Annotated in this window: 60 protein-coding genes (2 of these 60 running past the window's edge); 22 read left to right on the top strand and 38 right to left on the bottom strand. The window is 69.5% G+C overall.

The genetic code is table 11. From position 1 onward, the window contains the following. Positions 1-1,004, bottom strand: the 5' portion of a protein-coding gene (mshA, locus tag ACQ0O7_RS05625; protein ID WP_430780673.1) for a D-inositol-3-phosphate glycosyltransferase. 295 nt of this gene lie to the left of the window's left edge; the window shows 1,004 of its 1,299 coding nt (coding positions 1-1,004); its start codon is at positions 1,002-1,004; its stop codon lies beyond the left edge, outside the window. Positions 1,005-1,153: 149 nt separating this feature from the next. Here mshA and ACQ0O7_RS05620 point away from each other — a divergent pair, with 149 nt between their 5' ends. Further along, on the top strand, positions 1,154-1,912 hold the full coding sequence (locus ACQ0O7_RS05620; protein WP_430780672.1) for an SDR family oxidoreductase: 759 nt from the start codon (positions 1,154-1,156) through the stop codon (positions 1,910-1,912). 2 nt (positions 1,913-1,914) lie between these two features. After that, positions 1,915-2,664, top strand: a complete 750-nt coding sequence (locus ACQ0O7_RS05615) for a class I SAM-dependent methyltransferase (protein WP_430780671.1) — start codon at positions 1,915-1,917, stop codon at positions 2,662-2,664. On the opposite strand, the gene ACQ0O7_RS05610 is transcribed toward ACQ0O7_RS05615, so the two are convergent. Together ACQ0O7_RS05610 and ACQ0O7_RS05605 are read right to left on the bottom strand one after the other, a co-directional pair. Continuing rightward, positions 2,661-3,071 carry a response regulator gene (locus ACQ0O7_RS05610; RefSeq protein WP_430780670.1) on the bottom strand — a complete coding sequence of 137 codons (411 nt, stop codon included), beginning with the start codon at positions 3,069-3,071 and terminating at the stop codon, positions 2,661-2,663. The two genes, ACQ0O7_RS05615 and ACQ0O7_RS05610, sit on opposite strands and share 4 nt — an antisense overlap. A 137-nt stretch (positions 3,072-3,208) precedes the next feature. Next, on the bottom strand, positions 3,209-4,405 hold the full coding sequence (locus ACQ0O7_RS05605) for a S8 family serine peptidase (RefSeq protein ID WP_430780669.1): 1,197 nt from the start codon (positions 4,403-4,405) through the stop codon (positions 3,209-3,211). A gap of 257 nt (positions 4,406-4,662) precedes the next feature. Here ACQ0O7_RS05605 and ACQ0O7_RS05600 point away from each other — a divergent pair, with 257 nt between their 5' ends. Next, entirely contained in the window at positions 4,663-4,875 is a 213-nt protein-coding gene (locus ACQ0O7_RS05600) for a DUF7455 domain-containing protein (protein WP_430780668.1), read from the top strand. Positions 4,876-4,918: 43 nt separating this feature from the next. Further along, complete coding sequence (locus ACQ0O7_RS05595) at positions 4,919-6,730, top strand: PAS domain-containing sensor histidine kinase (protein WP_430780667.1); 1,812 nt, start codon at positions 4,919-4,921, stop codon at positions 6,728-6,730. A gap of 48 nt (positions 6,731-6,778) precedes the next feature. On the opposite strand, the gene ACQ0O7_RS05590 is transcribed toward ACQ0O7_RS05595, so the two are convergent. From ACQ0O7_RS05590 to ACQ0O7_RS05560, 7 genes are all read right to left on the bottom strand, one after another. Next, on the bottom strand, positions 6,779-7,456 hold the full coding sequence (locus tag ACQ0O7_RS05590; protein ID WP_430780666.1) for an SRPBCC family protein: 678 nt from the start codon (positions 7,454-7,456) through the stop codon (positions 6,779-6,781). Positions 7,457-7,550: 94 nt separating this feature from the next. Next, positions 7,551-8,300: a hydrolase gene (locus ACQ0O7_RS05585; protein WP_430780665.1), complete on the bottom strand. Its 750-nt coding sequence runs from the start codon at positions 8,298-8,300 to the stop codon at positions 7,551-7,553. 104 nt (positions 8,301-8,404) lie between these two features. Further along, positions 8,405-8,644, bottom strand: coding sequence for a carbon storage regulator CsrA (gene csrA, locus ACQ0O7_RS05580; protein ID WP_430780664.1), 240 nt, complete (start codon positions 8,642-8,644; stop codon positions 8,405-8,407). Positions 8,645-8,731: 87 nt separating this feature from the next. Then, positions 8,732-9,169 carry a flagellar assembly protein FliW gene (gene fliW / locus ACQ0O7_RS05575; RefSeq protein ID WP_430780663.1) on the bottom strand — a complete coding sequence of 146 codons (438 nt, stop codon included), beginning with the start codon at positions 9,167-9,169 and terminating at the stop codon, positions 8,732-8,734. A gap of 2 nt (positions 9,170-9,171) precedes the next feature. After that, entirely contained in the window at positions 9,172-10,098 is a 927-nt protein-coding gene (locus tag ACQ0O7_RS05570) for a flagellin (protein WP_430780662.1), read from the bottom strand. Between the two features lie 11 nt (positions 10,099-10,109). Continuing rightward, a complete protein-coding gene (flgK, locus tag ACQ0O7_RS05565) occupies positions 10,110-11,555 on the bottom strand; it encodes a flagellar hook-associated protein FlgK (RefSeq protein ID WP_430780661.1) in 1,446 nt (481 codons plus the stop codon). Continuing rightward, positions 11,555-12,040, bottom strand: coding sequence for a flagellar protein FlgN (locus ACQ0O7_RS05560; protein ID WP_430780660.1), 486 nt, complete (start codon positions 12,038-12,040; stop codon positions 11,555-11,557). The genes flgK and ACQ0O7_RS05560 overlap by 1 nt, the downstream gene beginning before the upstream one ends. Positions 12,041-12,288: 248 nt before the next feature. On the opposite strand from ACQ0O7_RS05560, the gene ACQ0O7_RS05555 reads away from it, so the two are divergent. From ACQ0O7_RS05555 to ACQ0O7_RS05490, 14 genes are all read left to right on the top strand, one after another. Next, the gene (locus ACQ0O7_RS05555) at positions 12,289-13,521 is read left to right on the top strand and encodes a flagellin (RefSeq protein ID WP_430780659.1); all 1,233 of its coding nucleotides are present in this window, start codon (positions 12,289-12,291) and stop codon (positions 13,519-13,521) included. Between the two features lie 113 nt (positions 13,522-13,634). Then, positions 13,635-15,050 carry a flagellar filament capping protein FliD gene (fliD, locus tag ACQ0O7_RS05550; RefSeq protein ID WP_430780658.1) on the top strand — a complete coding sequence of 472 codons (1,416 nt, stop codon included), beginning with the start codon at positions 13,635-13,637 and terminating at the stop codon, positions 15,048-15,050. 47 nt (positions 15,051-15,097) lie between these two features. Continuing rightward, a complete protein-coding gene (gene fliS / locus ACQ0O7_RS05545) occupies positions 15,098-15,472 on the top strand; it encodes a flagellar export chaperone FliS (protein ID WP_430780657.1) in 375 nt (124 codons plus the stop codon). Then, positions 15,469-15,798: a hypothetical protein gene (locus ACQ0O7_RS05540; RefSeq protein ID WP_430780656.1), complete on the top strand. Its 330-nt coding sequence runs from the start codon at positions 15,469-15,471 to the stop codon at positions 15,796-15,798. The genes fliS and ACQ0O7_RS05540 overlap by 4 nt, the downstream gene beginning before the upstream one ends. Positions 15,799-15,983: 185 nt before the next feature. Then, complete coding sequence (locus tag ACQ0O7_RS05535; protein WP_430780655.1) at positions 15,984-16,331, top strand: flagellar basal body rod protein FlgB; 348 nt, start codon at positions 15,984-15,986, stop codon at positions 16,329-16,331. A 5-nt stretch (positions 16,332-16,336) separates the two neighbouring features. Then, positions 16,337-16,729, top strand: a complete 393-nt coding sequence (locus ACQ0O7_RS05530; protein ID WP_430780654.1) for a flagellar basal body rod protein FlgC — start codon at positions 16,337-16,339, stop codon at positions 16,727-16,729. 5 nt (positions 16,730-16,734) lie between these two features. Then, positions 16,735-17,088 carry a flagellar hook-basal body complex protein FliE gene (fliE, locus tag ACQ0O7_RS05525; protein ID WP_430780987.1) on the top strand — a complete coding sequence of 118 codons (354 nt, stop codon included), beginning with the start codon at positions 16,735-16,737 and terminating at the stop codon, positions 17,086-17,088. A 37-nt stretch (positions 17,089-17,125) separates the two neighbouring features. Beyond that, positions 17,126-18,763 (top strand): flagellar basal-body MS-ring/collar protein FliF, encoded by a 1,638-nt coding sequence (gene fliF / locus ACQ0O7_RS05520; RefSeq protein ID WP_430780653.1) that lies wholly within the window; start codon positions 17,126-17,128, stop codon positions 18,761-18,763. Positions 18,764-18,809: 46 nt separating this feature from the next. Then, positions 18,810-19,805: a flagellar motor switch protein FliG gene (gene fliG, locus ACQ0O7_RS05515; protein ID WP_430780652.1), complete on the top strand. Its 996-nt coding sequence runs from the start codon at positions 18,810-18,812 to the stop codon at positions 19,803-19,805. Further along, positions 19,789-20,457, top strand: a complete 669-nt coding sequence (locus ACQ0O7_RS05510; protein ID WP_430780651.1) for a FliH/SctL family protein — start codon at positions 19,789-19,791, stop codon at positions 20,455-20,457. The genes fliG and ACQ0O7_RS05510 overlap by 17 nt, the downstream gene beginning before the upstream one ends. A 9-nt stretch (positions 20,458-20,466) precedes the next feature. After that, a complete protein-coding gene (locus ACQ0O7_RS05505; protein WP_430780650.1) occupies positions 20,467-21,774 on the top strand; it encodes a FliI/YscN family ATPase in 1,308 nt (435 codons plus the stop codon). A 246-nt stretch (positions 21,775-22,020) separates the two neighbouring features. Next, positions 22,021-22,458: a cell envelope biogenesis protein TolA gene (locus tag ACQ0O7_RS05500; protein WP_430780649.1), complete on the top strand. Its 438-nt coding sequence runs from the start codon at positions 22,021-22,023 to the stop codon at positions 22,456-22,458. Then, the gene (locus tag ACQ0O7_RS05495) at positions 22,455-23,429 is read left to right on the top strand and encodes a transglycosylase SLT domain-containing protein (protein WP_430780648.1); all 975 of its coding nucleotides are present in this window, start codon (positions 22,455-22,457) and stop codon (positions 23,427-23,429) included. Before ACQ0O7_RS05500 ends, ACQ0O7_RS05495 begins: the two co-directional genes overlap by 4 nt. 415 nt (positions 23,430-23,844) lie before the next feature. Continuing rightward, positions 23,845-25,935, top strand: coding sequence for a flagellar hook-length control protein FliK (locus ACQ0O7_RS05490; protein ID WP_430780647.1), 2,091 nt, complete (start codon positions 23,845-23,847; stop codon positions 25,933-25,935). Positions 25,936-26,010: 75 nt separating this feature from the next. Here the strand turns inward: ACQ0O7_RS05490 and ACQ0O7_RS05485 are convergent, their stop codons facing one another. The 25 genes from ACQ0O7_RS05485 to ACQ0O7_RS05365 form a co-directional block, all read right to left on the bottom strand. Next, entirely contained in the window at positions 26,011-26,250 is a 240-nt protein-coding gene (locus tag ACQ0O7_RS05485; RefSeq protein WP_430780646.1) for a hypothetical protein, read from the bottom strand. Between the two features lie 14 nt (positions 26,251-26,264). Beyond that, entirely contained in the window at positions 26,265-27,860 is a 1,596-nt protein-coding gene (locus ACQ0O7_RS05480) for a hypothetical protein (RefSeq protein ID WP_430780645.1), read from the bottom strand. Continuing rightward, positions 27,850-29,898 (bottom strand): flagellar biosynthesis protein FlhA, encoded by a 2,049-nt coding sequence (gene flhA / locus ACQ0O7_RS05475; RefSeq protein ID WP_430780644.1) that lies wholly within the window; start codon positions 29,896-29,898, stop codon positions 27,850-27,852. Before flhA ends, ACQ0O7_RS05480 begins: the two co-directional genes overlap by 11 nt. A 173-nt stretch (positions 29,899-30,071) precedes the next feature. Beyond that, entirely contained in the window at positions 30,072-31,163 is a 1,092-nt protein-coding gene (locus ACQ0O7_RS05470) for an EscU/YscU/HrcU family type III secretion system export apparatus switch protein (protein WP_430780643.1), read from the bottom strand. 23 nt (positions 31,164-31,186) lie between these two features. Further along, positions 31,187-31,951, bottom strand: a complete 765-nt coding sequence (locus ACQ0O7_RS05465) for a flagellar biosynthetic protein FliR (protein ID WP_430780642.1) — start codon at positions 31,949-31,951, stop codon at positions 31,187-31,189. Positions 31,952-31,955: 4 nt separating this feature from the next. After that, a complete protein-coding gene (fliP, locus tag ACQ0O7_RS05460; RefSeq protein WP_430780641.1) occupies positions 31,956-32,714 on the bottom strand; it encodes a flagellar type III secretion system pore protein FliP in 759 nt (252 codons plus the stop codon). Continuing rightward, positions 32,711-33,145 carry a flagellar biosynthetic protein FliO gene (locus ACQ0O7_RS05455; RefSeq protein WP_430780640.1) on the bottom strand — a complete coding sequence of 145 codons (435 nt, stop codon included), beginning with the start codon at positions 33,143-33,145 and terminating at the stop codon, positions 32,711-32,713. The genes fliP and ACQ0O7_RS05455 overlap by 4 nt, the downstream gene beginning before the upstream one ends. A gap of 5 nt (positions 33,146-33,150) precedes the next feature. After that, positions 33,151-33,912: a flagellar motor switch protein FliN gene (fliN, locus tag ACQ0O7_RS05450; protein WP_430780639.1), complete on the bottom strand. Its 762-nt coding sequence runs from the start codon at positions 33,910-33,912 to the stop codon at positions 33,151-33,153. After that, positions 33,909-34,859: a flagellar motor switch protein FliM gene (locus ACQ0O7_RS05445; RefSeq protein ID WP_430780638.1), complete on the bottom strand. Its 951-nt coding sequence runs from the start codon at positions 34,857-34,859 to the stop codon at positions 33,909-33,911. The genes fliN and ACQ0O7_RS05445 overlap by 4 nt, the downstream gene beginning before the upstream one ends. Positions 34,860-34,968: 109 nt before the next feature. Continuing rightward, the gene (locus tag ACQ0O7_RS05440) at positions 34,969-35,424 is read right to left on the bottom strand and encodes a flagellar basal body-associated FliL family protein (protein WP_430780637.1); all 456 of its coding nucleotides are present in this window, start codon (positions 35,422-35,424) and stop codon (positions 34,969-34,971) included. Between the two features lie 17 nt (positions 35,425-35,441). Further along, entirely contained in the window at positions 35,442-36,440 is a 999-nt protein-coding gene (locus ACQ0O7_RS05435) for a flagellar motor protein MotB (RefSeq protein WP_430780636.1), read from the bottom strand. Between the two features lie 5 nt (positions 36,441-36,445). Next, positions 36,446-37,237, bottom strand: a complete 792-nt coding sequence (locus ACQ0O7_RS05430) for a motility protein A (protein WP_430780635.1) — start codon at positions 37,235-37,237, stop codon at positions 36,446-36,448. Further along, positions 37,237-37,518, bottom strand: a complete 282-nt coding sequence (locus ACQ0O7_RS05425; protein WP_430780634.1) for a flagellar FlbD family protein — start codon at positions 37,516-37,518, stop codon at positions 37,237-37,239. Before ACQ0O7_RS05425 ends, ACQ0O7_RS05430 begins: the two co-directional genes overlap by 1 nt. Positions 37,519-37,710: 192 nt before the next feature. Next, the gene (locus tag ACQ0O7_RS05420) at positions 37,711-38,982 is read right to left on the bottom strand and encodes a flagellar hook protein FlgE (RefSeq protein ID WP_430780633.1); all 1,272 of its coding nucleotides are present in this window, start codon (positions 38,980-38,982) and stop codon (positions 37,711-37,713) included. Positions 38,983-39,017: 35 nt separating this feature from the next. After that, a complete protein-coding gene (locus ACQ0O7_RS05415; RefSeq protein ID WP_430780632.1) occupies positions 39,018-39,470 on the bottom strand; it encodes a flagellar hook assembly protein FlgD in 453 nt (150 codons plus the stop codon). Positions 39,471-39,696: 226 nt separating this feature from the next. Continuing rightward, entirely contained in the window at positions 39,697-40,185 is a 489-nt protein-coding gene (locus ACQ0O7_RS05410; protein ID WP_430780631.1) for a hypothetical protein, read from the bottom strand. A 7-nt stretch (positions 40,186-40,192) separates the two neighbouring features. Further along, positions 40,193-40,555 carry a response regulator gene (locus ACQ0O7_RS05405; RefSeq protein ID WP_430780630.1) on the bottom strand — a complete coding sequence of 121 codons (363 nt, stop codon included), beginning with the start codon at positions 40,553-40,555 and terminating at the stop codon, positions 40,193-40,195. Further along, on the bottom strand, positions 40,552-41,037 hold the full coding sequence (locus ACQ0O7_RS05400) for a chemotaxis protein CheX (RefSeq protein WP_430780629.1): 486 nt from the start codon (positions 41,035-41,037) through the stop codon (positions 40,552-40,554). Before ACQ0O7_RS05400 ends, ACQ0O7_RS05405 begins: the two co-directional genes overlap by 4 nt. Then, positions 41,034-41,420, bottom strand: a complete 387-nt coding sequence (locus ACQ0O7_RS05395) for a response regulator (protein WP_430780628.1) — start codon at positions 41,418-41,420, stop codon at positions 41,034-41,036. Before ACQ0O7_RS05395 ends, ACQ0O7_RS05400 begins: the two co-directional genes overlap by 4 nt. A 5-nt stretch (positions 41,421-41,425) precedes the next feature. Beyond that, the gene (locus ACQ0O7_RS05390) at positions 41,426-42,271 is read right to left on the bottom strand and encodes a CheR family methyltransferase (RefSeq protein WP_430780627.1); all 846 of its coding nucleotides are present in this window, start codon (positions 42,269-42,271) and stop codon (positions 41,426-41,428) included. Continuing rightward, positions 42,268-43,440 carry a protein-glutamate methylesterase/protein-glutamine glutaminase gene (locus ACQ0O7_RS05385; RefSeq protein WP_430780626.1) on the bottom strand — a complete coding sequence of 391 codons (1,173 nt, stop codon included), beginning with the start codon at positions 43,438-43,440 and terminating at the stop codon, positions 42,268-42,270. Before ACQ0O7_RS05385 ends, ACQ0O7_RS05390 begins: the two co-directional genes overlap by 4 nt. Positions 43,441-43,453: 13 nt before the next feature. Further along, positions 43,454-44,326, bottom strand: coding sequence for a hypothetical protein (locus ACQ0O7_RS05380; protein WP_430780625.1), 873 nt, complete (start codon positions 44,324-44,326; stop codon positions 43,454-43,456). Beyond that, a complete protein-coding gene (locus ACQ0O7_RS05375; protein WP_430780624.1) occupies positions 44,326-44,763 on the bottom strand; it encodes a chemotaxis protein CheW in 438 nt (145 codons plus the stop codon). The genes ACQ0O7_RS05380 and ACQ0O7_RS05375 overlap by 1 nt, the downstream gene beginning before the upstream one ends. A 2-nt stretch (positions 44,764-44,765) precedes the next feature. Next, positions 44,766-47,123: a chemotaxis protein CheA gene (locus tag ACQ0O7_RS05370; RefSeq protein ID WP_430780623.1), complete on the bottom strand. Its 2,358-nt coding sequence runs from the start codon at positions 47,121-47,123 to the stop codon at positions 44,766-44,768. A gap of 66 nt (positions 47,124-47,189) precedes the next feature. Then, positions 47,190-47,888, bottom strand: a complete 699-nt coding sequence (locus ACQ0O7_RS05365) for a response regulator transcription factor (protein ID WP_430780622.1) — start codon at positions 47,886-47,888, stop codon at positions 47,190-47,192. Positions 47,889-48,294: 406 nt separating this feature from the next. Here ACQ0O7_RS05365 and ACQ0O7_RS05360 point away from each other — a divergent pair, with 406 nt between their 5' ends. Beyond that, positions 48,295-48,771 (top strand): CAP domain-containing protein, encoded by a 477-nt coding sequence (locus tag ACQ0O7_RS05360; RefSeq protein ID WP_430780621.1) that lies wholly within the window; start codon positions 48,295-48,297, stop codon positions 48,769-48,771. A 6-nt stretch (positions 48,772-48,777) separates the two neighbouring features. On the opposite strand, the gene ACQ0O7_RS05355 is transcribed toward ACQ0O7_RS05360, so the two are convergent. Beyond that, positions 48,778-49,818, bottom strand: coding sequence for a UDP-N-acetylmuramate dehydrogenase (locus tag ACQ0O7_RS05355; protein ID WP_430780620.1), 1,041 nt, complete (start codon positions 49,816-49,818; stop codon positions 48,778-48,780). A gap of 68 nt (positions 49,819-49,886) precedes the next feature. On the opposite strand from ACQ0O7_RS05355, the gene ACQ0O7_RS05350 reads away from it, so the two are divergent. The 3 genes from ACQ0O7_RS05350 to ACQ0O7_RS05340 all read left to right on the top strand — a co-directional run bounded on the left by ACQ0O7_RS05350 (position 49,887) and on the right by ACQ0O7_RS05340 (position 53,138). Next, positions 49,887-50,645: a maleylpyruvate isomerase family mycothiol-dependent enzyme gene (locus ACQ0O7_RS05350; RefSeq protein ID WP_430780619.1), complete on the top strand. Its 759-nt coding sequence runs from the start codon at positions 49,887-49,889 to the stop codon at positions 50,643-50,645. An 87-nt stretch (positions 50,646-50,732) separates the two neighbouring features. After that, the gene (locus ACQ0O7_RS05345) at positions 50,733-52,118 is read left to right on the top strand and encodes a GH1 family beta-glucosidase (RefSeq protein ID WP_430780618.1); all 1,386 of its coding nucleotides are present in this window, start codon (positions 50,733-50,735) and stop codon (positions 52,116-52,118) included. Positions 52,119-52,127: 9 nt separating this feature from the next. Continuing rightward, entirely contained in the window at positions 52,128-53,138 is a 1,011-nt protein-coding gene (locus ACQ0O7_RS05340; protein ID WP_430780617.1) for a LacI family DNA-binding transcriptional regulator, read from the top strand. A gap of 1,049 nt (positions 53,139-54,187) precedes the next feature. Here the strand turns inward: ACQ0O7_RS05340 and ACQ0O7_RS05335 are convergent. Together ACQ0O7_RS05335 and ACQ0O7_RS05330 are read right to left on the bottom strand one after the other, a co-directional pair. Next, positions 54,188-54,592, bottom strand: a complete 405-nt coding sequence (locus ACQ0O7_RS05335; RefSeq protein WP_430780616.1) for a macro domain-containing protein — start codon at positions 54,590-54,592, stop codon at positions 54,188-54,190. Next, positions 54,589-55,295, bottom strand: partial view of an EI24 domain-containing protein gene (locus tag ACQ0O7_RS05330; RefSeq protein WP_430780986.1) — the 3' portion only. The gene runs 64 nt beyond the window's last position; only the last 707 of its 771 coding nucleotides appear in the window; its start codon lies beyond the right edge, outside the window; it ends in the stop codon at positions 54,589-54,591. The genes ACQ0O7_RS05335 and ACQ0O7_RS05330 overlap by 4 nt, the downstream gene beginning before the upstream one ends.

Genomic DNA, 55,295 nt, shown 5'->3' with positions numbered 1-55,295 from the left:
GCCTGCGCCTCCAGCGCGACCAGCCCGAACGACTCGTTGTGGGACGGCACCGCGACCAGATCCGCGGCCCGGTAGAGGGCGGCCAGGTCGTCGCCGGTCTGCGGGGGCAGGAACACCACCGAGTCGGTGACGCCGAGCGTGGCGGCCAGCTCGATCAGCGAGGACGGCCGGTCCAGCCCGCTGCCGCTCGGGCCACCGCAGATCACCAGGGTGGCCTCGGCGCCGGCGGCCCGCATCTCGGCGAGCGCGGCCACCAGCACGTCCGGCGCCTTCAACGGCTGGATCCGGCCGACGAAGGCGATGATCCGGCCGTGCTCGGGCAACCCGAACCGGGCCCGGTCGACGGCGCCCGGACGGAACCGGCGCAGATCGACGCCCGGCGGGACCACACTCACCAGGGCCGGGTCGGCGCCGTAGTGGCCGATCAGGTCCCGCGCCTCGAAATCGGTGTTCGCCACCAGGCGATCCGAGGCGGCCACCACCTGCTCCTCGCCGATCACCCGGGCCTTCGGCTCCGGCCGGTCACCGGCGGCGATGAACCTGTTCTTCACCTTGGCCAGGGTGTGCGCGGTGTGCACGTGCGGCACGCCCCAGCGCTCCCGGGCCAGCCAGCCGATCTGGCCGGAGAGCCAGTAGTGCGAGTGGATCAGGTCGTAGTAGCCGGGCGGATGCGCCGCCTCGGCCCGCAGCACGCCGTTGGTGAACGCGCAGAGCTGGGCCGGCAACTCCTCCTTGGCCAGGCCCTCGAACGGGCCCGCCGTCACGTGCCGGACGTGCACACCGGGAGCCATCTCGACGACCGGTGGCAGGCCACTGGCGGTGGCGCGGGTGAAGATCTCCACCTCGACGTCCCGTTCGGCAAGCCGTTTCGCGATCTCGACGATATAGACGTTCATGCCGCCCGCGTCCCCGGTGCCCGGTTGCTCCAGGGGTGAGGTGTGCACGGAGAGCGTGGCGATCCGGCGGGGAGTCGGCCACCGGCCACCGGGACCTGGGTCAGCCACTGGGGATCCTCCCGTATCGGATGTGAAAAGTTGTTGCCTCAAGGTTCATCTTCCCCATCGGCGTCCCGGGAACCACCACACAATCAACCCGGGGTGATCCAGGTCATTGATCAGGAGGCGGGAAGCGGCGGGTGCGGAAGAATCGGCGGATGCAGAACATCGCAGTGGTCACCGGGGCATCCAGCGGGATCGGCGCGGCCACCGCCCGGCGTCTGGCCACCGAGGGCTTCCACGTCGTCGCGGCGGCCCGCCGGGCGGATCGGCTGACCGCACTGGTCGAGGAGATCGGCGGCGGCTCGGCCACCGCGGTCGAGTGCGACGTCACCTCGGACGAGTCGGTGGCCCGGCTGGCCGCCACCGTCACCGGGCTGGGCGCACCGGTCACGCTGCTGGTCAACAACGCCGGCGGGGCCAAGGGGCTGGACCCGGTGGCCGGCGGGTCGGTCGAGGACTGGCAGTGGATGTACGACGTGAACGTGCTCGGCACCCTGCGCGTCACCAAGGCGCTGCTGCCCGCGCTGGAGGCGAGCGGAGCCGGGACGATCGTGACCGTCGGTTCCACCGCGGCCTTCACGCCGTACGAGGGCGGTGGTGGTTATGTGGCGGCCAAACACGGTCAGACCGCCCTGGTCGGGACACTGCGGCTGGAGCTGTCCGGCAAGCCGGTCCGGGTGATCGAGATCGACCCGGGCATGGTCCGGACCGACGAGTTCGCCGTCAACCGCTTCGGCGGCGACCGGGCCAAGGCCGCTTCGGTGTACGCGGGGGTCAGGGAACCCCTGATCGCCGACGACATCGCGGACTGCGTCGCGTGGACCGCGACCCGCCCGCAGCACGTGAACGTCGACCGTCTGGTGGTGCGCCCGATCGCCCAGGCCGCCCAGCACAAGGTGCACCGGGAGGAGTAGGGGTGAAGCCGGTCGGCGCGATCACCCGGGGGACCACCAATCCCAACCGGCTGCGCAGGGTCGACAACTTCATCGCGTACCGGTGCGGTCCGCTTCTGATCGGGGCGGCGCAGCCGCTGGTGGTCGACCTGGGCTACGGGGCCACGCCGGTGACCGCGGTGGAACTGCGGGGCCGGCTGGCGGAGGCGGTCCGCGCGGACATCACGGTAGTCGGTCTGGAGATCGATCCGGTACGGGTGAGCGACGCGCTGCCGTTCGCGGATCCACCGGGGCTGGAGTTCCGGCGTGGCGGCTTCGAGCTGGCCGGGTTGTCCCCGGTGGTGGTGCGCGCGTTCAACGTGCTGCGGCAGTACTCCGAGGAGGAGGTGGCGGCGGCCTGGCGGGCGATGACCGGCTCCGGCGCGCTGCTGGTCGAGGGGACCTGTGACGAGCTGGGCCGGATCGCCACCTGGGCGGTGGTGACGGACGGGGTGCCGCGCACCTTGACGCTCTCCGCCCGGCTGCCGGTGCTGGAGCACCCGTCGATCTTCGCCGAGCGGCTGCCGAAGGCGCTGATCCACCACAACGTGCCCGGTCATCCGGTGCACGATCTGCTCCAGGCGCTGAACCGGGCGTGGGAGACCGAGGCGACCCCGTTCGGGCCGCGGCAGCGCTGGCTGGCCACCGTGCGACGGTTGCGGGCCGAGGGCCGGCCGGTGCTGGACGGCCCGGCCCGGTGGCGGCTCGGCGAGCTGACCGTGCCCTGGCCCTAGTCCTCGTCTTCGTTCTTCTTCTGGTCCAGGGCGTCCCGCAGGGCCTGGAGCAGGGCGTCGGCGGTGAACGGCTTCTTCACCAGCACGTCCGACTCCTCGATCTGCCCCTTGGCGACCGCGATGTCCTTGGGCAGGCCGGACACGAAGACGACGGCGATGCCCGGCCGCAGCTCGCGGATGTGCTTGGCGAGGTCCCCGCCGGAGGCGCCGGGCAGGGTCAGATCGGCGATCAGCGCGTCGATCTCGCCCGGGTGGTCCCGGCAGACGGCGAGGGCCTCGTTCTCGTCGCCGGCGGCCAGCGTCGCGAACCCGCGCCGCTCCAGCATGCGGCGCATGATGTCACGCAGGTCCTCTTCGTCGTCCACGACCAGGACTGTCGGCCTCTCGGCGACCGGCGCCTCGGACATCTCGGTCCTCCTCGGGCTGGGGTCGCTCTCACGCTATCCGTCACCGGGGTCCGGCGTACGGCGGTTGGCCGACGAGACGGCTCACCGCACGGCATCCGGGTGCCGTGCGGTGAATCGTGCCGGTTCGGGCTGTGGGATCAGGCGCCGGCGGTCAGGTGGCCGGTGTAAAGGAGGCGGTTCGGCGACCCCTTGCCGGCCCCGGTGACCAGGCCGGTCCCGGCGTTGTCGATCAGGTCGGCCCGCACCTGGGCGGGGGTCCAGTCCGGGTGCGCGGCGAGCACCAGGGCGGCCGCGCCGGCCACGTGCGGGGCGGCCATCGAGGTGCCGCTCATCGTCTTGACGGCGGAGTCCGAGGCGCGGCCCGCCGACTCGATCTCCACGCCGGGCGCGAAGAGGTCCAGGCACCTGCCCCAGTTGGAGAAGGGGGCGCGGGCGTCGAACGCGTCCACCGCGCCGACCGTGATGGCCTCCGGGGTGGCGGCGGGCGACGCCTTGCAGGCGTTCCGGTCCTCGTTTCCGGCGGCGATGGTGTACGTCACACCCGAGGCGATGGACCGCTGCACCGCCGCGTTGAGTGCCCGGTTCAGTGGGCCACCGAGGCTCATGTTGGCGACCGCGGGCTTCTGGGCGTGGGCGGTCACCCAGTCGATGGCCGCGATGAAGTCGGAGTACGCGCCGGAGCCGTCGCAGCCGAGCACCTTGAGGCCGACCAGGTTCACGTCCCGGGCCACGCCGTGGGTGGCGCCGCCGATGGTTCCGGCGACGTGGGTGCCGTGGCCGTTGCAGTCGTCGGCGGTCGCGTCCTGGTCGACGAAGTCCCAGCCGCTGCTCGCCCGGCCGCCGAACTCCTGATGGGTGGTCCGGATCCCGGTGTCGATGACGTACGCGGTGATCCCGGCGGCCGGCCGGTGGGTGTAGGTGCCGGAGAGCGGCAGGGCACGCTGGTCCATCCGGTCCAGTCCCCAGGCCGGGGCGTCGGCGGTGGTGATCCGGGCGTCCTGCTCGACGTAGTCCACGGACGGGTCGGCAGCCAGGCGGCGGGCCTCGGAGGAGGTGGCGTTCAGGTGGAAGCCGCGTACGGTGGAGAGATAGTTGCCGTCGACCACACCGCCGTACTCGCGGGCCAGCTCCTGCGAGGCCGACGTGACCTGCGAAGCTTCGGCGGAGCCCGGCTTCAGGACGACGATGAAGCTGTTCGGGATGGCGCCCTGGGTGCCGGCCCCGGCGATCGTCCCCACCGCCGGGGCAGCCGCGGCGGGCCCGGCCAGGCCCCAGAGAACGGCGGTGGCGGCGCTCACGGCGACGGTCAGGCGGCGGGCGTCGTTACCGAACATGTGGGATGGGTCCTCTCGGTTGTGTTCTCGGGCCCGGATTCGTTCCGGCCCAGGGGCATGCCAAGAGCGGCTGGGGGAAATGTTGGCCGGGGGCTGGTGCGCTCCCGGGACCCTCCGGGTTGTGTCCCGGTTGCGCCGAGGATCGGACGGGTCACACCACGAACCTCTAAGCCGACCGTGCGGTGGGCCGATTTTCTCGCTGTCAGGACCGCTGCACCGCTACCGAGTACCGCCACCCGAGCAACAAGGAGAGCGATATGACCGCACTGCTGTCGCCCGAGATCGACACCGTCGGCGAGCTGACCGACCGCTGCGATCGTTGTGGGGCGGCCGCCAAGCTGGAGGTCGTCCTGACCAGCGGCGGAGACCTGGCCTTCTGCGGCCACCACGCGAACCGGCACCGTGCTGACATCGCCAGGATCGCCAGCAAGATCCGCATCGAGGACGGGTTCGACTGGGCGGTCAAGTAACCGCTGGACACGATGGCCCGCGATATGCTCTTTCCCTCACGTCTTGGGGGTATTTGTGCATATCGCGGCGCACGACGTGGGCAGGCTCTCCCGGCTGACCGCCGGGTGCGCCGGAGCCACGGTCGCCGTCTTCGGCGCACTGCACACGTCCATCGACGACCTGGCCACGGCTGACCTCAGCCGTAGCCCGGCCGTCGCCCTGATCCCGGCCGGGATCGCCCTGGTGCTCCAGGCGCTGCCCGCCGCCGGGACCGCGCGGCTCCGGGCCGGCGCGGCCGCGCTGTTCGCGCTGGCCGCCGCCGGGATCGGCGCCGCGGCCCTGGTCAGCCATCCGGCGGTGGCGGTCGCCACGGTCCTCACCGGGCTCGCGCTGGCCTGCCTGGACCTGCGGATGCCGACCCGTGGCGGCGTCGCCTACCGGCTGGCCGACCCGCTGCTGCTGGGCGCCGCGATCATCGCGCTGGTCGCCCTGGTGCCGCGGCTCTTCGAGCCGGCCTTCCCACCCGGCCGCGGGCCGGACGGGGTGATGCCCACCTATCTGGCCGGGCCGCTGCTGGCGCTCACCATCGGCACCATCCTGGCCCGCCCGGAGACCGGCCCGCTGCACACCCTGGACGAGTCCGGGCCCCGCGTGGCGGTGCGCCGGCTGGCCCCCGCCCTGATCGCCACACCGGTGGTCGCCGCCCTGGTCAGCGCGTTCGCCGCCCGATCCGGCGCGAGCCGTCCGGTGGCCGCGGTGAGCACCGGGGTGATTCTGGCGGTGCTGGCCCTGCTCGCCGTCCTCGCCTATCTGGTGCGCAGTCTCAACGACGCCGACCGGCGGCAACGTCACCTGGTGGCGGAGCTCCGGGACCGGCAGGACTTCGCGCAGACGCTGTTGCAGTCGATGAACGAGGCCGTGATGGTCCTGGACGCCAACTACCGGGTGATCGACGTGAACCGCCGCTGGCGGGAACTCACCGGCCACCAGGACCTACCCGCCGAATCGCCGCCGCTGCCCCCACCGGGCACCGGCGGCGACTGGCTTCTGCCCCGGGCCGACGGCACCGACGTGCCGGTGCTGGCCACCATGGCGGCGATCCCGGACGCGGCCGGCGCGCCCCGCGGGTACGTCGCGACCTACATCGACATCGCCGAGCGCAAGCAGGCCGAGGTGGCGCTCACCGCGCACGCGGCGGAACTGGAGCGGGGCAACGCCGACCTGGCCGCCGCCCTGGCCTTCAAGAACGATCTGACCTCGATGCTGACCCACGACGTGGCCCAGCCGATCAGCTCGATCGCCAGCCTCGCCGAGCTGCTCTGCGCGGACTGGGCGGACCTGCCCGAGGACATCCGGCTGGAACTCGCCACCAAGATCGACAAGAACACCCGCCGCCTGATCAAGATGATGAACGACCTGCAGCTGCTCTTCCGGCTGGACACCGGCACGGTCACCGCCCGCCGGGTGCCGGTGCCGCTGCTGGAGACGGTGGAGGCGGTCCGCGCGTCCACCGCCGGCGCCACCGACGTGACGATCGAGGTCGACGACGAGGTGGCCGCCCTGGCCGACCGCGGGCACCTGGCCATCGTGGTGGAGAACCTGCTGAAGAACGCGCTGGCGCACGGCGCGCCACCGGTCCGGATCCAGGGCGAACGACGGCCGGACGACACGGTGCGCCTGGTGGTGCAGGACAGCGGCAACGGGATCCCGGACGACCTGCTGCCCAACCTGTTCGGGCGGTTCATCCGGGGCGCCGGGCTCGGGCTGTTCATCGTGCGGCACCTGGTCGAGGCGAACGGTGGATCGGTGCAGTACGAGCACGCCGCCCCGCAGGGCGCGCGCCTGCTGGTCACGCTGGAGGCGGCAGCCACCTGAAAGGGCCCGGGACGCGATGCGCCCCGGGCCCCTCGGAAGTCTTCGCGGTCAGCCGCGCTCCTCCTCGTTGATCATGCCACTGCCCCACGTGTCCGAACCCGCGCCGCGGCCACCCATCCGGGCGGTGCCGGCGGCGGCCCCGGTGTCCCAGCCGGCACCCGGATGCGGCACCGCTCCGGTCCGGTTGCGGATGCGCGCGGCCACCGCGGCGGGCGACGGGGCGTCCATGCTGATCCCGGGCAGCAGGGTGTGCGAACGGCCGGCCATCTGCTTCGAGCTGGCGCCGGCGTGCGGGATCGGGCGGCCACCGAGCACACCGCTCTCCACCAGCCCCTTGAAGGTGGTCAGGTCGGCCTTGAGCCGGCGGTTCAGTGACTCCTGCCCGTGCCGGTCACTGGGCATCAGGAAGGCGATGTCCGCCTCCAGCTGGGCGACGACCTGGGTCTTGGTCTCCCCCATCGGGCGGAGCGTGATCGTCTCGGCGAGCAGCGGGCCCTCCATGGTCGACCAGGAGACACGCTCGTCCGGCGATCGCTCGATGATCTGGGCGTCGAACTCGCGGCGCTTCCCGTCGACATCCATGATCCAGTGCGTCTGGTCGGTGCCGATCGACGTCACCTGCCGCACACCGGTCATGAATCGGGGGTAGTTCTCGAATGCCGCGAGCTGCTCGTACACCGTGTGAACCGGCGCACTGACTTCGATAGCCTGCTGAACCATGCTCATCGCAACTCTCCCATGCTGAAGTGCTGGCATCACAGAGAGTACGGAGGCGAGTGCGCAACGTGTTCAGTTTCCCGGTTTAGGCTCCACCCCCGGCTCAGACCCGGCGCAGGTAGTGCCAGCGGCCCACCTCGGCGGCGTACCGGGCGTCACTGGCCGGCACCACCGTCACCGCGGCGTCCAGCAGCATCTCCACCACCCGAGGCGACGGGCTGCGCCAGGCCTCACTGACCTCCACCACGGTGCCGGTGGTCCGGCAGGCCGCGGCCAGGTCGGCGACCAGGTCCGGGGTCACCACCGAGTCGTCGATACCGGCCTGGCCGAGCAGGGCCAGCGGGCGGGCCAGCCGGGCCGGGGCGTACCGGGAAGCTCGTTCCAGGCCTTTGACCGTCGCCGCCACCAGCAGCTCGGCCACCTGGCGGTGGGTCAGCAGACCGGCGTCCACCCGGGTCCGCACGTCACGCGGGCTGAGCAGTTCGCCGGCGGCCGGCAGCGCGGAGAGGGCCACCGACAGCGCGTCCAGCGGCGCCAGATCGGGCGGCAGCGCCAGCCAGCCGTCCGCGCGGACCACCTCCACCTCGGCCGCCACCCGCAGGGTCATCTCGGTCCGGTGCCGGGCCCGCCGCACCGCGTCGGCGTACGCCGGGAGCCAGGTGGTGTCCGGGCCGGCCTGGTCGGCGAAGGTGAGCGACAGCAGTCCGGCCTGATCAGCCGCGGACACCACCACACCGACGGCGTCCCGGCCGGCCGAGAACCCGGTGTGCACGTGCGCGTCCACCGCAAGGTCGAGCGCGCAGGCGGTACCGACCGCACCGCCACCGATGACTGATTCGCGCTCTACGCCCACGCTGACTCCCCGGCTGAAGAAGACGGGATTCTCCCGCCCGATGACGAGGATGCCCGCCGGATGTTGTCCGCGGGGTCAGCCGCCGGTGCAGGTCAGGTGCCGCGCTACGGCGCGTCCGGGGTCTCCAGCATCCGGGTCACCGCGTCGACGGCGTCCGCCGAGGGCGAGGCCGCGGACCGGTTGGCCTCCTGAAGCTCGCGGTAGACCTCCTCGCGATGCACCTGTACGTCCCGGGGCGCCTGGATGCCCAGCCGGATGACGTCGCCACGGGCCTCCAGGACGGTGATGACGACGTCGTCGCCGATCATCACGCTCTCCCCCGCCCGCCGGGTCAGCACCAGCATCGGTGCCCTCCTCCATCCATGGAAACGGACCACACATGGCGAAGGCGCGGCCGCGACGAACGCGGCCGCGCCTGCGACGAGCCAGGATCAGAAGTTCCGGTTCAGGATGGCCCGGACCGGGTAGTTCGAGCCGCTCAGGACGACCTGCATGGCCCGCATGCTGTCGCGGTCGACCACGATCGGGGCGAGCAGGTTCGCGGTCGTCTCGTGCTCGCTCGCGGTGATCACCGTGAGCAGCAGCAGACGGTCCGGGTCCTTGGTGTTCAGCGCGGCGAAAACCCCGTTCTCGATCTCCGGCGCGTAGTCCGGGAAGAACGGCTCCGGCGGGGAGACCAGGAAACGCAGCTCCGGGTCCTCGACGGAGGTGAACGAGTAGAGCAGACCGTCGTCGTTGAGACGCACCAATACGAACTCCCGATGCGCCGGGAAGCCCGGCATGGGCACGGCCATCGTGATGGTCGGCAGCCCCAGCGACGGGTCGGTCATCGTGGCCTCGATCGGTCGGGATGCGGTGCGAGTAGTCATGGTCACCTCAGGAAATCGATGAGTGAGGGCTGGATCACCTTGGCCGTGGCGGCCAGGGCGGCCTGATACGAGGTCTGCTGAAGCTGCAATTCCATGATCGCCTTGGGCAGGTCGACATCCTCGATATCGGACAGCTGCGACGAGACGGACATCAGACGGTCCTCTGCGGACTGCTTCATCTGTGTAACCCGATTATATCGGGCACCTACATCTGAAAGGGTGGAATTCAGGGTTTCCGTAGCTTTATCGAGGTTTGCCAGACCGGTCTGAATTCCGTCGGCGTCTCCGGTCCGCATCGCCGTGGACAACGAGTCGAGAACGCGGAACAACTGCTGCTCATTGGGAGTGGCGCCGTCGGACTGCAACTCCTCACCGAACACCTCCGGGCCCCGGACGTCGACCCGGACCCGGGCGTTCGGCCCGATCGTCCGCATCGTCTCGCCCTCCACCTCACCGGAGAACGACCCACCGGTGTGATAGGCGACCTCGTCCGGAGTGGACCCGCCGAAGACCGGGCGATTCAGATACTTGGTGTTGGCGAACTGGACGACCAGACCCTTGATCTGGTCGATCTCGTCGGCACGGGCCACATTGGCCTGCGGGGTGCTGCCGCCGCCCATGCTGGCCGCCTCCAGGGTCAGCGAACGCACCCGCTGCACCTGCTCGTAGACGCTCTTCAGGGTGTCCTGCACGGTGCCGAGCCGGCCCATCGCGTCGTCGGCGTTGGCGGAGTACTTCTTGTTCGCCCGGACCTCGCCACGGAGTTGGAGCGCGGTAACCGTGCCGGTCGGTGAATCCGACGGGCGGTGCAGCTGCTTGCCGCTGGAGATCTGGTCCTGTGCCGTCTGGGTGCGGCTCAGGTTGCGCTGGAGACTGCTCATCGTCCGGGTGCGCACACTGCTCTCGGTCACCCGTGGGCTGATACTCATCGGTTTCCTCCCTACCTGCCGACCAGGCCGGTGCGGTTGATCAGCTGATCGAGCATCGAGTCGATGGTGGTCAGCACACGTGACGAGGCCTCGTATCCGCGCTGGTACGTGAGCAGGTTGGTCATCTCCTCGTCGAGGTTGACCCCGGATTCGGCGTCGCGGGTCGCGTCCACCTGGTCGGTCACCGCGTTCTGGATGTCGCGCCGGCGCATCGAGGACTGGGCGGCCACCCCGAGATCACCGATCAGCTGCTGGTACTCCGAGTCCGGGCCGTCCTTGGCATCGGCCAGATCGGCGAGGCCGTCGGCGACCTTGCCGTCCAGGATCCGGGTCGGCGTGTCGACGCCCCGGGGATCGCCGGAGGAGACCGCGACCTTGTTCACGTCGTTCAGCAGCGCGCTGTTGACCTTGATGTTGCCGGCGGTGATGTCGTCCCCGGCGTTGACCGGCACGAAGAAGTCGATGCCGGTGTCGCCGTTGATGCTCCAGCCGGCGCTGTGCATGTCGTTGACCCGCTCGGCCAGCTTGCCGGCCACCTTGTCCAGCCGGCTCGACATGTCCTGGAGGGTGCCGCCACGGGCCATCAACTCCATGTTGGCGCCCATCTGGCCGCCCGAGGCGACCGCCGTGCCGGTGTCCTTCCACTGCAGCTTGACCTCGGTGGCGGCCAGCTCGTCCATCTTGCTGGCGCTGCCCGGTGCGACGTGGATCGCACGGGTGTCGAACTCACTGACCAGGGGGGAGCTGCCGATGAAGATGTTGATGGCGCCGTTCGGCAACTCGGTGGCGGTGGCGCCGGCCAGCTCGGCCAGTTTGAGGATCTGCACACCGCGCTGGTCCTGCAGCTCGTTGGCCTGCAGACCGGACTGGGTGGCCAGCACGATCTCCTTGTTCAGCTTGGCGATCGACTCGGCCGCCTTGTTCACCTCGCCGACGTAGGTGTCCAGGCCGGCCCGGGTCGACTTGAACTGGTTGTCCAGGGCCTGCGAGGCGTCGTTGAGCGTGGTCGCGACGGTGACCGCCTGCTCCAGCATCGCCGACTTGGGCGCGGCCTTGTCGAAATTGGACGACACCGCGTTCCAGCCGTCCCACATGTCCTGCATCCGCGCCTGCAGCGCGGTGTCACTCGGCTCGCCGAAGACGTTCTCGATCAGTGCGTACGCTCCGGCCCGCTGATTGTGGTACGCCGAGTTCGCGTGCTCGGTGTAGGCCCGCTGATCGAGCGCCGAGTTGTTCAGCCGCTGCACCGAGGAGACGGTGACCCCGGTGCCGACCGCGTCGGTGGTGGCGTAGATGCCGGCGTTGAGATTGGCGTTCTGCGCCTGCATCACCACCCGTTGCCGGGTGTACCCCTCGGTGCTCGCGTTCGCGATGTTCTGGCCCGTGATGTCCAGGCCCCGGCGCTGCGCGTAGAGCGAGGTGAGCGCCGTGTTGAGTCCGCTGAATGTGCTGCCCATCAGATCGCCTCATCAACCAGGGTGGGGCGCCGCACGGCGCCGCTGACGGTCTGGCCCTGCGGTCCGTACGTTTCCACAGTCTCGGCGAACGCGAGCATGGTTTCGCGAGCCGCGCGCTGGCCGGCGGTGAGCAGCTCACGGTTGATGTCGGCCAGGGCCCGGATCTCCGACGTCAACAACAGGAACGCCTTGCGGTGCTGGTGCAGCAGGTCCGACCAGGGGTCGGGGGCGGCGTCGGCGAGCTCGCCGAGGGAGGCCTCCGGGGAGAGCCCGAGTTCCGCCGCGACCTCCTGCGAGTAGGCCGCCCGGATCACCTCGGTCTGCCGGATCTGGTCCAGCACCACTTCCACCTCGCGGGTGGCGTGACTGAGCCATCGGGACCGGTTGGACGCGAGGAGCAGTTGCTCCTCCTCTAGCTTGAACAGCAGCATCTCCAGCAGCTCGCGTGAGCGCCAGAGGACACTGGCCAGATCGGTCAGGCTCACCGGTCCTCCGTCGTACGGCTTTTCGGGCTCACCCCACCGGTAGACCCGCTCATTCGGACAGGTCGGCACATCAGCCGTGCCACTGAGCGGTTTACCCCGATCGGCGCCTTTCCGGTTCGCCCGAAAAGCCGGAAAAAATCTCGCAGAATTCTCAGTGCTCCTCGGCGACCCGCCGATGGGTTCGGGTGTAGCACCACGGCCCCACGGACGGGCCGGTTCAAGGCCCCAGCTCAAGGAGGAATCACCTAATGGGTCTTCGCATCAACCAGAACATCGCCGCGCAGAACGCGTACCGGAACCTGTCCGTCACGGACAACCAGATGTCGAAGTCGCTCGAGAAGCTCTCCAGCGGTTTCCGCATCAACCGGGCCTCGGACGACGCGGCCGGCCTGTCGATCTCCGAGGGCCTGCGGGCGCAGACCGGTGGTCTCAAGGTCGCCGTTCGCAACGCGCAGGACGCGATCAGCGTCGTGCAGACCGCTGAAGGCGCGCTCAACGAGACGACCGCCATGCTGCAGCGCATGCGCGACCTGTCGGTGCAGGCCAACAACGCCTCCCTCGACGACAGTGCGAAGAAGGCGGCCGCGGCCGAGTTCACCCAGCTGGCCTCCGAGATCGACCGGGTCAGTGAGACCACCGCGTTCGGCAAGTCGAAGCTGCTCGACGGCAACTTCGGCATGCGGGCCACCGCCACCGGCACCACCATCAACGGCAACCCGGCCGCGCCGCCGACCGACCCCTACGCCACCACCAACTCGCCGGCCGCCTCTACCGGCATGTCGATCTCGAGCCTCGGTGGCAAGCCCGTCACCATCAACGTCGCCGACGTCGACCTGACCTCGGACGGCACCACACCGCTCGCGCCGCAGGCCGCCGCCCAGAAGGTGAACGACGCGATCGCCTCGGCGCTGCGCGACGCCGGTCACGGCGACGTCACCCTCGAGGTCTCCGCCTCGGTCGACAAGTCCACCGGCAACCTGACCTTCAGCGCCTCCGGCACCACCGGCTTCGAGTTCACCGCCAACGACCTCGGCATCAGCGGCCCGTCGACGGCGAACACCAAGTCCACCAACGGCGCCTTCCAGATCGGTGCCAACTCGGGCGAGACCCTGAGCGTCGGCATCCGGGCGATCAACTCCGAGACGCTCGGCCTGAACAGCCTCGACCTCACCAAGCTGGCCACCACCACCGGCGGCAAGTCCGGCGCGACCGAGGCCATCGAGGTGCTGGACGCGGCGATCCAGCAGGTCTCCGACAACCGGGCCAAGCTCGGTGCCCACCAGAACCGCTTCGAGCACACGATCAACAACCTGAACACGGCGGTCGAGAACCTGTCCGCCTCGGAGTCGCGTATCCGTGACACCGACATGGCCCAGGAGATGGTGCAGTTCACCCGCAACCAGATCCTGACCCAGGCCGGTACGTCCATGCTGTCCCAGGCCAACCAGGCCTCGCAGAACGTGCTGTCGCTGCTCCGCTGACCGACCTGAAGCTGATCAAACTGAATCCGTAACGCGAACGACCGAACAGGTGGGGGTAGCCGGCTTGCCCAGCCGGCTGCCCCCGCTCCGCTCCTGCTGGAAGGTAGGTTCTCGTGGCCAGCTCAGTCGACGGCCTTGTCAGCGGCCTCAGCACCTCCTCGATGATCAGCCAGATGATGCAGGTCGAGGCGGCACCGCAGACCCAACTCAAGACCAAGGTCCAGACCGCGCAGACCGCGGTCACCTCGTACCAGTCGGTGAACTCGAAGCTCAAGGCGATGAAGTCGGCCGGCGACGCGCTCGGCTCGCTGGGCTCCTGGCGGGCGCTGACCGCGACCTCCAGCTCGACGAGTGTCACCGCCACCGCCACCGGCGGGCTGACCGGCATGACCGGCGGCGTCAAGTTCGACGTCAGCTCGGTGGCCCGGGCCCAGACCACCGTTCTCAAGGTCACCGACACCACCGCCGAGCAGGCCTTCCCCTCCACCATCACGGTCCAGCCGGGCTCCTGGAGCACCGACGCGGACGGCGTCGACCAGTTCACCCCGGTCGGCGACCCGGTGACGGTCACCGTCCCGGAGCCGCGCAAGGCGGACAGCCTCACCTCCGCGATGAACTCGGCGACCGACGCGAACGGCGTCAGCCTCGGGATCCGCGCCTACACGGTCAGCACCGGCGGCACCGCCGGCGTCGTCCAGTTCACCGGCATGAAGTCCGGCGCCGCCAACGGTTTCCAGGTCCTCGGCCTGGAGAACACCGGCACCGGGGGCACCAGCCCGGAGACCAGCTCGGCCAAGGACGCGGTGCTCACCATGAACCCGGGCACCTCGTCCGAGTACAAGGTCAACAGCAGCACCAACACGTTCAGCGCGCTGATGCCCGGGGTGACCATCTCGGTCAGCAAGCAGGAGACCGGTGTCACCGTCGACGCGGCCTCCGACTCCAAGGCCATCGCCGGCAAGATGCAGGCCCTGGTGGACGCGGCCAACGCGGCACTCAGCGAGATCAAGAGCCAGACCGCGTACGACAAGGACACCCGGGCCAGTGCCCCACTGACCGGCGACTTCACCGTTCGGCAGATGAACCAGGCCGTACTGGGCATGATCAGTACCGGTCTGTCGTACGACAAGACGACCACCACCAACGGGGTGGAGAGCAAGACCGCGATCAACTTCGGCTCGCTCAGCCAGCTCGGTGTCTCGCTCAGCCGGGACGGGCAGCTGTCCTTCGACGCGACCGCGTTCGCCAAGGCGTACGCCGACGACCCGGGCAAGGTCCAGGAAGCCGGCATGGCGTTCGGCAGCCAGGTCCGGGCGCTGGCCGACAAGCAGTCGAACACCGTCACCAACGTGATCACCGGCCGGAAGAACGAGATCGACTCGCTCAACGAGCAGATCGAGAACTGGGACGTCCGGCTGGCCACCCGCAAGCAGGCGCTGCAGCGGCAGTACGCGGCACTGGAGTCCTCCCTGGGCACCCTGAAGAACCAGTCGAGCTGGCTCTCCGGCCAGATCGCGAGCCTCGGCTGACCACGACCATCCGCATCCAGCCGACGGCCACCGATCGAGGGAAACTGATGAGCGCACCCAACCTTCGCGACCGCTATCTCCAGGACTCGATCAGCACGGCGTCGCCCGCCAAGTTGCTGATCATGCTGTACGACCGCCTGATCCTCGACCTGATGCAGGGTGAGGAGGCGATCCGCGGCAACGATCGCGAGCTGGCCAACGACAAGATCACGCACGCTCAGGAGATCGTTCTGGAGCTGCGGGTCACCCTCGACATGGAGGCCTGGGACGGCGCTCCCGGCCTGGCCAACCTGTACGGATTCGTGCTGACCGAGCTGATCGGCGCGAACATCCGGCAGGACGCCGACCGGGTGGTGGGCTGCCGGAACCTGCTCGAACCGCTACGCGACGCGTGGCGCGACGCGGCTTCGGCCTCGACATGAGTACCGGCACGGTCGACTGGCGGGCCGCGTGGACGGCCGCGCTGGACGACCTGGAGATGGACGTCGTCGCGGTCGAGACGATGCTCGCCGACGAGCGGCGGCTCGCCGAGACACCGCCGTCGGACATGTGGCGGCCACCGACCGAGCTGGGTGCTCTGCCACTGGAGCTCAAGCCGCGGGCCGACGAGATCCTCACCCGGCAGCTCGCCGCCGCCGAGGAGATCGCCCGCCGGCTCACCGCGAATCGCCAGCAGATGGCGATGACGTCCAAGATCGAAACCGGCGAAGCGGTCAAACGTCCCGTCTACCTGGATTGCGCCATGTAAGTCCCGTCGGAAGCGAGGCTCCGGACCCCAGCGGGTCCGGAGCCTTTCTGTGTGCAACCTCTCGGCAACCGCTTGGGACTCAGCGGATCCACCAAGACGCCGAAATGCAGGGTACGAGCACGGATTGCTCACCGAACTGCCACGGACCGGCGACCTGAACGGATACCGACCTCAGGGGGCACACCTTGTTCGAGGACCGCTCGTCATCGGCACTGCGCGTCGCCGTCACCGGCCTCGCCGCGCGCCAGCAGGCCATCGCCAACAACATCGCGAACATCGAGACCCCCGGTTACCGGGCCCGTAAGGTCAAATTCGAGGAGGCGCTGCAGAGCGCCGTCGCCGACGGCCAGTCGCCGTCCACGGTGACCCCGAGCGTGCTGACGTCGCTCGAGCCCACCCGGCTCAACGGCAACAACGTCAACCTCGACCAGGAAACGCTGCAGCACATCGACACGTCGATGCGGTACAGCCTCGCCATCCGGGCGCTCGACGGCAAGTACGGCACGCTGCGCGAAGCCATCAAGGGGGCCTGACCCGCATGAGCACCTTCAACGCCATCGGGGTCGCGGGCAGCGGCGTCACCGTCTATCGCAAGTGGCTGGACGCGGTGGCCGACAACCTCGCGAACATCAACACCACCACCCGTACCAACGAGAACGCCTTCCAGGCCCGGTACGTCCAGGCGCGCGCGGCCCAGGACGGCAACGGGGCCGAGGTCGCCGGAATCCAGTACGGCAGCGCCGAGGGCATCCTCGCCTACGAGCCGGACAACCCGCTCGCCGACGCCGAGGGGTACGTCCGCCGGCCCGACATCGACATGGGCGGCCAGATGGCCCAGCTCATGATGGCCCAGCGCTCCTACCAGGCCAACCTTTCGGTGGTCGACCGGGCCAAAGACTCCTACCTAGCCGCGATCAACCTCGGGAAGTGATCACCATGTCCGCGATCAACCCGATCGGCGGGTTCTCCGCCATCGAAGGAATCAGCGGCCGGGGCATCGGCCTCGGCGGCCTCAACGGCCTCGGCAGCATGCTCGGCTCCGGCGAGAGCGCGCCGGCGACCGGCCCGAACGAGGACTTCGCCGGCATGCTCGCCAAGGGCATCGAGAACGTCTCGGCCGCCCAGGCGAAGGCCAGCGACCTCGCGGTGCAGGTGGCCGACGGCCGCCTGGCCGACCCGGCGCAGTACACGATGGCCGCCACCGAGGCGTCCCTGGGCCTCCAGCTGACCATGGCCGTCCGGAACAAGGCCGTGGAGGCGTTCCAGGAGATCATGAGGATGCAGGCATGAACCGACTGCACCGCAGCGAAGCAAGGGCCGGGAGGGCATGCCCAGGGAGGGCGAGTGTGACATGACCGATCGCCTTCCCGCTCCGGTACGCCGCGTCACGGACACCTTCAGGTCCTTCACACCGGGCCAGAAGGCTGTCACCGTGTTCGCGGTTCTCGCATTGGCCGTCGGCGGATACTTCTTCGCCGTCTGGGCGGCCAAGCCGTCCTATCAGATCCTCTTCAACAACCTGTCCACCAAGGACGCCAGCGCGATCGTCGAGTCGCTGCAGAAGTCCGGCACCTCGTACGAGCTGGCCAACGAGGGCGCGACCATCCTGGTCCCGCGCGACCAGGTGAACCAGCTCCGGCTCCAGCTCTCCGGCGAGGGCCTGCCCAACGACGAGGGCACCGGCTACTCGCTGCTGGACCAGCAGGGCATCACCACCAGCGACTTCATGCAGCACGCCAACTACCAGCGGGCGCTGGAGGGCGAGCTGTCCAAGACGATCAAGGCGATCGACGGGGTCGAGGCCGCGACCGTCCACCTGGTCATGCCGAAGGAGGACGTCTTCTCCGACGACCAGACGAGACCGACCGCGTCGGTGCTTGTCGCCTCGAAGGCCAACAACCCGCTGGACCAGCAGCAGGTGCAGTCGATCGTGCACCTGGTCGCGTCCAGCGTCGAGGGCCTCGATCCCACCCAGGTCACGGTGGCCGGCTCGGACGGGCGGATGCTCTCCACCGGCGGTGGCAACACGGTCGGCTCCAGCGGCGGCGGGGACGGTGGCACCGACCAGCAGACCGCGACCTTCCAGAGCCGCCTCAACACGTCGCTGCAGCGGATGCTCGACAATCTGGTCGGGCCGGGCAACGCGGTGGTCACCACCACTCCGGTGCTGGACTTCGATCAGACCGAGACCCGCAGCAAGACGTACTCCGCCGACCCGGCGCTCCCGGCCGAGCAGGAGAACATCCAGAGCGAGACCTACAGCGGGACCGGTTCCGGTACGGGCGGCGTGCTCGGCCCGGACAACGTGCAGGTGCCCAACGGCTCCGGCTCCGGGCAGTACCAGCAGCGCAACGAGACCCGCCGGCGCGCGCTGAACGAGGTGGAGGAGGTCCGCCGGGCCGCTCCGGGCAGCATCAAGCGCCTCAACGTGTCGGTGCTGCTGAACAGCACGGTGGCCGGTGCGATCGACCCGAACCAGGTGCAGCAGCTGGTCTCCGCGGCGGCCGGCATCGACCCGGCCCGCGGCGACACCATCGCGGTGGCGGCGATGCCGTTCGACAACACCCAGGCCGAGACGGCCAAGGCCGAGCTGGAGGCGGCGGCCAAGGCCGAGGAGGCGGCCAAGCAGACCAAGCTGATCCAGACCGCGGCCCTGGTCCTCGTGGTGCTGATCCTGATCTACCTGGCCTGGCGGGCCAACCGTCGCGCCAAGCGGCGTCAGCAGCAGCTGACCGACGAGGAACGGCGGCATCTGGAGGAGATGCAGGCGGCCCTGGAGGCCCAGCGCGCCGCCGAAGTGGATGTGGTGCACGCTCACGCGCTGGAAATGCCACAACTTGCCGATAGGTCTGACGAGGCACGTGAGGAGAGACACCGCGAGATCGAGGATCTGGTCCGGGAGAAACCCGAGGAGACCGCGACCCTGATCCGCAGCTGGATCTCCGCCGACGCGGCCAACCGCTGATTCACAGGAGCATCAGTTGACAACACCGGCGCTCAGCACGACGTCCATGACCGGGATCCAGAAGGCCGCGATCATGCTGGTCCAGTTCGGCCGGGAACAGGCGGCCGAGGTCATGGCGAACATGACCGAGAAGGAGGTCGAGCTGTTGTCCGCCGAGGTCGCTCGGTTGGGCAAGCTCGACCCGATCCAGGTCGACGACGTGATGGACGAGTTCTACGCCATGGCTACCACCCGATACGCCGGGTCGGGTGGCATGGACTACGCACGGGAGCTGTTGGAGGCGTCGCTCGGCAAGGAGCGGGCGGCGCTCATCCTCGACCGGCTCGAAGCATCGATGAACGACATCCCCTTCAACTTCCTCAGCCATGCGGACCCGCGGCAGCTGCTCTCCTACGTCCAGTACGAGCACCCGCAGACGATCGCCCTGGTCCTGGCACACATCCCCACCGGGCTGGCCTCGTCGATCCTGGCCGGTCTCCCGCTGGAGGTGCAGACCGAGGTCGCGCACCGAATCGCGATCATGGACCGCACCTCGCCGGACATCATCCGCCAGGTGGAGATGGCGCTCCAGCGCAAGCTGTCGAGCGTGCTCCAGCCGGACGAACTCTCCACGGTCGGCGGTCTCCAGCCGCTCGTGGACATCATCAACCGGGCCGACCGGACCACCGAGCGCCTGATCATCGACGCGCTCGAAGCGCGTTCCCCGGAGCTGGCCGAGGAGATCCGGCGCCGGATGTTCATGTTCGAGGACATCATCAACCTGGAGGACCGGGCGGTTCAGCTCATCCTGCGCCAGGTGGAGCCGGCCGACCTGGCCACCGCGCTCAAGGGCGTGCCCGAGGGCGTACGGGACAAGGTCACCAAGAACCTGTCCGAACGCGGCCGGGAGAACCTGCTGGAGGAGATCGACCTGCTCGGCCCGGTCAAGGTCAAGATGGTCGAGGAGGCCCAGGCCAAGATCGTCGGCGTGATCCGCACCCTCGAGGACTCCGGCCAGATCGAGATCCAGCGTGGCGGGGACGTCGATGAGCTCATCGCCTGACCGCGTACTGCGCGGGGTGGCCGCGGAGAACGTCGCCGCCGCCCGGTTCGCCGTGGACCTGCGACACGACATGCCGATCGACAACGAAGCCACCGAGAAGGCCCGGCAGGAGGCCCGGACCACCGGGTACGCCGAAGGCTGGGCCCAGGGCAAACGGGACTCGATGGCGGCCGCCGAAGCCGCCGCGGCCCGGGCCGTGGCCGCCGAGGAGGCACACGATCAACGCCGGGCCACCGCCCTGAACAGCGCTGTCAACGCACTCGGCCGGGCCGTCACCGACCTGGAGAACCAGCTGATGCCGACCTTCACCGAGCTGCAGGAGGTCGTGCTGGCCAGCGCTTGGGACCTGGCCGAGGCGATCATCGGCCGGAGCCTGCGCGACGACCCGGAACGCGGCGGCGACGCCCTGCGCCGGGTGATGACCGCCGCCCCGGAACACGGCGACATGGTGGTCAGCCTGCACCCGGACGACTACCGCAACCTGGTCGGTGAGGGCAGCGGCCAGGACTTCCTCTTCGAGGGCCGGCGGATCACCCTGCGCCAGGACCCCGGGCTCCAGCCCGGTGACGCGGTCGCCGAGACCGGCACCGCGACCGTCGACGCCACCATCGCCTCGGCCGTCAGCCGGGCCCGTGAGGCACTTCGCCTGTAGAGGGTTGCCATGACCGATCTCTTCCAGCACCGGTTGCACAGCGCGATCGAGGCGGCCCGCCCCCTGGTCAGCGGACGTGTCACCGGCGCGGTCGGCCTGCGCGTCACGGTGAGCGGCATCGAGGCCAACGTCGGTGACCTGCTCCGGATCGGCACCGGCGAGGACACCGTGCTGGCCGAGGTGGCCGCCCTCGACGGCGACCGGCTCTCCTGCATGCCGCTCGGCCCGATCCTCGGGCTCGGGGCCGGCACCCCGGCGTTCGCCACCGGCGGGCCGCTGCGGGTGGCCGTCGGCCCGGACCTGCGCGGGCGCATCCTGGACGGCCTGGGCCGACCGATGGACGGCGGCCCGCCCCTGCGCGGCCACCTGGTGCCGATCGACGCGGCCCCGCCGTCGGCGATGGAACGGCAGCTGGTCGGCGCCCAGATGTCGCTGGGGGTACGGGTCCTGGACACCCTGATCCCGTGCGGCAAGGGCCAGCGGATCGGCATCTTCGCCGGCTCCGGCGTCGGCAAGTCGACCCTGATGAGCCAGATCACCCGGGGCACCGCCGCTGAACTGAACGTGGTCGCCCTGGTCGGTGAGCGCGGCCGGGAGGTGCGCGAGTTCATCGAACACGACCTCGGGCCGGAGGGCCTGGCCCGCTCGGTGCTGGTGATCGCCACCTCGGACACCCCGCCACTGGTCCGGCTCCGGGCCGGTGCGGTGGCCACCCGGATCGCCGAGTACTACCGGGACGAGGGCGCCGACGTACTGCTGATGATGGACAGCGTGACCCGTGCCGCGATGGCCCAGCGTGAGGTGGGTCTGTCGGTCGGCGAGCCGCCGGCCACCCGCGGGTACCCGCCGTCGGTCTTCGCCATGCTCGCCTCGCTGCTGGAACGGGCCGGGCCGGGCGCCAAGGGCAGCATCACCGGGCTGTACACGGTGCTGGTGGAGGGCGACGACCACAACGAGCCGATCGCCGACGCTGCCCGGTCGATCCTGGACGGGCACATCGTGCTGGACCGCAAACTGGCCACCGCCGGGCACTTCCCGGCGGTCCAGGCCCTCGACTCGATCTCCCGGGTGGCCAACAAGATCACCACCCGGGAGCAACGCTCCGACGCCACCGAACTGCGCCGGCTGATGGCCGCCCACCGGGACGTCCGCGAACTCGTCGAGATCGGCGCCTACGTGCCCGGCACCAACCCGGACGCCGACCGGGCCAACGGCGCCTGGGACCGGATCAGCGCCTTCCTGCGCCAGGACCTCGACGACCGGACCACCGCCGAGACCGCCTGGGCCGCCCTCCGCGCGCTGATCGCCACCACCTGACGCCCCGCCGGTGACCCGGCGCATCCGCCCGGCGGTCGCGTCACGGCGCCTCCTCGGACCCTCCTCGCGCGGACGACACCGGACCCGCTGCCTGCTTTCGAGGGGCTCCTGATCCGTACCGCGAAAGGGTTGGATGTCGGGGTTTAGGGGTTGATCGGGAGCGAGACGGGTGCAGGAACTCAGCGGATCGGCGGGCGGACCGACCAGGTCAAGTGAGGGCCCACCGGACCCGCCTAGGAGGAGACGTTGAACCGCTTGTTCCGACTGGCACCCGTACTGCGCGCCCGTAAGGCACAGGAGGACGCCGCCAAAGGTGCCGTGATCCAGTCCCGCGCCGAGATCCGCGAAGCCGAAGCCCTGCTCAAACGCCGCCAACTGGACCTGATGGGCGCCGACGCGCCGACCGAGGGCACCGCCCGCGCCATGGTCGCCGCCATCGCCGCCCGGCAGTCCATGGCAGCCGGCGTCTTCAGCGCCCAGCGCATGGTCAACGACGCCGAAGAGGTCGAACGGGAACGGATGGCCGCCCTCTCCGACGCCGCGAAACGACGGCGCGCCGTCGAGATGATGGCCGAACGGCACGCCGCCACCGTCAAAGCCCACGACCTCAAGAGCGGCCAGGCCGCACTCGACGAACTCGCGGTCACCGCCAAGGCGCGCAACGCCAGCAGGGGTGAAGCATGACACTGGGCGTCACCGGGGTCATGTCCCGCATCGCCGAACTCCAGGACCAGCTCGGCCTCAAACCCGCACCGGCGCCCGGCGGCACCTCGGGCGCCAAGTTCGCCTCCGCGCTGGCCGGCGCCACCGGTCCCGGTGCGGGCAACACCCCCGCCGCCGGGCCCAGCGGCGGCGACGTGGTCGCGGCGGCGAAGAAATACCTGGGTACGCCGTACGTCTTCGGCAGCACCGACCCCGCCAAAGGCCTCGACTGCTCCGCCCTGGTCCAACGGGCCTACCGCGACCTCGGCGTCGAACTGCCCCGCAACTCGGCACAACAGGCCAAAGCCGGCCGCCCGGTGGCCGGCCTCGGCGACGCCAAACCCGGCGACATCCTCGCCTTCAACTCACCCGTCGACCACGTGGCGATCTATCTCGGCGACAACAAGATGATCGCCGCCCCCAAACCCGGGGACCAGGTCAAGATCCAGAGTGTGTACGAGAAACCCAGCGCCATCCGACGGGTCCTCGACAGCGTGCCCACCGCCGCCGTCCAGGACATGTCCGCACTCCGCCCGGCCGGACTGCGCGCCACCTCCTCGGGGCTGACCGGGGTGCCGTACGCCGACCTGTTCGAGAAATTCGGCACCAAACACGGCGTCTCCCCGAAACTGCTCGCCGCCGTCGCCAAGGTCGAATCCGACTACAACCCGCGAGCCGTCAGCAAGGTCGGCGCCCAGGGCCTCATGCAACTCATGCCCGCCACCGCCCGCGGCCTCGGCGTCGACGACGCGTTCGACCCGTCCCAGGCGATCAACGGCGCGGCCAAACTGCTCGCCTCCCACCTGCGCGAGTTCAAGTCGGTGCCGCTGGCGCTGGCCGCGTACAACGCCGGCGGAGGCGCGGTACACCGGCACAACGGCATCCCACCGAGCGCCGAGACCCAGGCTTACGTCCCGAAGGTGCAGAAGGCCCTGGCCGCCCTCGGCGGCTGATCAACTCATCCAGAAGCGGGAGGACCGCATGGCCGTGTCGAGTTCAGTGACAGGCCCCGATCGTCGGCCGGGACCGGAGACGGCCCGGAAACCGGGAGGACGACGCGAGGACGGGTCAGCGGATTTCGGATCGGCACTCTCGGCCGAACTCAAGGACGACCAGAAACAGCCGGGATCCGCCGGCCGGTCCGCGCCGGTCTCTTCCTCGTCCGGCGCCTCCGCATCCACGACTTCCAGTTTCAGTTCCAGTTCCAGTTCCAGTTCCGCCTCGGCCTCGGCCTCGGCCGACCGGGCGGCGGCGGATCGGGCCGCCGCTGAACGGGCCGCTGACTCCCGGGCGGCGCTCTCGCGGGCCGCGATGTCGCGGTCCGCTTTCTCGCGTGCGGCCGGCGCGCGTGCGGGGGCTGAGCGGATCGTGGACCGGGCCGGTGGTGAGCGGGGTGCCGACCGGGGCGAGAACGAACGTTCTGTCGACCGGGCCGCCGCCGGGCGAACCGCCCACCAGAGCGAGAACGAACGTTCTGTCGACCGAGCCGCCGCCGGGCGAACCGCTGACCGGGCCGCGGACCGGGCCGCCGCGGGAAAGGCCGCTGATCGGATCGCCGACCGGGCCGCCGCCGGGCGGTCCGCTGACCGAGCCGCGGACCGGGCCGCCGCGGACCGCGCCGCCGACCGGGCCGCCGCGGGAAAGGCCGCTGATCGGATCGCCGACCGGGCCGCCGCTGAGCGTTCCGCGAACCGGGCCGACCGGGCGGCGGCCGGACGGGAAGCCGCGCAACGGGCCGCCGACCAGCGGGCCGCTGTGGACCGGCGGGCCGCGATCGGCCGGGACGCCAAGCGGATCGGGGCACCGGACCGGGCTGCCGCAGACCGGGCGACCGCGAGTCGGGGTGTGGCGGACCGGACCGCCGCGGACCGGGCCACCACCGCTGATCGGACCGGGACCGAACGGACCGCCGTGGACCGGAACGCCAAGGTCACCGGGCAGCGGACCGAGGCACGCGGCGCGGAGCGTGCTTCCGCCGCCGAGGGCACGGCCGCCGGGAAGACCGCCGCCGAGGCTCAGCGGGTGTCCGAGGACGCGGTGGAGAGCGAACCGAAGCAGCCGGAGACGACCGGAACGGTCACCGCGATGGCCGGGGCGCTCACCGGCCTGTCGATGACTCCGGCTACCCCGACGCCCGCCGAGGCCGGCACGGACGCCGCCGCCGCGGCCTCCGCCGGGACGCCGCCGGTGGCCGCGACCGGGCCGGCCGCCACCGGGCCGGCGCCCGGACCGGCTTCCGGATCCCTGTCCGGGCCGTCCGTTCCCGCCGACATGGACCCGGCCGCAACGGGTGTCACCGATGTCGCGGGTACCGCCGGGACCGCTGGTGCCACCGGAGCCGCGGATATCACCGGGGGCATGACCGCGGCGGGTATCACGGGTGCCGGTGCGGCCGCCGGCACGGACACCGCGGGCACTACCGGCCAGGCGGCCGCACAGACCGCGACGACATCGGCGACACCGGGCGGCGACACCGCCACGACCGTCGGCCCGCAATTGGCGACCGCCACGGCAGCGGAGGGCCGGGCCGGGGCTGCCGGGACCACGGCGACGGCGGCGCCGGCTCCGGGTCAGGCCGCGGCCCAAGGCACCGCGCAGACGAGCGCCCAGGGCGCACCGGACGCCGCCCCGGCCATCGTGCCGGAGGCCACCGCCACGATCCGCCCGGAGAGTCTGCGAACCTCCGCCGAAGCCACCGCCCCGGCCGCCGGGGAGCGGACCGGTGCGGCCACCGCCCCGGCCGCCGAGGCCACGGCACCGGCCGGTGACGTGGCGCCGGGCACCGCGCCGGAGCAGGGTTCGGCCGGTTCCGGTGAGCAGGGCGCGCCCGGCCAGGGTGGGCGGGCCGGGGCCGGACCGGGTGGTGGCCTGCCCGGGACCGAGTTCGGCGCCGGGCTCCCGCCCGCCGCTGGTCCGACCGAGGCCGGTGCTCCGGGCATGCCGCCGGCCGGCCTTCCGGGGGTGACCGGCCCGCAGGCGACCGCGCCCACGGCCCCGGTGGCGGACACCCAGCCCACCGCCCCGCCGGCGCCGCCGACTCCGGGCCCGACGGCGCATCAGCTGGCCAGCCGGATCATTCCGTTCCGGCTGGACGCGGACGGCATTCACCGGCTGACCGTCAACCTGCACCCGGCCGACCTGGGTCCGGTGCAGGTGGTCGCGGAGATCCGCAACGGGGACATCTCGGTGCAGCTCACCGGCGGGACCGAGGCCGGTACGGAGGCGCTGCGCCAGTCGCTCGACGATCTGCGCCGCGAGCTGGAGGAGTCCGGGTTCGGGAACTGTTCGCTCGACCTGCGTCAGGGCAACGCCCAGCAGGAGCAGGCCCGGCAGCAGTTCGGGGACGCGCTGAACCGCCGTGGTGGGGCCGGTACCGGCCCGGATGTGGACGCCGAGCCGGCCCCGGTCGCCACCAGGCGGATCGACCCGGCCACCGGGCGGGTGGACGTGCAGGCCTGACCGGGGTGCCAGTGAGACGACCGGAGCCCGGCTCGCGATGATCGCGGGCCGGGCTCCGTACGTCGTACCGGCTGGTCAGGGTGTCTTGCCGGGCTCCGGGGTGTCGAGCGGCTCGGTCCGGACCGGCGGCGCCTCGTCGGACTTGCGGTATCCGCTGAGCACGACGCGCATCCCGGCCAGCATCACCGCGGCGATCGGCACCGCGATCAGGAACCGGATCAGCACCTGGAGCAGGTCCACCTCGTCGAGGAGCATGCGGTACCAGGCCGGCGCGCTGATCAGCAGCGCGAACAGCAGAACCGACGGCTTGATCATCGGCTTGGTGCCGGTCAGCGACGGCCGGAGCGGGTCACCCGGCGGGGCATGACCGCCAGGGGCATCACCTCGGCTGCGATGCGGGCGCAGAGCATCGCGGCCCAGGCGTGCGGGGTGGCCGGTTTGCCGTCCAGCGAGAAGACCGGCACGTCCAGGCCGAGGACCGAGGCCGGGTCGGCGGTGAGTTCCACGCTGTGCACGACGAGCGCCTCGACCTCGCCGAGGTTGCGCAGGTGGCGGGCGGTGTCGGCGGTCTTGCGGGTGGCGTCGACGACGGCCCAGAGCGCGGTGGCGCCGAGCGCGTCGCAGATGTCGTTGACCCAGAACGGGTCGGTGCCGCCGACCGGCGCGTCGATCACCACCACCCACGGGTGTTCGGAGCTCTGCAGTTTCTCCGCCCGTGACTCGGCGGAGCTGCGGCTGGAGATGAGCCGGGACGAGTGCAGGCCGGTGCCGGCGGTGGACGGCGCGGCCAGCAGCAGGTGGGTCTGGTCGACGTGCAGTTGTTCGAGGATGTGTTTGCCGATGGCGACGGCGGTGTGCACCTCACCGGCCAGTACCAGGATCTCGCCGGCGCCGTCCGGGATGCCGGGTGCGGCGGGGCGGGCGGCGAGGACGCTGAGCACACCGGCGTACGTGTCCCCGCCAGTGATCTTGCGGGCCATCGACTCGGGCATCCCGACCGTGATCAGGTTGCGCTGCACCGCGTCCAGTTCACCGGCCGCGTGGGCCGGGGCGGCCGGGGCCGACGTCTTGGCGGACGGCACGGGCGGAGCGGGCGGAGCGGGCCGAACGGGCGGAGCGGATGCCGGCGCCGGGGCCGCCACCGGGGAGATCGGTGCCACCTCGTCGATCCCGTACACCTCGGCGGCGGGCCGGGCCGGGGCGGCCGGGGCCGCGAACGCCGCGCGCGGGGGCGCCGGGGTGGGTTCGGTGGGCCGGGCCGGCGAGACCGGGGTGACCGCCCGGTGCGAGGTGGCGGCGGCCCGGATCGGCGTGATCGTCTCGCGGGCCTCGGTGGTCTCCCGCTCCTTGATCGCCGGCTTCTCCGGGAAGGCGGGCATGGTGGGCAGCGCCGCGGGCAGCGGGCGCTGACCGGAGTTGACCGCCGAGCCACCGGCCGCGGCGGGCCGGAACGGGCGCACCGTCGGGGTGTCGTCCCGGGCCTCGGTGGCACGGGCCTCGACCGGACGGGGACGGGACGGTGCCCGGCCCTCGCCGAGGTGACCGGCGACGTCCAGGCCGGCCATCAGTTCGGCGAACGCGCCGGCGGTGTCGCCGAGCCCGGCGGTCCGGCCGTCCTGCCGGGACCGTAGCTCGGCGGTGGTGGGCCCGCGTTCGGTGGTCACCCGGTCCCGAGACTCCGCCTGCTCGAGCAGGCTCTCGAAGTGGTGGGCGCCGTTGTTGCCGGCGACGGTCTGTTGAGCCATGTCATCACTGTCCTCGGTTGAATCCGGTACCTCGACGGAGAGCTCGTAGTGCTGCTTCGCGAAGAAGCCCCCGATGCCACCACTTCGTACCTTGTCGGCGGAGATGATCCGGACGCTTGAGCCGTACTCATCGCGGACCTGAGCCAGCAGTGGCTCGATGGCCGGTCCCTCAAGCAGCACCCGCGTAGGCACCGTTCACCACCCCTATCGTCTCGATCTGTGCGGTGGAACCAGAGATTTCGCTGTACGACAGCACCTGAACCCGGCGTGATCCGGCTCGCAGCAGTCGCATCAGTGGCAGCCGAAGCTGTGGTGAGCAGGCCAGGACCGGGTTCATTCCCTGCTGCTCGGCGGCTTCGGAGAGCCGGCTGGACTCGCTGACGATCGCTTCGGCACGCATGCCGTCGATCGCCATGAAGGCGCCGGTCTCGCTGGGCCGCAACGATTCGAGGAGGCTCTGTTCGAGCATCGGGTCCAGGGTGATCACGGTGAGCCGGCCGGCTGTCGTGTACTGGGCGGCGATCGCCGGCCCGAGGGCGCCGCGGGCCGCTTCGACCAGGCTGTCGTGGTCCTGGGAGGACTTGGCCCGCAGCGAGAGCGCCTCGAAGATCCGGACCAGGTCGCGGATCGGCACGCCCTCGTCGAGCAGTGCCTGGAGCACTTTCTGGATCTGGCCGAGGCTGAGCAGCGCCGGGGTCAGTTCCTCGACCACCACCGGGTGGGTGCGTTTGACCATGTCGGCGAGGGCGCGGACGTCCTCGCGGCCGAGCAGGCGGCTGGCGTTGGTGCGGACGATCTCGGCGAGGTGCGTGATGATCACCGAGGCCCGGTCCACCACCGTCGCTCCGGAGATCTCGGCCTGGTAGTGCAGCTCGGCCGGGACCCATTTGCCGGCCAGCCCGAAGACCGGTTCGACGCCGGCTCGGCCGGGGAGGGCCTGGAGCCCGTCGCCGATGGCCAGGACGGTGCCGGGCGGGGCCTGGCCGCTGCCCGCGTCGACGCCGGAGATCCGGATGGCGTACGAGGAGAGCGGCAGGTCCAGGTCGTCCCGGGTTCGGACCGGCGGCATGATCACGCCGAGTTCCATGGCCATCTTGCGGCGCAGTGCGCGAACCCGGTCGAGCAGGTCGCCGCTGCCCGGATCGACCAGGTCGACCAGGTCCGGGGCGAGGGCCAGTTCGAGGGGGTCGATCCGCATCTCGCCGAGGAGTTGTTCCGGCGAGTCCGGGGCGGGCATGTCGGGTGCCGCGTCGACGGGTTTGGCGCCGGCCTCGACGGCTTCCTGAGCCGGGTCCTTCACCCGCTGTGCGATCAGCAGCACCGCCGCGCCGACCAGCAGGAACGGCAGTTTCGGCAGGCCGGGGATGATGCAGAGGGCGATCGCCGCGCCACCGCCGATGCGCAGGGCGAGTTTGTTCTGGCCGAGCTGGGTGGTGACGGTGGTGCCCATGTCGCCGGAGGTGGCCGAGCGGGTGACGATCAGACCGGTGGCGACCGACAGCAGCAGTGCGGGGATCTGGGAGACCAGGCCGTCGCCGATGCTCAGCATGCTGTAGTGGTTCATCGCGTCGACCGGGGCCATGCCGGCCTGCATGATGCCGACCGCGAAGCCGCCGACCAGGTTGATCACCGTGATGATGATGGCCGCGATGGCGTCGCCCTTGACGAATTTGGACCCACCGTCCATCGCACCGTAGAAGTCGGCTTCGGCGGCTACCTCGGCGCGGCGTTTCTTGGCTTCGGCGTCGTCGATCAGGCCGGCGTTCAGGTCGGCGTCGATCGCCATCTGCTTACCGGGCATGGCGTCCAGGGTGAACCGGGCGCCGACCTCGGCGACCCGCTCGGCGCCCTTGGTCACCACGATCATCTGGACGATCACCAGGATCGCGAAGATGACCAGACCGATGACCAGGTTGCCGCCGACGACGAAGCTGCCGAACGCGTGGATGACCTTGCCGGCGTCGCCGTCGCGCAGTACCAGGCGGGTGGCGCTGATGTTCAGGGCCAGCCGGAAGAGTGTCATCACCAGGAGCAGTGCCGGAAAGACCGCGAAGTCGAGCGGCTTCTGCACGAACATGGAGATCAACAGGACGAGCAGTGCCGCGGTGATGTTGATGGCGATGAACAGGTCGAGCAGGAACGTCGGGAGGGGGACGACCATCATGATGATGATGCCGACGACCCCGACGGGTACGGCGAATCTGCTCACCTTCTGCATAGCGGCACCTTCCGAACGTGGGCAGTCCGATGGCCATCCGAGCCCCGCCGACGCCTTCCTGGCTTCGTTCTGTTCGGCGTTCCGTCACTGTCACTGAGGCCGCTGCGGCGCCGCCACGCACCGATCTTCCCTGCTCTTGCCCCGCGATGTGAGGAAAACTCCGGAATCGGTGGTTATGCCGCAGCTGGGGTCGGGTTCGGGTTGCGGTGCAAACCGGCCGCCGCACCACGCGCCTTGAGGCTCATCACGAACGCCAGCACCTTGGCCACCGCGGCGAAGAACTCCGCCGGGATCTCCTGGCCGATCTCACAATCCTTGTTCAGCGCCCGGGCCAGCGGGACGTCCTGGACCATCGGGATCCGGTTCTCGGTGGCGATGTCCCGGATCTTCTGAGCCAGCGGGCCCTGCCCCTTGGCGACCACCCGCGGCGCGCCCTTCTCCGGCTCGTACCGCAGCGCGACCGCGACGTGCACCGGGTTGACCACCACCACGTCGGCGGTCGGCACGTCGGCCATCTGCCGGTTCCGGGCCATCGCCATCTGCTTGGCCCGGATCTGGGCCTTGACCAGCGGGTCGCCCTCGGTGTTCTTGTGTTCCTGCTTGACCTCCTCCTTGCTCATCCGCAACTGCTTCTTGGTACGCCTGCGCACCACGAAGTAGTCGGCCGCGGCCATCACGATGCCGGCCGCGGCGGCGGCCCGGATGAGCTGGATAGAGGCGTCACTGATGGTGGCGAGCAGGGTGGCCATCGGCAGCCGCCCGGCGCTCAGCAGCACCGGCACGATGTCCTTCATCGTCAGGTACAGCACCCCGCCCAGCACGGCGGTCTTGACCAGTGCCTTGACGCCCTCCCAGAGCGCCTGGCCGCCGAACATCTTCTTGATGCCGCTGAACGGGTTGAGCCGGTTGAATTTGGGGATGAACAGCTTGGTGGCGATCCGGATGCCGCCCTGGGCGCCGGCCGCCACCACGCCGACCGCCATCATCGTCAGCGCCAGCGGCAGCACCGCCCACGCCGCGCTCATCAGCGCGTCCCGGAAGATGCCGATGGTCTTGCCCGGATCCGGGTTCTGGATGGTGTCCGGGATCTTCTCCATCAGCTCCATGGCGTGATCCATGGCCTGCTTGAGGGTGCGCGGCAGCATCACGCTGGCGGCCAGCATCCCGAACCAGGCGCCCAGGTCCTGGGTCTTGCCGATCTGGCCTTCCTGCTTGGCCTTCTTCAGCTTTTGAGCGGTCGGTTCCTCGGTCTTCTCGCCGGACACGTCTCACCCCCTAGAGCCTGGGCTCAGCCACCGCCGAGCCGCACCACCACGGTGACCGCCTTGTCGACGACCGTGTCCAGCAGCCCGGGCAGCATGCCGATGGCGATGCCGGCGAGCGTGACGAGCAGGAAGATCTTGATCGGGAAGCCGAGCTGGAAGGCGTTGAGTGCGGGCGCCACCCGGTTCAGCAGGCCGAGCGCCACGTCGGCCAGGAACAGCACGGCGATCAGCGGGCCGGCGATCTGGATGGCCGCCAGGAACATCTCGCCGATTCCCCGCAGCAGCAGCCGGGAGAACGCCTCCATGTCGTACGAGGCGTCCAGCGGCAGGGTCCGGAAGCTCTGCAGGAAGCCCCGCAGGATCAGCTGGTGGCCGTCGCTGGCGAAGAGCAGGGTCATCGCCAGCAGGTTGTAGAACCGGCCGAAGATCGAGGCGCTGCTCTGCGAGAACGGGTCGTACGTCGCGGCCAGCGTGAAACCGCCGAACAGGTCGAGCAGGTCGCCGGCGGCCTGGAAGGAGGCGAAGAGCAGCAGGGTCAGAAACCCCAGCGACGCACCGACGAAGACCTGGATCAGCACGCTGAAGATCAGGTCCTTGGTCTCCAGCGACGGGACGGTGCTGCGCAGGTAGGGCGCCATCGGCAGGGTCAGCCCGACCGACATCAGCGCCTTGACCTGGCCCGGGATCAGCCGGGAGTTGAACGGGGGGCAGAGCATCATCCACGCGCCGGTCCGGACCGCCCCCAGCATGATCGCCAGGAACTCCGCGGTGACGACGTCGAAGTTCATCGCCCTAGTACGACCCCACCAGCGCGGTGATGATCAGCGCCCACCCGTCGACCAGGACGAACAGCAGCAGCTTGAACGGCAGAGCCACGGTCACCGGGGGCAGCATCATCATGCCCAGCGACATCAGGGACGCCGACACCACCAGGTCGATGATCAGGAACGGGATGAAGATGACGAACCCGATGATGAACGCGGCCCGCAGCTCGGAGAGCACGAACGCCGGGATCAGGGTGGTCAGCGGCACCGAGTCGATGTTGGCCGGCCGATCCTCCCCGGACACCTTCACCAGCAGGGCCACCTCGTCCTCGCGGGTCACCTCGTACATGAACTCGCGCAGCGGTTGCACGCCGTCCCGGAACGCCTGGGACTGGTTCTTGTCGCCCTTGAGATAGGGCTGTACGCCCTGTTCGTTGATGGCCGACACGGTCGGGCCCATGATGAACATGCTCAGGAACAGCGCCAGTCCGGCGAGCACCTGGTTGGGCGGCATGCTGGTCAGGCCGAGCGCGTTGCGGGTGATGCCGAGCACCATGAAGACCTTGGTGAAACAGGTGCAGAGCAGCAGCAGGGCCGGCGCCACCGAGAGCAGGGTCAGGCCCAGCACGATCACCAGCGAGGCGGCCGGGCGGCTGCCGTCCGGATTCGTACCGCCGACCTCGATGTTGATGCCCGGTGGCGGGGTCGGCGCGGGAGCCGCGTCGGCGGCGGCGGGCAGCAGGAGCACCGTGGCCGCCATCATCAACAGCGGGATCAAACGTTTCACGGTGATCGCCTCGTCGTCCGATCGCGGAGTGCCTCGACCGTTGCGCTCCAGGTCCGCGGGGAGAGGATGGAGCCGTCGAGCCGTTCGGCGAAGCTCCCCGGGTGCCGGTCCGGCAGTTTGAGGTGCGCGTGCAGCCCGTCCGACTCCACCTCCATGGCGTCCCGGTGCTCCTCCGGCTCCGTCTCGAACGCCACCAGGTCGGCCTCGCCGAGCAGGCTGACCCGTTCCTCGGTGATCCCGACGACCAGCGCACGATCGGCGACCCGGATCACCGCCACCGCCGACCCCCGGCTGAGCTGCTGGCGGTCCAGGACGGCCAGGGCGCCGCCGCGATTGCCCGCGTACGGCCGCCGCACCAGCTTGGCCAGCAACCACATCAGCACCAGTACGACGAAGAGTGCCAGCAGCACACGAAGGGTCAGCGGGATCAAGACCGTTACTCCGTGCCCGGATTGACGATCTCGGTGACCCGGATACCGAAGTTCTCATCCACCACGACGACCTCGCCGCGGGCGATCAGCCGGCCGTTGACCAGCAGGTCCGCCGGGCTGCCCGCGGCCCGGTCCAGTTCGACGATGGCGCCGGGGATCAGCGAGAGCAGTTCGCGCACGCTCATCCGGGTCCGGCCCAGCTCGGCCGAGACCTCCATCTCGACGTCGTGCAGCATGTCCAGACCACCCCGGCTCTGTCCGGCGCCACCGGTCAGGGTCGGCGCCAGTCGTGGTGCCACGTTCATCGCGCCCGGGTCGTCTCCCGGCCACTGGCTCAGGGCCAGGCCGATCACCGCCCGGACCTCCGCCTCGTCGCGCAGCGGCACCGCCACAGCGCCTTCCTTGGCGGCCAGCGCGCTGAGCGCGACCTCGGGTTCCATCAGCTGGCCGGGGTCCAGGACGACCGGGCCGAAGACCCGGGCGGCCGCTTCCAGGGCCGGCCGGACCGCGGCGGTCAGGTCCAGCTCGCCGAGCGGGCTCTCCCGGAGTGCGTCGGCGAGGTCCTGGCCGACCACCACGACCACCTCGCCGGAGGCGGCGCCGGTGAACCGCGCGGTGATCGCCTGACCGTCGATCACCGTCCCCGCGTCCGGGACCACCGGATCGGCGGCCACCAGGGCACGGCTGGTGGGCAGGACGGCCAGCGCGGCGTCGGCGGCGTTGCGGGCGAGCGCGAGCTGGGGCGCGGTCATGGTGGGCGCGGTCATGGGCGGCCAGACTCCTTGGACGGGCTCTCATGGGGCGACGGCACGACGAGACACGCCAGCCGGGCGCCCTGGTTACCGGGAACTGCATGAGCGAAAACGGTCTCGTTGACCGTCACCTCGAGCGGCCGGCTGGTCGGATGTCCGAGCGGCACGACGTCACCGGGGCGTAGATCCACGATGTCATCGGTACGCATCCGAATGGGCTGGAATCGCACTGCTACGTCGATCGGAGCGGCGGAAAGTCCTTCGGTGAGGTTCCGCAGGGCGGTGTCCCGCTCCTGTCGCTCGGCCGCGGTCAGCACCACCGTCTCGGTCCGGGACAGCACCGGCAGGATGGTGTTGAACGGCAGGCAGAGAGTGGAGATGCACTCCTCCGCGCCGATCTTGGTCTCGAACGACGCCACCACCACCGCGTCGCCCGGCGCGTGCGCCCGCAGGAACTGGACGTTGTACTCGATCTCCTTGAGCTTCGGCGCCAGGTCCACCATGCTCTCGAAGCCGTAGCGCAGCTCGCCCAGCATCCGCTCGACCAGGCCGCGCAGCAGCGGCATCTCCACCTCGGTCAGCGGCCGCTCCGGCTGGGTGCCGCCGGGCCCGCCGAGCATGTGATCAATAGCGGTCATCACCGCCGATTGGGCGATCTCCAGCAGAACCGTGCCGGGCAGTGGGTCCAGGGTCACCACCGCGATGATCGTCGGGTTCGCCAGGCCGCCGGCGTACTCGTCGTAGTTGAGCTGCTCGATGGAGATCAGCGAAACGTTGCTGACCGCGCGGAGCCGGGTGGTTAGCAGGGTTCCACAACTTCGGGCGTACGTCTCGAACGCGATCTGCAGCGTGCGGACGTGTTCACGGGAGAGCTTGATCGGGCGCCGGAAGTCGTACGCGGTGGGTCCCGTACCTTGACCGCGACGTGACAGCCTGCCGGGAGAACGCGAAGCGGTGGTCACGTCGTCCTCATCGGCTCACTTACCGATCCGCTGAGCCGTGGCGGCGTTTTCATCCACTTTAAATGCCAGTGGGCGGGTCTCCGTGTGTGGAGACCCGCCCGGCCCGCCGTTACTGGGTGACGAAGGAGGTGTAGTAGATGTCCATGACCTCCTGGACGTCGTCCACGGTGTAGGCCTTGACCAGCTTGGCCACCAGCTGCTCCTTGATCTTGGCCCGGCCCTCGGCGGTGGAGAGCTCGGCGACCGTGCGGCCGGTGTACTCGTCGATCGCCAGCTGGTAGGCCTCGCTCAGGTCGACCGCGTGGTCGCCGGACTCCTCGGTCTGCTGGAGGGCGAAGCCCAGCTTCAGGTAGTGCCCCTCGGCCAGGTTCACCGTGATGGTGTTCTCCGCGGCGGTGATGATGCCCTTCTTCGGGGCGGCCGCCTCGGCCGAGTCACCACGGAGCATGAAGAACGTCCCAGCGCCACCACCACCCAGCACGACCAGCACGGCCGCGATGATGATCATCATCATCTTGTTCGACTTCTTCGGCGCCTCGGCGGCGGTGTCCTTCTCGTCAGCCATGTGAACTCCCCCAGTTCTCAGTTGTTGCCGGTGGTGGTGCTGGTCTTGGTCTCTGCGGCCTTCTGCTCGGCCTGGTACTGCGCCGTGGTCTGGCCGGTGTGCAACTTGCCGTCCGGGCCGGCCGCGGAGGGCAGCAGCGCCGCCTGCTCCGGCGAGAGCATCGTCAGGACGACGACGTCGACGCGGCGGTTCATCGTGATCGAGCGCGGGTCCTTCGGGTCGATCAGCGGCTTGGTGTCGGAGAACCCGACAGCGCTGAGCCGCTTCTTCGGGATGCCGTGCTCGGTGAAGAACCGGACGGTGGTCGAGGCGCGAGCCGCGGACAGCTCCCAGCCACTCGGGTAGAACGTGGTCTTGGCGTTGAGCTGGTTGGTGTGGCCGTCCACCTCGATGTTGTTCGGCAGCTTGGCCAGGACCGGCGAGATCGCGTTCAGGATCTTCTCGCCGCCCTTCTTCAGCTCGGCCCGGTTGCCGGCGAACACGACCTCGTTGGTCACCACGGTGACCACCAGACCGCGCTGGTCGATGGTGAACTTCGCACTGCCGAGCAGCTTCTGCGCCGACAGCGCGTCGGCGATCTTCCGTTCGATCGCCTTGAGGTTCTCCGCCTCCCGGGCGGCCTTCTCGGCGTTGCCGGAAGCTTTCTTGCGGTCCTCCGCCTGCAGTGCCCGGCTGATCGCGTCCTGCTGGGACTTGCTCAGGCCCTCGGTGCCACCACTACCGTCACCGGGGTTGGCGCCCGGATCGATCTGCACGATCTGCGCGGTGTTCGCGGCGCCGTCGAGCGGCGCGTAGTTGCCGGTGAAGGCCGCGCTCTGCGAGCCGAACCCCTGCGAGAGGCCCTGTGCCAGCTGAGCGAACTTCTTCTGGTTCACGTCACTCATCGAGAAGAGCACCACGAAGAGAACGAAGAGCAGGGTCATCATGTCGGCGTACGACACGAGCCAGCGCTCGTGGTTGACGTGCTCCTCGTGCTCCTCGTGCTTCTGCTTGCGCTTGCCCCCACCGGAACTCATCTAGGTCAGGCCGCCTTCTTGTTGGAGGCCGCGGCTTCGGCCGCCTTCATCTCGTCCGGGGGAAGCAGGCTGCGGAGCTTCTGGGCGACCAGACGCGGGTTCGAGCCGGCCTGGATGGCCAGGACACCGTCGATGACCAGCTCCATCTCCTCGGCCTCGATGGCGCTCAGCCGGGCCAGGCGGGCACCCATCGGCAGCAGGATCATGTTGGCGCTGAGCACGCCCCAGAGGGTGGCGCAGAACGCCGCGGCGATCGAGTGACCGAGCGTCTCGGGCTTGTCCAGGTTCTCCATGACCAGGACCAGACCCATGACCGTGCCGATGATGCCGATCGTCGGGGCGTAACCGCCCCAGTTCTCGAAGAACTTCACGCCGGCCTTGTCGGCCTTCTTCTTGGCGGCGACCTCGGCGTGCAGGATGTCGTGCAGCTCGTCCGGGTCGGTGCCGTCGATCGCCAGCTGCAGGCCACGCTTGAGGAAGGGGTGCTCGACGGTCTTGACGGCGTCCTCGAGGGCCAGCAGACCCTCGCGGCGGGCCCGCTCGGCCAGCTTCACGACGTTGTCGAGCAGCTCGGCGGCCGGGGTGACCTTGTTGGTGAAGCCCTTCTTCAGCTGGGTGGTGAAGGCCTTCGTGTCCTTCATGACACCACCGGCCATGGCGGCGCAGAAACCACCGCCGAAGACCAGCAGCATCGAGGGCCAGAGCATGATCGAGGCGGGCGAGCCGCCCTCCACCAGCTGCACGGTGAAGACGATGGCCAGGCCGGCGACAACACCGATAATGGTTGCGAGGTCCATCAGCGTTCCTTCCGGTGCAGCGGGAGCACCTTGGCGTCGAGGTCGTCTTCAGAAGAGGGTGTGTGCGCGGTGGTGGCCCCGGCTTCGAGGCGGCTGGCCTGGGCGATCAGTGAGGCCCGGTAGTGGCGAACCGAATCTATGAACTCGGGAACCGACTCGCCGATCAGGTACTTGGTGCCGTCCACCAGGGTGACGACCGTGTCGGGCGTGCAGTCGACGCGCTCGACCAGGTCCGGGTTCAGCGCGAACACGGCACCGTTGATGCGGGTTACGAGGATCACGACATCCGTCCTTGGTCTGTCTCTTGTCTGGTGGGGCCCTCCGTGGCCCGTCACTTGGTACTTCGGCCGGACCCCGGTTGCCGATGAGATCGAACCGGTCGCCATCCGGGTGCGAACCTTCCGGAATCCGAAGGTCATGAAAAAGGCCGGGGCAGGCCCGTGAGCCCGTCCCGGCCTACTCCAGGCCCGGAGTTAACGCTTCATGCTCACGAGCTCCTGAAGGATCTCGTCGGAGGTGGTGATGATGCGGGAGTTCGCCTGGAAGCCGCGCTGGGCGACGACCAGGTTGGTGAACTCCTGCGCCAGGTCGACGTTCGACATCTCCAGCGCGCCGGAGATGACCTGGCCCATGCCGGCACTCCCCGGCTCGCCGACCTGGGCGTACCCGGAGTTGACGGTGGTCCGGTACTGCGAGTTGCCGACCTTCTCCAGACCGTTCACGTTCTTGAAGGTCGCCATCGCGACCTGGCCCAGCGTCTGCTTCAAACCGTTGGAGTAGACGCCGACGATCTCGCCGCTGTCCGAAACGGTGTACGACAGCGAGGTCAGGGCGCCGGCGGTCTGACCGTCGGTGTCGAAGACCCGAGCGTCGGTGTTGCCCGAGTACGAGGTGATGTCGGTGACGTTGACGGTGTACGGGCCGAGCGCCATCGTCGCCTGCTTCGTCACCGGGTCCACCATGCTGGCGGCGGCCTTGCCGTTCGCGAAGGTCAGGGTGCCGGCCGGAGTGATCTCGGTGGTCCCGTCCTCGGCCATCAGCTTCACCGCCCAGGTCGAGCTGGTGTTGCCGCTGGTGTTGTCGAAGGCCGTCCGGCTGAACTCCGCGGTGACGGTGTGGGTCTGGCCCTGCGAGTCGTACACCTTGATCGGGATCGTCGTCTTGTACGCCGTGTCGGTGTTCGTCGGGTTGTTCATGTCCGGCGTCATGTCGCTGCTCAGGTTGCCCTTGAGGGTGACCGTGGTGGTCTCCTTGGGCGGGATGGTGGCGCCCAGCGGCATCCGGATGTCGCCCGGCTTCGCCGCCGAGTTGACCTTGCCGTCGGCCGAGGCGGTCCAGCCCTGGACCGGCTCACCGGTCGAGGTGGCCAGCACACCGTTCGCGTCGAAGAAGAACGAGCCGGCCCGGGTGTAGAGCTGCTCGCCGCCGCTGCGGGTGATGAAGAAGCCGTCACCCTGGATCATCATGTCGCCGGACTTGCCGGTGGTCTGCGCCGAACCCTGGCTGAAGTTCTGGGTGATGCCACCGACCCGGACACCGAGACCGACCTGCGCCGGGTTGGTGCCGGCCATCCCGTCCTGTGGCGATCCGCCCGACCCCATCATCTGGCTGAGCGTGTCGTTGAACTGGACCTGGGACGTCTTGTAACCGGTGGTGTTGACGTTCGCGATGTTGTTACCGGTGACATCGATCATCTTCTGGTGCGCGTTGAGGCCGCTGATGCCGGAGTACAGAGAACGCAGCATTTAAGGCATTCCTTCGCGTTGGAGGAAAACAGATATCAGGCGGTCTTGGAATCGGTGGAGATCTCCGTGACCTTGGACAGCTGAACATCCGTGTTCCCGACCTTGAGCGTCGGTTCGCTGGTCCCGTTGAGTTTTGCCGCTGTGATCACGCCGGTCTGTGTGGCGCCGGTGTCGTCCATGTACGTGACCGATTTGCCGACCAGCGAGCTGGCCCCGATCATCCGCTGCGACTGCAGCATGCTGACCATGTCTTCGAGCTTCTCGACCTGGGTGAACTGGGCGGTCTGCGCCAGGAACGCGGTCGAGTCGGCGGGCTTGGTGGGGTCCTGGTACTTGAGCTGGGCCACCAGAAGCTTGAGGAACGTGTCCTTGTCGCCGAGGGATTTACTGGTCTTCTCACCCTCTTTGGCTTTCGCCTGTGACGTGGCGGCGGACTTCGCTATGTCCGCCGCATTCATGCCGGAGGGTCCGGACATCGGTGAGGTCATCGACTTCTCCTGTCCCGTAGCGGGCTCAACCTAAGCTTCGGCCCACTTGAGGATTTGCTTAGACGGTTAGGCTTATTCACGACGGTGGAGATGTCGCAGCCCCGCCCGCTACCGGCCGCACTCACGGCCGGTCGTGGATGAGCCTAAAAATTTGCGGCCCACCTCGATGGAGGTGGGCCGCAACAGGAGATCTTCAATTTTGGTACGCCTTGACGCTTCCGTAGGGTCAGGGTGCGAGGGACAGGCTGAGCTTCCCCTTGCCGTACCGGTTGACCTCGACCATCAGGTCGAGCCGGCGGCCGAGGGCGAGCAGGACAGCACGTGCGTCGGCCGGCAGCTCGTCGCCCGGGTAGATCACCTGGTGGAGCTTGAGGTGCGGGCTCCCCTCCCGGTTGAGCAGGCTGGTGAACACGTTGCACAGCTCGAAGACGTTCTCCGCCAGGTTCGGGAAGAGCTGCTTCTCGTCGATGCTGTCCTCGGCGGCACCGGCCGGCAGCAGGCCGAGGGCGGCGCCCGCGTTGGCGGCGAGGCTGAGCTCCATACCCATCACCGCGTAGATCTTCTGACTGGAGTCGACGAAGATCGCGACGGTCGACGTGGGCACCGCCGGGGCCCCGATCGGATCGCCGGGGCTGATGGTCACCTCTCTGCCGAGCAGATCCTCGAACAGGCTTTTTACGGCTGGGGAGCCGGGAAGAACCGATACATCTGACATGTCTTAATCATCCCAAAATAGGAGCGAACACTTCGTCGAATCGCTCAGCGGTGAAGGGTTTGACGATGAAGAACGCCGCTCCGGCCTCCTCGGCGGCCGACTTCATCTCCGGAGTCGACTCCGAGGTCACGAAGCCGAACTTGACGTTGTTGCCGGCGGCGCGCAGCTGACGCAACACGTCGATACCGGTCAGATGCGGCATGTTCCAGTCCGAGATCACCACATCCGGCTTCTCCTCGACGGCTTTGTCGAGAGCCTCCTTGCCGTCCGCGGCCTCGATCAGGTCGTGGTCTCCGAACCCGGCCTGACGCAGGGTCCGGACGACGATCTGCCGCATCACCCGGCTGTCATCGGCGACTAGGATCTTCATGCACCCTCCTCCTTGTTGTCGCTGTTGCTCTGCCACATCGAAATGGACACCGGTTCGCCTTCCCACAACCCGTAGACACCGCTGATCCGCTCGGTGTTCGGGAATCGCGCCGATGCCTCCGGCGCGAGCACCACTTGCGGGAGCGACAACTGCGCCCCCGGCGGCAACATCGCCTTGACGTTGCCACCGACGATGTTGGCCAGCTCGCCGAGCGTGTCGGAGATGTCGTCCTCACTCACTTCCTCAAGCTCCATGGCGAGGAAGGCGGCCGCGGCCCGCTGGGCGGCGGCGCGGGAGCAGGCGTAGACGACATGCCCGGACCAGGACCCGGTGATCGAGACCGAGGAGTGCACCTCGGACGGCTGGTTCTCGTCGTATGTCGGGATCAGCGGGCTGACCCCCTCCGGATCCAGGTACGACTCCCATACCTGTTCCACCATCTCGGCGAGGTCGCTCTCATCGACCTCGACTTCGACACTCATGAATTCGCTCCGGTAGGGACGAGGCCCAGCAGGGCCAGCTTCTCGATCATGGCGCCCTCGGTGAAGGGCTTGATGACGTATTCGTGTGCGCCCGCGGCGAGCGCGCGGACGATCTGGCTCTGTTCGCTCTCGGTGGTGACCATCACGAGAGTCATCTCCCGCAGCCGAGGGTCGGCGCGGACCTTCATCACGAACTCCAGCCCGTTCATGTTGGGCATGTTCCAGTCGATCAGGGCCAGCTCCGGCACCTCGGTCATGTCGGCCAGGAGGTCCATCGCCTCCTTGCCGTCGCCGGCCTCGACCGCCTCGAAATTGAGCTTCGTGACGATGCGTTTGAGGATCATGCGCATCGCGCGCGAGTCGTCGATCACCATGGCGCGCATCGGCGTCATCCCCTTCTCGCGGCGCCGGCGGGCGCCGCTGTACGAGTCCGGTAGGCAGAGGTTCGGCCGGCCGCCACCCGTTCGTAGTTGTCGTCGATCCCGATCGTGGTTTCGGCCGCTCCGAGGAAGAGCCAGCCGTCCGGTCGCAGGATCTTGGCGGCGTTCTGCAGTACCTGGCGTTTGGTGGCCACGTCGAAGTAGATGAGGACGTTGCGCAGGAAGATCACGTCGAAGGGCTGCATCGGGGGGAAGGGGGCGGTGAGACTCATGTGCTTGAACGAGACGTTCTTGCGCAGCGCCGGGATGATCCGCCAGTGCGCGCCGGCCCGCTCGAAGTACTGCACCAGCTGGGTGGCCGCCAGTCCGCGGTTCACCTCGACCTGGCTGTATTCGGCCTTCTGCGCGCGATCGACCATCGCGGTGGAGATGTCGGTGCCCTGGATCTCGAACGTCCAGCCGCTCGGCAGCGTCTCCTGGAGCGTGATGGCCAGGCTGTACGCCTCCTGGCCGCTGGAGCTGGCCGCCGACCAGAACCGCAGCTTGCGCTGGGCCGCCCGGGACTTGATCAGTTCCGGCAGCACCACGTCGGTGAGTGCCGAGAACGGTTCGCGGTCCCGGAAGAAGGAGGTCTCGTTGGTGGTGAGCGCGTCAATGATCTTCCGCTGGTGCGTCGGGTTGGGACGCTTCTGCAGATCGGCGATGAAGTCGTTGACATTAGGGGCTCCGACGGCCCGGGCGACCGGGATGAGCCGGGCCTCGACCAGGTACTCCTTGCCCGGCGCGAGGACGATGGACGCCTCCTTGCGCACCAGGTTCGAGATGTACGTGAACTCAGCTTGCGAAAGGGTCATCGGGCCACCGCCGGCGAGCGGCCGACCCGGACACGGTTGAGAAGGGCGCCCGCGATCTTGTCGAGGGGAAGGATCTCGTCGGCCAGGCCCGCGGTGACCACCGCGCCGGGCATACCCCAGACCACCGAGGTCGCCTCGTCCTGTGCCAGTACCTCGGCGCCCGAGTCTCGTAGCACTTTCGCACCACTCCGTCCGTCTTGTCCCATTCCGGTCAAGATCGTGGCGAAGCACGACCCGCCGTACAGCGCCGCCAGAGACCGGAACATCACGTCCACGGCCGGGCGGCACGAGTTCTCCTGAGGGGCACTGCTGAGCTGTGTCATCGTCGCGGTCCCGCGGCGCTGGAAGACCAGATGACGATCGCCTGGGGCGATGTAGACCGTGCCCGCCGTGAGCTCCATGCCCTCGCCCGCCTCGACCACCTTCAGGGGGGTGCTGCGGTCCAGACGCTCGGCGAACATCTTGGTGAAGACGGGTGGCATGTGCTGCGTGATCACGATCGGCACGGGCAGATCGGCCGGCAGTCCGAGCAGCACCTTGGTGAGCGCGTCCGGTCCGCCGGTGGAGGAACCGATGGCGAGCAGGTCGATCCGGCCGCCGGGCGTACCCCGCCGGGCGACGGCGGGCCGGGCCGCACCCGGTCCGGACGCCGGTGGGCGTCCCGGCGCGGTCGGCGGGCCACCGGGCCGCAACGGCGCGGCGCCGGGACGAAGGCCGCCGGAGGGCGCGGGGCCCCGGCTGGGCGGTCCGGTCGGCGCCGGCGGTCGCCGACGTCCGCCCAGCGCCTGAATCTTGGGTACGAGCTGCTCCTTGACCGCCGCGATGGACTCCTTGACCGAGCCGACGTTGCTCGGCTTGGTCACGTAGTCGGTGGCTCCGGCGGAGAGCGCCTCCAGGGTGGCCGACGCGCCCGCCGCGGAGAGCGTGCTGAACATGATCACCGGAGTGTTGTGCCGCTTGCGCAGCTCCCGGACGGCCTGGATGCCGTCCATCTCCGGCATCTCGATGTCCATCGTGATCACGTCGGGCTTGAGCTGATCGATCTTCGCCTGGGCGAGCAGACCGTTCGCGGCGGTGCCGACGACCTGGATGCCCGGCGAATCGCCGAGAGCATCGACGATCAGCCGACGGACCACCACGGAATCGTCGACGACGAGTACCGAGATCATTCGACCACTCCCTTCAACCGAGCCAGGCCGGGCCGAGCGCCGCGACCACCGGTGCAAGCAGCCGGTGAGCCGTGGCGGTGTCCAGCAAGTCGCGCACCACCAGCGCCTGAACGGCGCCGCTGAGCATGTTCCAGACCCCTCCGGCACGGTCTGCCAGTGGAATCCCAGCCGTGTCCACCGCCTGCACCAGCAGCATCTGCGCCGCGGCGGCGGTCCGGACCCGGTCCGAGAGGTACGCCGCCCACGACGCCGAGTGCACCGCGGGCGACCAGCCGGCGGTGTTCCGCCGGGCGTCGTCGGCTGCGGTCGAGACCCGTTCCCGGTCCTCGGGCCGCAGAGTTCTGAGCCGGTCGAGCAGAGCCGACACCGTGTAGTGGTGCGGTCCCAGGTCGATCGGGGCCCCGGAGGGCAGTTTGCGCACCGCGGACACCCAGCCCGCTCCGAGCCGGCGCCGGACGTCCTCGTCCAGCACCTCGCGCAGATAGCTGGCGACCGCGGCGTCACACAGCAGGGCGGTCGCGGCGGCCGCGTCCTCGCTCTGCCGGGCGTCCCGGCCGGTGCCCGCCCAGGTCCACGACATCACGTCGTAGCGCAGGCAGGTCAGCAGCGAGTCGACCGAACCGATCGGCGCCCGCTCGACCAACGCGAGGTTTCCGGCCGGGTCGTCCTTCGCCATGCCCTTGAGCGAGGGCATCCGCCGGGCGGCGCTCTCCACCTCGACCCAGAGCGGCCCGCGGACGTTCTCGTCGGGCAGCCGCTCGGCGAGGACCGGCAGGTCCCCGCTCTGCAGCCGCAGCGCGCGCAGCAGCACCTCGGCCGCGGCCGGCCCGCCCTCCAGGCGGGTCAGGTCGAAGCCCAGAACGGGTGCGCTGACCAGGCTGTACATCAGTTGGTGGCGCGGTATGTGTCGACGGCCTGATTGACGTCGAGAGCCAGCATCAACCGCCCGTCCAGTTTGAACGTGCCCACCACCAACTCCCGGGTGGGCCCGCTCAGGGTGTCCGGTGGCGGCTCGAACCGCTCGTCCTCCAGATCGACCACCTCGCCGATCTTGTCGACCAGCAGGGACACCGGTTCGCCGTCACCACGCAGGATGACGTTCATGACCGGGCCTTTCAGGGCTTGCCGGGCCAACCCGAGCTGCACCCGCAGGTCCACCGCGGCGATCACCTGACCCCGCAGGTTGAACAGGCCACCGACGGCCGGCGGGGCGAGCGGCACCGGGGTGTACTCGTTGTACGAGAGCACCTCCTGGACCGTGTCCACCTCGACACCGAAGAGCTGGCCGTCCACCTCGAAGGTGGCGAACTGACGACTCGCCATGATCAGGCCTCCACCAGCATGTCGTCCATCGAATCGCTGTAGAAGTTCGGGTCGGCGGCGAGGATGGCCCGGCGCACGTCGAGCAGCTCGGTGACCCGTTGCTGGATCACCGCGGTGCCGACCAGGCCGTCCTCCTCCGCGTCGCGGCGGGCGGTGGTCGAGTTCTCCGCGATGTCCACGATCCGGTCGACCACCAGGGCCACGCTCTTTCCGCCCTCGCTGTAGACGACCACCGACACGGTGTCGCCCTCCAGTTCCTCGCCGTACGCCCCGAGCAGGTGCGACAGCCGTACCAGCGGCAGGATCTGCCCGCGGTACTGGACCACCTCGCGGGAGCCGGCGTGTTCGATCCGGTCGCGCGGGAACTCCTCCAGACGCGTGACCGTGTCCAGCGGAATCGCCACCCGGCGTTCGCCGACCGCGGTGACCAGCAGACGCTCGGTGCCACCACCGGCGGCGCCGCGCTTGTCCACCACGTTCTCGCGCTCCGAGTCGACGGCCAGATGCGACCGCCGGGCCAGTGACGAGACGTCCAGGATCAGACCCACCTTGCCGTCACCGAGGATCGTCGCCCCGGCGTACAGGCCGATGTCCTTGAATCTGGTGTTGAGGGCCTTGACCACGACCTCTTCGGTGTTCAGCACCCGGTCCACGACCAGGCCGAACCGGCGGCCGTCGGCCTGCAGCACCATGATGTAGACGCCCTGGTCGCCGCCGACCTCCAGACCCAGGGCACGATCCAGCCGTACGAGCGGGAGCAGCTTGCCGCGCAACCGGTAGACCGGCGCGCCGGAGGCGTACTCCACCTTCGTCGTGTTGCCGTCGATGAAGACCAGCTCCAGCACCGCGACCTGCGGCACCACGTAGCGCTGGTCGGCGCAGTCGACGGTGAGGGCCTGGATGATGGCGAGCGTCAGCGGGATGGTGAGCCGCCAGACCGTACCCTCGCCGGGTGTCGAGTCGACGCTGACCGCGCCGCCGATGTTCTCGATGTTGGTCTTGACCACGTCCATGCCGACACCACGGCCGGACACGTTGGTGACCTTCGCCGCGGTGGAGAAGCCGGGCTGGAAGACCATCGCCATGATGTCGCGCTTGTCCATGTTCGGGATCTGCTCCGGCCGGAGCAGCCCGTTCTCCACGGCCTTCTGCGCGATCCGGTCCACGTTCAGGCCGGCGCCGTTGTCCGCGACCTCGACCGCGACGTGCCCACCCTCGTGGTACGCCCGGAGCGTCAGCGTGCCCTCCGGCCCCTTGCCCGAGGCGATCCGCCGCTCCGGCTCCTCGATGCCGTGGTCGACCGCGTTGCGCACCAGGTGGGTCAGCGGGTCCTTGACCGCCTCCAGCAGGCTCCGGTCGAGCTCGGTCTCCTTGCCCTCCATCACCAGGGCGACCTGTTTGCCGAGCGAGTTGCTCAGGTCCCGGACGACTCGGGGCAGCTTGGACCAGATGTGCTCGATCGGCTGCATGCGGGTCTTCATGATGCCCTCTTGCAGCTCACTGGTGATCATGCCGAGCCGCTGGGCACTTCGGACCAGACCGGAGTCGCCGATCTCCATCACGCCGCGGACCAGCTGGTTCCGGGCCAGCACCAGCTCACCGACCATGTTCATCAGGGTGTCGAGCAGGTCGACGTCCACACGGATCGCGCTGTCCGCGATGCTGCGCTTCGGCGCCTGCGACTGGAGTGCCTCGTTGACCGCGGCCGGCGCGGCCTTGCCCTCCTCCAGCAGGATCGTGCCGAGCTTGCGGTCGTCACCCTCGATCTGCTGCTGCAGCGCCGAGGCGACGTCGCCGGACTGCGCCGCGCCCGCGTCGACGAGCATCTGGCCGAGCGGCTGGCGCTGTTCGGCGACCGGCTCGGGAGCCGGCCGGGCGGCGGCCGTCTCACCCTGCTCGACGCTGACCGGGGCCTCGGCGTCCGCGGCCGGCGCAGACTCGGCGGCCGGCGCGGCGGCGGGAGCGGTGTCCGAGGGCGCGTTCATCTGCGCCTGGATCTTGACGATCATGCTCTCGATGTCGACCTCGGCCTCGGACCCGTTCTCCTCGATCGAGGAGAGGATCGACCGGACGCCGTCGATACAGAGCAGGAGGACTGTGATGGTCTCCGGGGTGACCGGCTGGACGCCGTCCCGGAGCCGGGACAGGAGGGACTCACCAGCGTGCGCCAGCTTCTCCAGTCGCGAGAACGCGAGGAAACCACTGGTGCCCTTGATGGTGTGGATCGCCCGGAAGATGCGGGAGATCAGATCACGAGAGTCCGGCTCCTGCTCAAGGCTGACGAGATCCCGGTCGATCTGGTCCAGGTTCTCGTGGCTTTCCATGAGGAACTCGCCGACGATCTCGCCAAGGTCTTCCACTTCTTACTACCTCCTGCTCGGCTTCACTGCCCTCATCGACTTCGGGGGACGCCAACTGAGAAGACTTCAGGACTCTCCGCCCGGGCGGCGGTAGCGATAGCCGAACCCACGTACCGACTCGATCGGTGATTCGTCCGGATCGGACCAGCCGAGCTTGCGTCGCAGGCGCAGAACCGCGAACTTGACCCGCTCCTGGCCGATCCCGGTCGGGTCGTCCCAGGCCTGGGTCAGCAGCTGATTCGGGGAGAGAACCGCGCCGGCATGCCGCACCAGCGCGTTGAGCAGGCGGAACTCGGTGGGAGTGAGACGCTTCTCCTCACCCTTGACGTAGACCCGGCGCTTGGTCGGGTCGAGATGCACGAGGCCGTCGTCGTAGACCTGACTGGCCCAGCTGTTCTGCCCGGCCGAGGAGCGCCGCAGCAGCGCCTCCACCCGGGCCAGCAGCTCGTTGTTGGCGAACGGCTTGGTCAGGTAGTCGTCGGCCCCACCCCGCAGGCCACGCACCTTCTCCGCCTCCTGACCATGGGCGGTGAGGACCAGCACCGGTACGTCCGACACGTCCCGCAGCCGTTCCAGGACCTGCCAGCCGTCCATCTCCGGCAGTCCGACGTCGAGCACCACCAGATCGGGATGTTCGGCGTACGCCTCCTTCAGCCCGGACCGGCCGTCGGCGGCGTGGGCCACCTCGTATCCGGCCCGGCTGAACAGCAGTCGCAGCGCGAGTGCGATGTCCGGATCGTCCTCGACCACGAGTAGGCGACTCATACCTTGGCTCCCCCTGCCCCCAACCCGCGCTCGCGCCCATGCGGGCACGGCAGTCTCCGGGCACGCGGAAGGTGTGCCGGGAGTCAGCTTCTGCCTGGCACCGCCCGCGCGACCGCGGGCGGGAGATAACTCCGAAGGCGCGAACACACCATAGCGTGATGTGACCGCCTATTTACGGACAGTGACAGCTTAGCGCCGGGTTCGGACGAACGAGCCGGTCCGCGAGGATCCGCCCGACTGGACCCGTCAGCGGTGATCTACGGGCGATACCGGAACAGCCCTTCAGACTGACATTTGCGGCATGGCTTTTCGCCCGTTCCGAGAAAGATGTGACGAGCCGCGCTGTACGGGGTGCGATAACCGTACGGGCCGATCCGTGCCCGGTTTCCGTTCTTCGGGAGGCCTCGTGTCCGTCCGGCTCACCGCCCTCGCGGCAGCACCCACTCTGCTCGTCCTCGCCGCGCCGGCCGCGGCCCAGGAAACCCCGCCGTCGAACCGGGCCCAGTCGGTGATCAACCAGGTGATGAAACTGACCAACGAGAAACGGAGAGCGGCCGGCTGTCCCGCGCTCGCCGTGGACGGCCACCTGCTGACGGCGTCGTTGCGGCAGAGCGACTACATGGCCCGGACCCGGCTGTTCAGTCACGTGTGGCGCAACGGCTCGACCTTCGTCGACCGCAGCGAGGAGGCCGGCTATCAGAACCCGGCCGGAGAGAACATCGCCTGGGGCTACCGGACCGCGCCGGACGTGTTGCGGGCCTGGATGGCCAGTCCGGCGCACCGGCGGAACATCCTCAACTGCAAGGCGCGGTCGATGGGTGCCGGCGTGACCTTCGCCGCCGACGGCACCCCGTACTACAGCCAGCTCTTCGGCTGGGAGTGACAGCGCTCAGATCGCGCAGTTGACCAGCACCGGCTCCGGGTGCAACTCGACACCGAACCGCTCGCGCACCCCGTCCCGGATGACCCGGGCCAGGTCCAGCAGCGCCGCGGTGCTGCCGCCGCCCCGGTTGGTCAGCGCCAGGGTGTGCTTGCCGGAGATCGCCACTCCGGCACCGGCGAAGCCCTTCGGGAAACCGGCGTTCTCGATCAGCCAGGCCGCCGGGATCTTGACGGTGCCGTCCGGGGCCGGCCAGTGCGGCATCTCCCCCAGCGTGCCGAAGAACTCCGCGGACACCACCGGGTTGGTGAAGAACGAGCCCACCGACCAGGTGTCCCGGTCCTCCGGGTCCAGCACCATGCCCTTGCCGGCCCGCAGCTTCAGCACGGTGTCCCGGGCCAGGCCCAGCGGCACCCGGTCACCGGCCTCGGCGCCCAGCGAACGGGCCAGCTCCGCGTACCGGATCGGGGCCGACTCGCCGGAACGGGGCAGCCGGAAGTCGACGGCGGTCACCAGATAGCGGTCATTGTGCTTGAACACGCTGGACCGGTAGCCGAAACGGCACTGCTCCGGAGTCATCACCAGCATCTCGTCGGCCACCCGGTCGTAGGCGTGCACCGCCTCGATGGTGTGCGCGACCTCCTGGCCGTACGCCCCCACGTTCTGGATGGGGGTGGAGCCGGCCGCGCCCGGGATGCCGGACAGGCACTCGACGCCGGACCAGCCGTTGGCCACGGCGGTGGCCACGAAGTCGTCCCAGGGCTCGCCGGCCGACACGCGGACCAGCAATCCGGTCTGATCCTCGCCGACCGTCTCGACGCCGCGATCGCGAAGCACCAGCACCTCACCGGCGAAGCCCTCGTCGCCGACGACCACGTTGCTGCCACCCGCCAGAATCAACAGCGGACGCCCCGCCGCGGTGGCCGCCCGCACCGTCTCGACCGCCTCGTCCGTATGGACCGCCGTGGTCACTGTGCCGGCCGGCCCACCTAGGCGTAGCGTCGTGTACGCCGCCAGGAATCTCTCCGGTGCCGAAGGGGTATCAGTCACCACACAACCCTAGAGTCACCGATGACGAGGGGTCACCGGCGGTCCGGCCGAGCGGGGAGACGACTGCGATGAACAGGTTGCACGCGACGAAGGACTTCTGGCTGGCGGCGCTGCGCGCCGACGGTCCGGCCTTCTATGACGCCGTGGCCGAGACCGGCCCCGACCCGGCCGTGCCCGGCATACCCGACTGGACCGTCGCCGACCTCGCGCACCACGTCACCGACACCCTCCAGTGGGTGCGCGGCACCGTCGCCCGGGGCGTCACCGACCGGCCGGAGCCGACCGCCGCGCTGCCCCGGGAGGGCTGGACCGAGACGCTCGACCTGCTGCGCCGCGAGGTGACCGGCACGATCGAGACGCTGGAGGCCCTGGACCCGGACTTCCCGGCGTGGAACTGGGCGCCGCAGCCGAAACGGGCGGTCTTCTGGCACCGCCGGATCGCCCACGAGATGTCGGTGCACCGCTGGGACGCCGAGGCCGCGGCCGGCCGGGCCACCGCGATCGAGACCAAGCTCGCCACCGACGGTGTCGGTGAGATCCTGGACACCTGGCTGCCGGCCGGCCGGCGCAAGGGCCCGACCGACCTGCACGGTGTGGTCCACCTGGTCGGCACGGATGCCGGGCAGGAGTGGTTCGTCCGCCTGCGGGGCGCCGGGATCGCGCTGCTGGACACCGGCACCATCCTGGACACCGACGATCACCACGCCCGGGCCAAGGCCACCGGCAGTGTGAGCGATCTGCAATTGGCTCTGATGGGGCGTAAAAACCCGGACCAGTTGGCGCTCACCGGGGACCCTCGGCTCTTCCAGGCGCTGCGAACCGGCTGACAGTTCACATCATGTGACGTTGTCACACGGAGATGAAGCCGTACGATGAACCGGTTAAGTTAGCGGATCATCAGAAGCGGAGAAGACATGACGGCAACCGTCACGTCCACGTCGGCGCAGCCGGCCGCCGCGGGGACCAGGTTCCCCGACGGCTTCGTCTGGGGCGCGGCCACGGCCTCGTACCAGATCGAGGGCGCCGCGCGGGAGGACGGCCGTGGCCCGTCCATCTGGGACACGTTCAGCCGGACGCCGGGCAAGGTGGTCGGTGGACACACCGGCGATGTCGCGTGTGACCACTACCACCGGTACGCCGAGGACGTCGCGCTGATGGCCGACCTCGGCCTCGGTGCGTACCGCTTCTCCGTCGCCTGGCCGCGGATCCGCCCCGACGGCACCGGCCCGGTGAACGTCCGCGGCCTCGACTTCTACGACCGGCTCACGGACGAACTGCTCGCCAAGGGCATCGACCCGGTCGTCACGCTCTACCACTGGGACCTGCCCCAGACCCTGGAGGACCGCGGCGGCTGGACCGTCCGGGAGACCGCCGAGGCGTTCGCCGACTACGCCGAAGTGGTCTACCGGCGGCTCGGCGACCGGGTCGCCACCTGGACCACGCTCAACGAGCCGTGGTGCACCGCCTACCTCGGGTACGGCAACGGCATCCACGCCCCCGGCAAGCAGGACCCGGCCGGATCGCTCGCCGCCGTGCACCACCTCAACCTGGCGCACGGCCTGGCCGCCCGGGCCCTGCGCGCGGCCGGCGCCCGCAACATCAGCATCACGCTCAACCCGTGCGAGGTGTCCCCGCTCGACCCCACCAACCCGGCCGACATCGCCGCCGCGACGATCATCGACGGGGTCGCCAACCGGATCTTCCTCGACCCGCTGCTGCGCGGCGAATACCCCGCTGACGTGCTGGAACACATCTCCCGGATCACCGACCTGTCCTTCATCAAGGACGGCGACACCGAGATCATCCACCAGCCGCTCGACATCCTGGGCATCAACTTCTACACCCCGTCGTACGTGTCGGCGAAGCCCGGCCAGCCCGGTGCCGGCGACTACCCCGGCAGTGAGGGCATCGCCTTCCGCAAGCCGGTCGGCCCGGTCACCGACATGAACTGGCAGATCGAGCCGGCCTCCCTGACCCGCCTGCTCACCCGCATCCACCGGGACTACCCCGGCACCCCGCTGATGATCACCGAGAACGGGGCGGCCTACCCGGAAGGCGTGCACGACCCGCTGCGCGTCGACTACCTCAACGACCACCTGCGCGCCTGCCACGACGCCCTGGCCGCCGGAGTCGACCTCCGGGGATACTTCGCCTGGTCGCTGCTGGACAACTTCGAATGGGCCGAGGGGTACGTGAAACGCTTCGGTATCGTGCACGTCGATTACACGACCCAAGAGCGTGCCCTCAAGGACAGCGCGAAGTGGTACCGCGAGGTGATCAAGCGCAACGGCCTGGAATAGGAGCGTTTTGTGACGACGCGGGAACGGCCGACACTGGAAGCAGTAGCTCGCCGGGCCGGGGTCTCCCGCGCCACGGTCTCCCGCGTCGTCAACGGCTCCACCACGGTCGCCGCCACCATCCGTGAGGCCGTCACCCGGGCCGTCGAGGAGCTCGGCTACGTGCCGAACCAGGCGGCCCGCAGCCTCGTCACCCGGCAGACCGACTCGATCGCGCTGATCCTGCCGGAAACCGCCAACCGGGTCTTCTCCGACGACCTGTTCTTCCCCGCGATCATCCGGGGCGTCGGCTCCGAACTGGAAGCCGCCGACAAACAACTCGTCCTGATGATGGCCGGCTCCGCCGCCGGCTACCACCGGGTCGAACGCTACGCGGTCGCCGGCCACGTCGACGGCGTCATGTTCGCCTCCATCCACGGCGCCGACCCGCTGCCCGGCCTGCTCGCCCGCCGCGGCATCCCGGTGATCTGCTCCGGCCGCCCGATGGCCGCCTCACCACCCGTCCCCTACGTCGACGTGGACCACGCCGGCGGAGTCGCCGCAGCCATCAAGCATCTGATCGAATCCGGTCGCCGGCGGATCGCCACCATCGCCGGGCCAGGCGACATGGTGGCCGGCCTGGAACGCCTCAACGGCTACACCGGCGCCCTGCGCGACGCGGGGCTGCCCGCACTGGTCACCACCGGCGACTTCACCAGGGAATCCGGGATCAGCGCGATGTGCGAACTCCTCGACCGCGAACCCGGACTGGACGCCGTCTTCGCCGCCTCGGACCTGATGGCACACGGGGCGCTGCAGGCGCTGCGATCCGCGGGCCGGGCCGTCCCGGACGACGTGGCGGTGATCGGTTTCGACGATTTCGACATCAGCCGCTACAGCGACCCCCCACTGACCACGGTCCGCCAGCCGATCGCCGAGGCCGGCCGGGTGATGGCGAGCCAGATGCTGCGCCTGACAGCCGGCGAAGACATCGAACCCTCGATCATCCTCCCCACCGAACTGATCATCCGAGCCTCGGCTTAACCCTTCCCCGGTACGCCCTTCAACCACCCCGCGTCCCGCAACTCACTCGCCAGCCACCCCGCGTCCCGCAGCCCACTCGCCAACCACCCCGCGTCCCGCAGCCCACTCGCCGAACGGCCCCACGCCCACATCGCGAGTCAGGCCCCACCCACGCACACCCCCAGCAGCCCGCCGGTCCGCTCCCGCCCACGCCCTACTCCGGCCTTGGCTTCAACCCGCGCCTTCTCTGGCTCGCGTCCCGTGCCCTCGCTCCTGCCCTGGCTCCCACCCGCGCCCTCTCTCGCTCCTGCCCCGCGCCCTCGCTCCTGCCCTGCCTCTCGCCCGCGCCTTCTCTCCCGCCCGCGCCCTCGCCCGCGCTCCCGCTCCCGCCCGCGCCCTCTCTCCCGCCCGCGCCCGCGGCCCTCGCCCGCCCTCCCGCTCCCGCCCTCGCCCTCGCGCGATGTCTTGGCCCTGGCGCGAAGTATTGGCCGCTTTACCCTGAAATAGCCCTACTACAGGCCCCGTGGGACACAGACCGTTCGCTCAAGTGGCCACTCAACTGCGATCTTGCGAAAAGATCGCCGCCGGAAAGAGCCTTCTCCTCGTCCTCCGACCCCCTTGGGATCGATCCCGCGCACGCGACCGCCCCAAACCTGCGATCCTGGGCGATTTACCACCGAAAACGAGTGTCGCGACTGGCTGCCTGATCACTTGCGGTCAATCCCTCGCGCGGGCGATCCATCCAAACAAGATCTTGGTGGATTTACCACCTTATCCGGTGGAAAATCCTCCAAGATCGGCCAGGGCCGGGCAGGAAGGCGGACACGCGCGCGGGGAATTGACCACGGACAGGCCAGCAGCCTAGAGGAAGGCCCGAAAAAGTTGGTAAATCGCCCAAGATGGGAGTAAACACTCGCGCGGGGAATCGACGGCGAGTGGCCCAGCCGCCAAGAACAAAACTCAAACGGGGGCAGATCAGCGAGCCCGATCACCTTCGGAAAACCGGAGGCGTCCTCGCCGGCCCGCTCCTTCGAGATCCACAGGGAAGCGGACGCCCGCGGCCTGATGGATCAGCGGGCTGCCACCGCCCTGGCCGTGGCTGCCGTTTCGGGGCCGAACAGGACCAGCTTCGCGGTGTGCAGGGTGGTGGGAGTCGCCGCGCGGAGCGAGTTGGCGTAGCAGGACCTCAGCGACTCCGAACGGTCCTCGGAAACACTGAACACCGGGCCGACCGTATGCACCACCCAGCGTGCCGGGAGACGGCCGGCCGTGGTGGGCACCGCTTGACCGGTCGGGAGGCCCCGGCCGTACCGTGAAGCCCGCAGTTTTCGGGTCTCCTCCAGGATCGCCGGACCGCCCTTGCGATGGATCGCCCCGTCCACTCCCCCGCCGCCGAGCAGCGACGAGTTGGCCGCGTTGACGATCACGTCGACGTGCTGGGTGGTGATGTCGCCGTCGAGCAGGTCGATCCTCACAGTGGTGCCGTATTGGTGATCTCGATGGGCTTGCCCAGTGATTTTCGGGCCAGCAGGGTCGCGCCGGCGATCGCGGCAGGCATCAGGAACACCGCGCCCAGCGGGATCAGGAACGTCAGGAAGACGGCCACACCGAAGCCCAGCGTCAGCGGCTTACGTTGCGCCAGAACCACCCGGCGGTGCCGGAGCCGCTGGCCACGACGCTGGAACGGGACACCGGTCAACTCCAGTGCCAGCAGCCAGCCGCCGACCGCACCGCCCAGCACCGGGATCACGGTCTGGCCGACGAACGGGATCAGCCCCAGCAGGAAGAGCGGCACACCGATCAGGACGGAGATCCCGATCAGCTTGAGTGAGTCGACCAGGCTCCGGCGCAACGACTCCCAGAGCGGGACGTCCACTTCATCCGGTACGCCGCCGAAGCGGTCCTCCACCAGCTCCGAGATCTTCTCGTAGAACGGGTCGCCGATCAGCAGGGTGACCGCGGTGAAGGTGAGGATCGACAGCAGCACACTCGAACCGAGCACGGTGAGGCCGCCGAGCACCCGCATGGTGCTACGCAGCCACTCCGCCCAGTCGTCGGCGAACCAGGTGACCGTGGCGGCCAGATCCGGCAGGTTCCGGATCAGCAGGAACAGTGCGATCGCGTAGAGGATCCCGGACAGCAGCGCCGGGATCAGCCCCAGGACCATCAACCGTGGAC

Source organism: Actinoplanes sp. G11-F43, assembly GCF_050589265.1.
Lineage (GTDB): Bacteria > Actinomycetota > Actinomycetes > Mycobacteriales > Micromonosporaceae > Actinoplanes.
The sequence above is the reverse complement of the archived record's forward strand: the minus strand, read 5'-3'. Positions and strand labels throughout refer to the sequence as shown.

What these genes read in the sequence shown, in the direction of transcription:
- ACQ0O7_RS05485 (WP_430780646.1), bottom strand. Translation starts at nt 26,250, where the DNA reads ATGATCAAGCCGTCGGTTCTGCTGTTCGCGCTGCTGATCAGCGCGCCG.
- ACQ0O7_RS05465 (WP_430780642.1), bottom strand. Translation starts at nt 31,951, where the DNA reads ATGAACTTCGACGTCGTCACCGCGGAGTTCCTGGCGATCATGCTGGGG.
- ACQ0O7_RS05415 (WP_430780632.1), bottom strand. Translation starts at nt 39,470, where the DNA reads ATGACCTCACCGATGTCCGGACCCTCCGGCATGAATGCGGCGGACATA.
- fliG (WP_430780652.1), top strand. Translation starts at nt 18,810, where the DNA reads ATGACCGGGATCCAGAAGGCCGCGATCATGCTGGTCCAGTTCGGCCGG.
- ACQ0O7_RS05345 (WP_430780618.1), top strand. Translation starts at nt 50,733, where the DNA reads ATGACGGCAACCGTCACGTCCACGTCGGCGCAGCCGGCCGCCGCGGGG.
- flhA (WP_430780644.1), bottom strand. Translation starts at nt 29,898, where the DNA reads ATGCAGAAGGTGAGCAGATTCGCCGTACCCGTCGGGGTCGTCGGCATC.
- ACQ0O7_RS05570 (WP_430780662.1), bottom strand. Translation starts at nt 10,098, where the DNA reads ATGAGTATCAGCCCACGGGTGACCGAGAGCAGTGTGCGCACCCGGACG.
- ACQ0O7_RS05430 (WP_430780635.1), bottom strand. Translation starts at nt 37,237, where the DNA reads ATGGACCTCGCAACCATTATCGGTGTTGTCGCCGGCCTGGCCATCGTC.
- ACQ0O7_RS05605 (WP_430780669.1), bottom strand. Translation starts at nt 4,405, where the DNA reads ATGTTCGGTAACGACGCCCGCCGCCTGACCGTCGCCGTGAGCGCCGCC.
- fliN (WP_430780639.1), bottom strand. Translation starts at nt 33,912, where the DNA reads ATGACCGCGCCCACCATGACCGCGCCCCAGCTCGCGCTCGCCCGCAAC.
- ACQ0O7_RS05375 (WP_430780624.1), bottom strand. Translation starts at nt 44,763, where the DNA reads ATGGCGAGTCGTCAGTTCGCCACCTTCGAGGTGGACGGCCAGCTCTTC.
- ACQ0O7_RS05590 (WP_430780666.1), bottom strand. Translation starts at nt 7,456, where the DNA reads ATGAGCATGGTTCAGCAGGCTATCGAAGTCAGTGCGCCGGTTCACACG.
- ACQ0O7_RS05405 (WP_430780630.1), bottom strand. Translation starts at nt 40,555, where the DNA reads ATGAAGATCCTAGTCGCCGATGACAGCCGGGTGATGCGGCAGATCGTC.
- ACQ0O7_RS05435 (WP_430780636.1), bottom strand. Translation starts at nt 36,440, where the DNA reads ATGAGTTCCGGTGGGGGCAAGCGCAAGCAGAAGCACGAGGAGCACGAG.
- fliW (WP_430780663.1), bottom strand. Translation starts at nt 9,169, where the DNA reads ATGACTACTCGCACCGCATCCCGACCGATCGAGGCCACGATGACCGAC.
- ACQ0O7_RS05390 (WP_430780627.1), bottom strand. Translation starts at nt 42,271, where the DNA reads ATGACCCTTTCGCAAGCTGAGTTCACGTACATCTCGAACCTGGTGCGC.
- ACQ0O7_RS05385 (WP_430780626.1), bottom strand. Translation starts at nt 43,440, where the DNA reads ATGATCTCGGTACTCGTCGTCGACGATTCCGTGGTGGTCCGTCGGCTG.
- ACQ0O7_RS05410 (WP_430780631.1), bottom strand. Translation starts at nt 40,185, where the DNA reads ATGTCAGATGTATCGGTTCTTCCCGGCTCCCCAGCCGTAAAAAGCCTG.
- flgK (WP_430780661.1), bottom strand. Translation starts at nt 11,555, where the DNA reads ATGGGCAGCACATTCAGCGGACTCAACACGGCGCTCACCTCGCTCTAC.
- ACQ0O7_RS05530 (WP_430780654.1), top strand. Translation starts at nt 16,337, where the DNA reads ATGAGCACCTTCAACGCCATCGGGGTCGCGGGCAGCGGCGTCACCGTC.
- fliF (WP_430780653.1), top strand. Translation starts at nt 17,126, where the DNA reads ATGCCCAGGGAGGGCGAGTGTGACATGACCGATCGCCTTCCCGCTCCG.
- ACQ0O7_RS05510 (WP_430780651.1), top strand. Translation starts at nt 19,789, where the DNA reads ATGAGCTCATCGCCTGACCGCGTACTGCGCGGGGTGGCCGCGGAGAAC.
- ACQ0O7_RS05505 (WP_430780650.1), top strand. Translation starts at nt 20,467, where the DNA reads ATGACCGATCTCTTCCAGCACCGGTTGCACAGCGCGATCGAGGCGGCC.
- ACQ0O7_RS05400 (WP_430780629.1), bottom strand. Translation starts at nt 41,037, where the DNA reads ATGAGTGTCGAAGTCGAGGTCGATGAGAGCGACCTCGCCGAGATGGTG.
- fliE (WP_430780987.1), top strand. Translation starts at nt 16,735, where the DNA reads ATGTCCGCGATCAACCCGATCGGCGGGTTCTCCGCCATCGAAGGAATC.
- ACQ0O7_RS05365 (WP_430780622.1), bottom strand. Translation starts at nt 47,888, where the DNA reads ATGAGTCGCCTACTCGTGGTCGAGGACGATCCGGACATCGCACTCGCG.
- ACQ0O7_RS05495 (WP_430780648.1), top strand. Translation starts at nt 22,455, where the DNA reads ATGACACTGGGCGTCACCGGGGTCATGTCCCGCATCGCCGAACTCCAG.
- ACQ0O7_RS05440 (WP_430780637.1), bottom strand. Translation starts at nt 35,424, where the DNA reads ATGGCTGACGAGAAGGACACCGCCGCCGAGGCGCCGAAGAAGTCGAAC.
- fliS (WP_430780657.1), top strand. Translation starts at nt 15,098, where the DNA reads ATGAGCGCACCCAACCTTCGCGACCGCTATCTCCAGGACTCGATCAGC.
- ACQ0O7_RS05540 (WP_430780656.1), top strand. Translation starts at nt 15,469, where the DNA reads ATGAGTACCGGCACGGTCGACTGGCGGGCCGCGTGGACGGCCGCGCTG.
- ACQ0O7_RS05420 (WP_430780633.1), bottom strand. Translation starts at nt 38,982, where the DNA reads ATGCTGCGTTCTCTGTACTCCGGCATCAGCGGCCTCAACGCGCACCAG.
- ACQ0O7_RS05555 (WP_430780659.1), top strand. Translation starts at nt 12,289, where the DNA reads ATGGGTCTTCGCATCAACCAGAACATCGCCGCGCAGAACGCGTACCGG.
- ACQ0O7_RS05610 (WP_430780670.1), bottom strand. Translation starts at nt 3,071, where the DNA reads ATGTCCGAGGCGCCGGTCGCCGAGAGGCCGACAGTCCTGGTCGTGGAC.
- ACQ0O7_RS05620 (WP_430780672.1), top strand. Translation starts at nt 1,154, where the DNA reads ATGCAGAACATCGCAGTGGTCACCGGGGCATCCAGCGGGATCGGCGCG.
- ACQ0O7_RS05350 (WP_430780619.1), top strand. Translation starts at nt 49,887, where the DNA reads ATGAACAGGTTGCACGCGACGAAGGACTTCTGGCTGGCGGCGCTGCGC.
- csrA (WP_430780664.1), bottom strand. Translation starts at nt 8,644, where the DNA reads ATGCTGGTGCTGACCCGGCGGGCGGGGGAGAGCGTGATGATCGGCGAC.
- ACQ0O7_RS05380 (WP_430780625.1), bottom strand. Translation starts at nt 44,326, where the DNA reads ATGTACAGCCTGGTCAGCGCACCCGTTCTGGGCTTCGACCTGACCCGC.
- ACQ0O7_RS05395 (WP_430780628.1), bottom strand. Translation starts at nt 41,420, where the DNA reads ATGCGCGCCATGGTGATCGACGACTCGCGCGCGATGCGCATGATCCTC.
- ACQ0O7_RS05600 (WP_430780668.1), top strand. Translation starts at nt 4,663, where the DNA reads ATGACCGCACTGCTGTCGCCCGAGATCGACACCGTCGGCGAGCTGACC.